Source organism: Arthrobacter sp. UYP4 (assembly GCF_057291175.1).
Genome location: NZ_JBXAVU010000003.1, coordinates 171,808 through 227,460, shown reverse-complemented (window position 1 = coordinate 227,460; position 55,653 = coordinate 171,808). Strand labels below are relative to the sequence as shown.

The window sequence follows — 55,653 nt, the reverse complement described above, 5'->3', positions numbered from 1 at the left end:
CGATCGCCGCGATGGCGATGGGGGCCGTGCGGCCGATGAAGCGGATCAGCGAGCCCGGCTCGCCGAACGAGGGGTTCGCCGCCAGGACGGCGGCCAGGAGGACGGCGACGAGGACGAAGATCGCCCCGCTCGGTGTGCGCAGCGCGCGCAGGACGCGCTCGCCGCGGGGAGAGCGGTTCTGCTGGAGGACGGCGCGTCCTGTGGCCACGCTCATGCCGGTACCTCGTTCCGCGTGCCCGGTCCTTCGCCCGCCGACGAGCCGTCCGGGCCGCCGGGCCTGCGCCGCGGTGTCCCGGGGCCCGCCGGCGGGCGGTCCTCGCCCTGCCGGGCCGGGCCGCGGCCGAACCGGGCCGGCCGGTGGACGGTCCGGCGCCGCGCGTACACGGCCACGGACACGACGATCACGATGCCGCGGACCACGTCCTTGAGGAAGGGGTTGATCTGCAGCACGCTCATGATGTTGTCCAGCATGGCGAAGATGAGGACGCCGCCCAGCGTGCCGATGAGGGAGCCCTTGCCGCCCGCGAGCAGTGTCCCGCCGAGGACGACGGCTGCGATCGACAGCAGGTCGTAGCCGCCCTGCGAGCCGATGGTGGGGCTGCCGACGCCGAGGCGTGCGGCCAGCAGCAGGCCGGCGAGCCCCGCCAGGGTGGAGCAGATGACGTGCGCCGCGAGCACCGGCGTCCGGGTCCTGACGCCGGACATCCTCGCGACGGAGGCATCACCCCCGACGGCGTAGATGGCGTGCCCGAGCCGCGTGCTGTTGAGCATGACCAGTACGACGGCGGCACAGGCGAGCATGATGAGCGTGGAGACGGGGACGGGACCGATGCCCGTGGCCCCGATGAGGCGGAACGCGAGGGGCGCCTGGCCCGAGCTGCCCTGGTAGGTGGACCCGAGGTAGCCGCTGACGATCAGGCCCATGCCGAGGGTGGCGATGAAGCCGTGCACCTTCAGCCCGGCCACCACGGCTCCGTTGGCCAGGCCGATGAGGGCGGAGACGAGGAGCGCCACGATCACGGCGGGCAGGATGTTCGCCGGCTGATCGGCCATGATGCCGGCTCCGATGAGGCTCGACAGGCTGATCACGTAGGGGACGGAGAGGTCGAGGCTTCCCACGAGGATGACGAGTGTCTGCCCGATGGCGATGAACCCGAGGATGCTCGTCCCGGTCAGGATGTCGGAGATGTTGCCGGTGCTGAAGAAGCTCCGGCCGGTGGAACCCACGAGGACGATTCCCGCGACGACGGTCACCAGCGCCACGAGGTAGACGATGTTCGTCGAGCTCAGGCGCCTCATGACCGCACCTCGCGGGCGCCGGTGGCGAGGCGCAGCACCTGTTCCTCCGACGCTCCGGGCGGTAGTTCCCCGGCGATGCGCCCGTCCCGCAGCACGATCACGCGGTCGGACATCCCGAGTACCTCGGGCAGTTCGCTCGAGACCATGAGGATGGCCCTGCCTTCCCGCGCCAGCTGGCGCATCAGGGAGTAGACGGCGACCTTCGCCCCGACGTCGATCCCGCGCGTCGGCTCGTCGAGCAGGACGACCAGGGGATCGATCGCCAGCCATTTGGCGAGGACGACTTTCTGCTGGTTGCCGCCGGAGAGGAACTGCACTTCCTGGTCGAGGTCGCGGGCGACGACCTCCAGCGACGAGAACACCCCCGGTGCATCCCGGCGGGCCGCAGCGGTGCGCCGGGGATGGACCGAGCGCACCACGCTGAGCGCGTTGTCGAGGATGGACTGGTTGAGGCTGAGCCCCTGTGCCTTGCGGTCCTCCGTGATGAGCGCGACGCGGTGGCGGATGGCGTCCCTCGGCGAGCGCGGCCGGTAGGTCCTGCCTTCGACCGTCATCGCGCCGCGCGTGAAGCCCTCCGCGCCGAAGATCGCCTCGACCAGCTCCGTCCGACCCGATCCCTGGAGACCCGCGACCCCGACGATCTCCCCCGCGCGGAGGGAGAGGCCGACGTCGTCGAGCTGGTCGTTGCCGCCGCCGCTGATCTCCAGCAGCGGTTCCCCGACGGCGGTGCCCGGCAGCGCCTCGGGGAAGTAGGCCGAGATGGGCCGGCCCACCATGGCGCGGACCAGTGAGGCGTCGTCGAGCTCGGCCGCGGGGGACGAGGTGACGATCCGCCCGTCCTTGAGCACCGTGATGGTGTCACACAGGTCGAAGATCTCCTTCAACCGGTGGGACACGTAGAGGATGGCCGTGCCCCGCTTCCGCAGGCGGTCGATGATGCCGTAGAGGAGCTCGACCTCCGGTCCGGCGAGAGCCGCGGTGGGCTCGTCCATCGAGATGATCCTGGCGTCGTAGCTCACGGCCTTCGCGATCTCGACGATCTGCTGCTGCGCCACCGAGAGCGAGCTGACCGACGCCGTCGGCCGGATGGTCGTGATGCCGAGGTGCTCCAGCAGTTCCGCGGTGCGCTGGTTCATGGCCCGGCGGTCGACGAGGAGTCCCTTCCGCGGTTCCCGGCCGAGGTAGATGTTCTGTGCGACGGTCCGCTCGGGCAGCAGGTTGAACTCCTGGAAGACCGTGGACAGCCCGGCGCGGTGCGCCTGCACGGGGTGCGTGAAGTCCACCGGCTGCCCGTCGAGTTCGATGCGTCCCGCGTCGCGGACGTACACGCCTGCGAGCAGCTTCATGAGCGTCGATTTCCCGGCGCCGTTCTCGCCCACGAGTCCGTGGACCTCGCCGGGGAAGAGCTCGAGGGCTGCGTCCTGGAGGACGGGTACCCCGAAGAAACTCTTCGAGAGTCCCGAGACATGCAGGATCGGAGCCGGTGCCCCGCTGGTGCTGACGTCGTCGTCCACGCGCCTACTGTGACACGGCGCCCCCACTTCTGTCGAGCAACATGCAAAAGACGGCTACAGACTCGGGAAAGGGGTGCGTGCTTTACTGGAAAGGTGTCCCTTCCCCTGCCCCACGCGGCGCCGACGAGCCATGGCGGGCCCCGCCAGCGGCTCCTCGGCCCTCCGCCCACGGGAGCCAGTGAGATCTTCCAGGTGCTCAGGGACGGCAGGCCGCGGACCCGGGCCGAACTCGCGCAGATCACCGGGCTGGCGCGCTCCACGGTCGCCGCACGGGTGGACACCCTCATGGCGCTGGGCCTCGTGTCGCCGACCGGCGGAGCGGTGTCCACGGGAGGCCGGCCACCCTCGCTGTTCGCACTCAACCCGGCCGCCCGCGTCGTCGTCGGGGCGGACCTCGGAGCGACCCACGCCATCGTCATCCTCACGGATCTCGCGGGCACGGAACTGGGCAGGGAACGCCAGGACCTCAGCATCGCCGACGGACCGGTCGCCGTCCTGGGCTGGCTGATCTCGGCCGTCGACCGGCTCCTCCGGGGGGCGGACCGCGCGCCCGCGGAGCTCGCAGCCATCGGGATCGGCCTGCCCGGTCCGGTGGAACACGACACGGGCCGGCCCATCAATCCCCCGATCATGCCGGGCTGGGACCGGTTCGACGTGCCCGGGCTGGTCCAGGGCAGCTTCGACGTCCCGGTGCTCGTGGACAACGACGTCAACATCATGGCGCTGGGCGAGCAGAGCGCCAACTGGCCCGACACCACCGACCTGATGTTCATCAAGGTGGCCACCGGCATCGGCGCAGGGATCATCTCCGGCGGTGTCCTCCAGCGCGGGGCGCAGGGCACCGCGGGCGATCTCGGCCACGTCCGCGTCCCGAGGGCGAGCGACCGGCTCTGCAGGTGCGGCAACACCGGGTGCCTCGAGGCGCTGGCCGGCGGGCCCGCGCTCGCCGCGGCCCTCAACGAGTCGGCGCAGGTCCCCCTCACGGGCAGCCGGGACGTCATCGAGCTGGTCCGCTCCGGTGACGCCACCGCACTGCAGGCGATCCGGCAGGCCGGACGGGACATCGGGGACGTCCTGGCGACCTGCGTCAACCTGATCAATCCGTCGGTGGTCGTCATCGGCGGGTCCCTCGCCCAGGCCGGCGAACACCTGCTGGCGGGTGTCCGCGAGATCGTCTACAAGCGCTCGCTGCCGCTGGCGACGGAGCACCTGCGGATCGTCCCCTCGGTGTCCGGGCAGAGCGCGGGTGTGGCGGGCGCCGCGGTGCTGGCGATCTCCCATGTGCTCTCCCCGGAGGCCATCGACGCCGCCGGCGCACGCCTGGCGGGCTGACCCGATCCGGCTACCCGGTCCGCAGCGTACCCCGCCGGCCGGAACCGGTCGGTGGCGGGGCTCCGACGCGGGGCGCGGGAGGCCGCAGTGTCGCGGTGGGCGCGGCGGGGCGACGGGGACGCCCCCGGCCTCTCGATAGACTGGCCGCATGACCGCCGAGACCTCCGCGCAGACCACCGACCGCACCAGGCTCCTCGAGCTCATCCGGGAACTCGCCGTCGTGCACGAGCGCGTCACGCTCTCCAGCGGCGTCGAGGCCGACTACTACATCGACCTCCGCCGGATCACGCTGCACCACGAGGCATCCGCCCTCGTGGGCCGCGTGATGCTCCAGCTGCTCGACGACGCCGGCATCGCCTTCGAGGCCGCCGGCGGCCTCACGATGGGCGCGGACCCGGTCGGCACCGCCGTGATGCACGCGGCAGGGCAGGCGGGCCGGCCGATCGACGCGTTCGTGGTGCGCAAGACCCAGAAGACGCACGGCATGGGCCGCCAGGTGGAGGGACCCGACGTGTCCGGGCGTCCCGTCGTCGTCCTGGAGGACACCTCCACCACCGGCGGCTCCGCGCTGACCGCCGTCGAAGGCGTCCGGCGGGCCGGCGGGGACGTCCGGGCCGTCGCCGTCATCGTGGACCGCAGCACGGGATCGAAGGAGCGCATCGAGTCCGAGGCGGGTGTGCCCTACCTCTTCGCGTTCGGCAAGGACGAACTGGGCCTCGACTGACGGGGACCGCGACCACGGCACGGAGCGGCGCATGGAGCACGACGGCGTCCGGGCGGCCCTGCGCGGTGCGCGGGACTTCCGCGAGTCCTCCCGCCGGTCCTTCCTCATCGGGTCGGCCGCTGCGGCGGTAGCGACGGCGGATCTCGCCTTCACCCGCGTCATCCAGTCCCAGCGCGAGCTGACCCGCATCCTGCCGCTCGACGACGACGACGCACGCGCGCGCTTCCCGGACGACCGCTGGGTCCTCTTCCCCGGGTACAAGACGAGCTGGGAGGAAGGGCTCTGGATCCTCAACTCGCTGCGCCCGGCCCTGTCCCGGCGCGCGCAGATGGCCGTGATGGGCTACTCCAACCGTGGGCTCGACATCAACAACATCGTCGCCACGATGAACCGCTACGTGGAGAACTTCCGGCTCGAGAGGCTCTACTTCTACGGCCACAGCTTCGGCGGCATGGTGGCGGTCGAGGTGGCCGCCCGGCTGCGCGACCGCGGCATCCCGGTGGAGCTCGTGCTGCTGGACTCCTCGCCGTCGAGCCGCTTCGACGTCCAGGACCAGCGCATGTTCGACGGCGTGGTGCTGCTGTACGAGGCGGGGGTGCGTGTGCCGATCAGCGTGCGGGGCACCTACGAGCTCGGCGAGCGGATCGTCCACAAGAACGAGCGCACGTGGAGCCAGATCGTGGACCAGACGCTCGAGCAGCTCTCGCCCCTGGCACCCAGCAGCGAGCTCATCCAGTCCGAGTCCTCGTACATCTACCACTTCGACGTCTCGCGGTTCCGGCTCTCCCTCGGGGAGACGAAGGTGGTGTTCACCGGGAACCCGAACGACGGCGTCGTCGACTACGCGCGTGCTCGGACCGGGTGGGCGCGCGGGCTGCCCGACAACCTGGTCTCCGCGGACCACGTGACGGAGGGGGCGCTGCCGGCGCACGCGAGTCCACAGTGGAACCCGGGCATCTACCAGGGCATCGTCTCCGCCGTGCAGCGCGACTACGTCCCCGTGCCGCGGGGCGGCGGCCTGAAACGGCTCTTCTAGGCCGCTTCTACACCTGGTCGATCAGGTCCGCCACCGACTCGCAGATCTGCGCCGGGCGGAACGGGAACGCCTCGATGTCCTCCGGCTGCGTGATACCGCTGAGCACCAGGACCGTGTGCAGGCCCGCTTCCATGCCGGCGATGATGTCGGTGTCCATGCGGTCGCCGATCATCGCCGTCGTCTCCGAGTGCGCGTCGATCTGGTTCATCGCCGAGCGGAACATCATGGGGTTCGGCTTGCCCACGATGTAGGGGTCCCGGCTCGTCGCCGCCGTGATCATGGCCGCGATGGCGCCCGTCGCCGGCAGCGGGCCCTCCTTCGAGGGCCCGGTCACGTCCGGGTTCGTGGCGATGAAGCGGGCGCCGTCGAGGATCAGGCGCACGGCCTTGGTGATCGCCTCGAACGAGTAGGTGCGGGTCTCGCCGAGCACCACGTAGTCGGGGTTCGTGTCGGTGAGCACGAAGCCCGCCTCGTGCAGGGCCGTCGTCAGTCCCGCCTCGCCGATCACGTACGCCCGTCCGCCCGGCAGCTGGTCGCGCAGGAACTGCGCGGTGGCCAGCGCCGAGGTCCAGAGGTTCTCCTCGGGGATCTCGAGCCCGGAGGCCTTCAGCCGCGCGGCCAGATCGCGCGGCGTGTAGATCGAGTTGTTGGTCAGGACGAGGAACCGCTTCGAGGTGGCCACCCATCGCTCGATCAGCTCGGCCGCACCGGGAATGGCCTGGTTCTCGTGCACCAGCACACCGTCCATGTCGGTGAGCCAGCACTCGATGTGTTCGTTCTCGCGCATGGGCGTCCTTCCAGAGGGGGCGTTCGGGGACCTGCCGGTGCCAGTCTTCCACCTTTCGCGCCGACTACGCTGGGAGGGTGACAGAACCCGTGCCCGAGCCCGCCGTCGACGCCGAGACCGCGGACGGAGCCCCGGGCGGTCTTGTCGGCGTCGGTCCGTGGGAGGGCGAGTGGCCCGACGGCGACCACTGGGACCGTGACCTGCTGGCGGGCGGGGACACCCGCAACGTCGTCGACGCGTACCGGTACTGGAAGCACGAGGCGATCGTGGCGGACCTCGACGAGCGCCGCCACGGCTTCCACGTCGCGATCGAGAACTGGCAGCACGACCTCAACATCGGCTCCGTCGTGCGCACCGCCAACGCGTTCCTCGCCAGGGAGGTCCACATCATCGGGCGACGGCGGTGGAACCGGCGCGGCGCCATGGTCACCGACCGCTACCAGCACGTGCGCCACCACCCCACGGTGGCCGACTTCACGGAGTGGGCCGCGGCGGAGGGACTGGCGGTGATCGGGATCGACAACTTCCCCGACTCGGTGCCGCTCGAGACCTACGACCTGCCCGAGAACTGCGTGCTCGTGTTCGGCCAGGAGGGGCCGGGCCTCACGCCGGAGGTGCACGAGGCCGCCGAAGCGACGCTCTCCATCGCCCAGTTCGGGTCCACGCGCTCCATCAACGCCTCGGCGGCCGCCGCGATCGCCATGCACGGCTGGGTGCGGCGGCACGTGTTCGGGCAGCACGCCTGACCCGGCGGCCACCACCGCCGGTACCGGCCGGGTCCGGGCGCACCCCGTAGCACGCCCGGCCCGCGACGCCCTGGCACCGCGGGCCGCGGCCCTGGTTCCCGGCGTCGCGACCGGTCCGGGCCGTCGTCATCCGGCGTCGGGATCCCCTGCGCCCGGCAGGTCCGCTCGCTAGGATGAAGCAAGCACTTCCCACCACTAAGGAGTCCTCAGCATGCCTATTGCCACACCTGATGTTTACGCCGAGATGATCGACCGCGCGAAGGCGGGCGGTTTCGCATTCCCGGCTGTGAACGTGACCTCCTCCCAGACGCTCAACGCGGCCATGCGCGGCTTCGCGGAGGCAGGGTCCGACGGCATCGTGCAGGTCTCCACGGGCGGCGCCGCCTACTGGTCCGGCGCGAGCGTCAAGGACATGGTCGCCGGTTCGCTCGGTTTCGCGGCCTTCGCGAAGGAAGTGGCGAAGAAGTACGACGTCAACATCGCGCTCCACACGGACCACTGCCCCAAGGACAAGCTGGACGACTTCGTGCTGCCCCTCCTCGCCGCGTCCGAGGACGCCGTGAAGAACGGCCGCGACCCGATCTTCAACTCGCACATGTGGGACGGCTCGGCCGAGACCCTCGAGGAGAACCTGCGGATCGCCCGCGAGATCCTGCCGCGCGCGGCTGCGGCGAAGATCATCCTCGAAGTGGAGATCGGCACCGTGGGTGGCGAGGAGGACGGCGTCGAGAACGCCATCAACGACAAGCTCTACACCACGGTCGAGGACGCCCTGGCCACCATCGACGCCCTCGGCGCCGGGGAGCACGGCCGCTACATCACGGCGCTAACCTTCGGCAACGTGCACGGGGTGTACAAGCCCGGTGGCGTGAAGCTGCGGCCCGAGATCCTCAAGGACATCCAGGACCAGGTGGGCCGGAAGATCGGCAAGGACAAGCCCTTCGACCTCGTCTTCCACGGCGGTTCGGGATCCTCCGACCAGGAGATCGCCGACGCCGTCTCCTACGGCGTCATCAAGATGAACATCGATACCGACACCCAGTACGCGTTCACCCGCCCGGTCGCCGACCACATGCTCCGCAACTACGACGGCGTCCTGAAGGTCGACGGCGAGGTCGGCAACAAGAAGACCTACGACCCCCGCGTCTGGGGCGCCTCGGCCGAGGCCGGCCTCGCGGCCCGCGTCGTCGAGGCCGCCGCGTCGCTCGGGTCGGCCGGGAAGAAGCTCTAGTGTCCGACGAGTTCCGGAAGAACCTGATGGGCCCCGAGCCCACGCTCCTGCCGGAGGAGCCCGCCGTCGTCGGGCGCCTCGCGGCCGGTGACGAGGCCGTGGACCTGGCGGCCAAGCATCCGACGTCGTCGCTCGTCTGGGCGATCCTCGCGGACGAGGCGTACGCGGAGGGCCGGACCATCGAGTCCTACGCCTACGCCCGTACCGGGTACCACCGCGGCCTCGACGCGCTGCGACGCAGCGGCTGGCGTGGCGCCGGCCCCATCCCGTACTCGCACGAGCCGAACCGTGGCTTCCTCCGCGCCCTCTACGCGCTGGGCCGTGCTGCCGCGTCCATCGGCGAGATCGAGGAAGCCGAGCGGATCGCGGTGTTCCTCAGGGAGTCGGACCCGGAGGCCAGCGCGCAGCTCGCGAACTGACGTCCGGCACGGAACGGGAAGAACGGGGTCCGCCATGGCGGACCCCGTTCTTCCTTTTTCCGCCGGGAGGGCCTCGGTCCGGGTGCCTCCTAGACCCGACTACTCGTTAATCTGGTCCGGTTAACAAGTAGTCCAATTCCTTGTGCAGAAGTGGCGCACGCGACCAGAGTTAAAAGCTCCACATACCGTGGTGAGGCGATTGGAAGTGGGGGCTGGAATGTCCACAAGCGTAAGTACGGGTCAGTTGTACACGGTCGCGGAGGTCGCGGCCATGATGCGGGTCTCGAAGATGACGGTCTACCGCCTGGTGCAGTCCGGAACGATCAACAGCATCCGGTTCGGCCGGTCCTATCGCGTGCCGCAGAATGCGGTGCGGGACTACCTCGACGCGACGAATCCGGGCTCGGACTACTCGATCTGACGGCAGGGTCCGCGGACCTGCCGCGTCCCCCGGCCCGCCGTGGCCGGGGGGTCCGCCATGACCTCGGGCATCACAGCGAGACGTGGATCGACCGATCGTACGCCTTGTGCTATCTATCGGTTAACGATAGCTTTGTGCTGACAAACAGTACAAGGGAGTCGTCATGGGAAGAATCACCGTCCTCGCTCTGCGGGTCGTGCTGTGCATGATGTTCGCGGGTTCCGTCTTCATCCAGGTGGTGATGCTCTCGCTCCTGGGCATCGACCTCGACGGAGCCGATCCCGACGTCGCCCTGATCCGGACCCCGCTCGTGGTCCTGACCGTGCTCGGGATCCTCGCACTCCAGGTGGCCGTGGTCTGCGTCTGGGGGCTGCTGACGATGGTGCGGCGGGGAACAGTGTTCTCCTCGGACGCCTTCCGGCTCGTGAACATCGTCATCGGTGCCTTCGCCGCCGCGAGCCTGCTCACGGTGGGGCTCGGGATCGCGCTCGCGCCCGGTGAGGCCGTGGCGCCCGGCGTCGTGCTGCTCATCGGGGGAGTGGCCGTCATGATCGCTGCCGTGGCGCTGATCGTGCTCGTGCTGCGGGCACTGCTCGCGCAGGCGGTGGCACGCGACACCGAGGCACGGCAGCTGCGCACCGAACTCGACGAGGTCATCTGATGCCCATCGTGGTGCGGATCGACGTCGAACTCGCCCGGCGGAAGATGAGCGTGGGCGAGTTCGCGGAGCGGATCGGACTGACACCCGCCAACGTGGCGGTGCTCAAGAACGGACGGGCCAAGGCCGTCCGTTTCAGCACACTCGAGGCGATGTGCAGGGTCCTGCAGTGCCAGCCCGGGGACCTGCTCGAGTGGGTCGAGGACGAGCCCGGGGCGGACGCGGGGGCCGCGATGTCCGTGCCCGGAGAGGACGATGCATGAGGGGACGCGGCAGGTTCCTGCCCGCCGCGCCCGGGCCGGGCGCGCCGGGGGACGCCGGTCTGTACGGCCCGGGGTCGACCGCGTGGCGGATCGCGCGGGAGCGGACCGTCCTGGCCGGTGGACCGGCTGCGCTCCTGCTGCAGGTGGCGCACCCCCTCGTCGCGGAGGGCGTCCGCGCCCACAGCGGCTTCGCGACCGATCCCCTCCAGCGGCTCCGCGGCACCCTCGACGCCGTCCTGACCGTCACGTTCGGCGACGACGCGCAGGTCCGCGCCGCCGCCGCCCACGTGGCCAGGAGGCACGAGACCGTCCAGGGCACGCTGCCCACTGCCAGTTCCTCGCTGCCCGCGGGGACCCGGTACAGCGCGAACGACCCGGACCTGGCCCTCTGGGTGTTCGCCACCCTGGCATGGACCGCCATCGAGGTCACGGAGGTCTTCCTCCGGCCCGTCGGGCCCGAGGAGCGGGATGCGTACTACCGGGACATGACCCGACTGGGGCGAGTGTTCGGTGTCCCGGACGCGCTCCTGCCCGCCGACTACCGTGGCCTCCGGAGCTACTTCGACCACCAGGTCCGTACCACCCTCGACGTCGGCGGTGCCGCCCGCTCGATCGCGCAGCAGATCCTCGCTCCGGATCCGCCGATCGTGCCGCCTCCACTCCGCCCGGTGCCCGCCCTGCTCGCCGCCGGGATCCTCCCTCCCGCGCTGCGCGAGGCCTACGGACTGCCGTGGCGGCGTCGGGACCGGATCGCCTTCGCGGTGATCCGCCGGGCCGTCCGGCATGCGGCCCCCCTGCTTCCGGCCGGGCTCCGCTACTGGCCCCACTACGGTGTGGCATGCCGCCGCATGACAGCTGACGGCGGCCGGCCGCAGCGGGCGGTTCGCCGCCGGAGCCGGTGACGGGTCCCGGTGGGGCACCTGCTCCGGGAACTCCGGCGACCCCGTGTCGACGCCCACCGGCGGACGGACACCGCCGGAGTCCAGGACCGGCCCGTCCCGGGGATCAGCGCTCCGGGTGGCGGATCGTCGTCGTGACCGACACCACCTGCGGACGCGGCGGGGCGGAGCTGAAGCCGAACCGCACCGGGGGGCTCACGGGTGCGAGGGTGCCGAGATCCGCGTCCCGCCAGCTGGCCGTCGCCCCGGAGACGGCCCGCGCGGAGGTCACCCCGTAGTACTCGGTGCGCCCGTGTCCTGCCGAGCCGGCCGTGGCGATGCCCTTCACCAGGAGCGACGCCACGGGATTGATGAGCGCGAGCCAGCGGGGATGCGTGGCCAGGCGCCGCGGGACGATCCCCAGCAGGCGCCCGAGGAGCGTGACCGCGCCGATTCCGGCGACCACCCGCAGATCGCCGCCCTCGACGACGAGCCGGTCGGCCGTCAGGGTCGAGGTGACCGGCGAGAGCACGACGTCGTCGAACGTGTAGGTCGATCCGACATAGTCCGCGATCTCCTGTGTGGGCGCGATCAGCGTGCGGTGTCCCGCGGCGTCCTCCAGCATGACGTCGGTGAACGCCCCGAAGGGGGAGGTGTCCCACCGGCCGATCACCAGCCGGGTACCCGAGGCGGTGCCGATGCCGGCGATGTGTCCTTCGAAGCGGTCCATGGCCCTATTCTGCACGCGCCCACCTCCGGACCGGACGGGCTTCGCGGAGCTCCCGCTCGCGTCACGCCCGGCATTTTTCGGCGCCCCCGGAGCCGCTCGGCTAAACTCGGACGGTAAGAGCCCCAGTGGCCGCATGTCGTGCGGCCGGTTGGGGCGTTCTGATGCACGGCGTGCTTGCCGCGGTTGCGCGGGGAGGGCCCGTACCGAATGGGGGAGGATCCCATGCCAGCAATCGTCATTGTCGGAGCCCAGTGGGGCGACGAGGGTAAGGGCAAGGCCACTGACCTGCTGGGCGGTCGGGTCGACTACGTCGTGAAGCCGAACGGTGGCAACAACGCCGGGCACACCGTCGTCGTCGGCGGCGAGAAGTACGAGCTGAAGCTCCTTCCCGCCGGCATCCTCAGCCCCAACGCCATCCCGATCATCGGCAACGGCTGCGTCATCAACCTCGAGGCCCTCTTCCAGGAGATCGACGGGCTCCAGGCCCGCGGCGCCGACACCTCCAAGCTGCGGGTGTCCGCCAACGCCCACCTCGTGGCGCCCTACCACCAGGTGCTGGACAAGGTGACCGAACGCTTCCTCGGCAAGCGTGCCATCGGCACCACCGGGCGCGGCATCGGTCCCGCGTACATGGACAAGGTGGCCCGGCTCGGCCTGCGCGTGCAGGACGTGTTCGACGAGTCGATCCTGCGCCAGAAGGTGGAGGGCTCCCTCAAGCAGAAGAACGAACTCCTCGTGAAGGTCTACAACCGGCGCGACGTCGAGGTCGAGGAGGTCGTGGAGTACTTCCTGTCCTTCGCCGAGCGGCTCAAGCCCCTCGTCATCGACTCCACCTTCGTGCTCAACGAGGCACTCGACGCCGGCAAGGTGGTCCTCATGGAGGGTGGCCAGGCGACCTTCCTCGACGTCGACCACGGCACCTACCCGTTCGTGACGTCCTCGAATCCCACGGCCGGCGGTGCGTCCGTCGGCTCCGGCATCGGTCCCACGCGCATCTCCCGCTCGATCGGCATCATCAAGGCCTACACCACGCGTGTCGGAGCCGGCCCGTTCCCCACGGAGCTCTTCGACGAGATGGGCCTGTACCTGCAGAAGACCGGCGGCGAGTTCGGCGTGAACACCGGCCGTCCGCGCCGGTGCGGCTGGTACGACGCCGTGCTGGCGCGCCACGCGTCACGCGTCAACGGCTTCACCGACTACTTCGTCACCAAGCTCGACGTCCTCACGGGCATCGAGAGCATCCCGGTCTGCGTCGCGTACGACGTCGACGGCGTCCGCCACGACGAGATGCCCATGACCCAGACCGAGTTCCACCACGCGAAGCCGATCTTCGAGTACTTCGACGGCTGGACCGAGGACATCACGGGCGCTCGGACCATCGAGGACCTGCCGGACAATGCGCAGACCTACGTGCGGGCGCTCGAGAAGCTCTCCGGCACCCGGTTCTCCGCGATCGGCGTCGGTCCGGACCGCGACCAGACCATCGTGGTCAACGACCTGATCGGCGCCTGATCGGTACCTGATCGGGACCGCCCGGAGGTCGACGCCTAGAGGTTGACGGTGATGTCGGCGTCGTCGCGCAGTCGCGCGATCAGTGCCTGTGCGGCCTCGGAGGTCCTGCCACCCGACAGCTGCTGGATGATCTGTTCGCGGACGTCCTCGAGCGGGGGAATCGGTGTCGCGGTATCGCCCCCGGCCTCCTGCTGCGCCTTCGCCGCGTCGTAGGCCTCCTGGATCTCCTGGTCGGTCGGCGTCGTGTCGCCGGCTTCCTCCGCCAGGAGCGTGTCGAGCTTCACCTGGTCCGTCAGCTGCTCGTCGAACTCGGCGTCGTCGATCCCCTGGTCGGCGAAAGCGGCCTTCAGCTCCTCCTCGGAGGCGAGCCCGCTCGCCTGCAGCAGCTCGTCGACGGCCGCGGCCCGTCCTTCGGGCGTCGCCGTGATGCCCCGCCGGTCGGCCTCCTGGCGCAGCAGCTCGGAGCTGACAAGGTTGTCCGCGACCGTCGTCCTCAGCAGGTCCTGATCGACCTCCTGGCCCGCGGCCTGCGCCTGGGCGGACGCCTGCGCGAACTGGCCCTCGTACGTGTCGGTGAAGAGGTCCCGGCCGATCTCGGTGCCGTTGACGACGGCGACGACCTCGGGGATGCCCTCGAGATCCGGTGCGGGCTGTGCCTCGCCCGGCGCTGCCGATACGGAAGCCGACGCCGATCCGGAAGCCGACGCCGATGCGTCTGCGCCCTCAGGCTCGCCCTCCGAACCGGTGCAGCCGCCGAGCACCAGGATCGAGCTGATGAAGGCGGCGGCCAGCAGCAGCCGCCTGCCCGCACCGGTCCTCCGGACAGTGCTCATGACCGTTCCCTCCCTGCCGGGTCGTCAGGACCAGCATGCGACCCCGACCGCACCCTCGTCCGACGGCGGGCGGCGTCCGACGGCAGCCAGGACGGGATGCCCGGCGCTACCATCCCCAGGTCCCCGTGCCGCCCTTGAACGGTCCCACGATGGCGGCGGTGATCCAGCCGCCGTAGAAGTCACCCTCCTGGGCCCGCACCTCCTCGCCGTCCACCGTGCAGGCGTCCATCCGCGACGGGTAGATGGCGACCCGCGTGGCGAGGTCCTCGTAGCCACGGACCGGCGTCGGGTAGGTCCACGCGCCGCGCGGGCTGCGCGCGCTGCCGGCGACGACGTCGAAATAGCGGGCCGCGCCCTTGAACTCGCAGTGGGTGGTGCCCTCCACGGGAACCAGCACGCCGGGCGCGAAGTCCGCGATCGGCAGGTAGTAGACAGGCGGGTGGCTCGTCTCGAGGACCCGCACCGCGTCGACCGTGGTGACGATCAGCTGCCCACCGAAGCGCACCTCGATGCCCGCCGGTGTCCGTTCCACCCGCGGAGGCCGCGGATAGTCCCAGACGGACTCCTGTCCTGGCCCGGGTGGCACACGCCTGCTCTTCAAGGGGATACTCATGCCGAAAGGGTACTCCGGCCCGCCGGGCCGGAGTCTGTACGCTGGGTGGACGTCGGCACACACGGTTAGGGCGGCAACATGAAGGTCAGCGTCGGTCAGTTCCGGCCAGGTGGGGACGCCCCGGCGAATCTCGCCGTGATGCGGGAACTCGCGGCGGAGGCCCGGGGCGAAGGCGCGGAGCTGATCGTCTTCCCCGAGGAGTCGATGTTCGCCATCGGCAAGCTCGACGGCGACCTCCACCAAGCCGTCGAGGCGAACTGGACCACCTTCGTGCAGCAGCTGTCCTTCCTCGCCGCCGACCACGGCATCGCCGTGGTGGCCGGCGGGTACGAGCCCAGCGGCGAGGAGCGGCCCTTCAACACCCTCGTCCTGATCGACGCGACCGGCCGCATCGTGGACACCTACCGCAAGCTGCACCTCTACGACGCCTTCAGCTACTCCGAGTCCACGGCCATCAAACCGGGTGACGGCGGCATCAAGATCGCCGAGGTCGGCGACCTCCGGGTGGGACTCATGACCTGCTACGACGTCCGGTTCCCCGAACTGGCACGCGCACTCGCCGATGCCGGGGCCGACCTCATCTGCGTGCCGGCCGCGTGGTTCAAGGGCGAGCACAAGATCGAGCACTGGGAGACGCTGCTGAAGGCGCGGGCCATCGAGAACACCCTGTGGGTGGCGGCGGCCGGCACCTCGAGCAGCCACACCATCGGCCACTCGGCCATCATCGACCCGATGGGCGTCCCGCAGGCGCACCTCGAGGACGAGGAGCGGGGCATCGTCACCACGGACGTCACACGCCGCAGGGTCGACGACGTCCGGGAGTTCCTGCCGGTGCTCCGGAACCGGCGCTTCGCCCGGAACGACGCTATTGTCGACCCCCACTGACGCAGCGGATCCCGGTACCGAGGCGGACCGCCGGGTCCGACCCGGCGAGCCTGCGCGTGCCGCGAACATCAGGGACGTAGCCCGCCGCGCGGGGGTCTCGCACCAGACGGTCTCCCGCGTCCTCAACGGCCACCCGAGCCTGCGGGCCGAGACGCGGGACCGCGTGCTGGCCGCGATGGCAGAGCTCAGCTTCCGTCCCAACCGTGCCGCCCGGGCGCTCGTGACCAGCAGGTCCACCACCATCGGCGTGCTCGTGGGCAAGGGCTTCGAGTACGGGCCGGCGGCGAGCCTGCAGGCCATCGACAGCGCTGCGCGCGAAGCCGGGTACGCCGTCGACATCGCGCACCTCGACGACCTCGACGGCGGCTCCATCCGGTCGGCCCTGGACCGGCTGCTGGCGCACGGCGTGGACGGGCTCGTCATCCTGGCCCCGCAGACACAGACCCTGGGCGAGATCGAGCGCCTGTCCATCACGCTGCCGTTCGTGACGGTCCACTCGGCGCAGGCGCAGGACGATCACCGCTTGTCGGTGGACCAGTCGGGAGGCGCCGCGCTCGCGACGCGCCACCTGCTCGAGCTGGGACACCGGCGGATCGCGCACATCGCGGGACCGGAGGGCTGGTTCGAGACGGAGGCGCGGGTGCGGGGGTATCGCGGTGAGATGGAGGCCTGGGGCCGCTCACCGGAGGTGCTGCGCTCCGGCGACTGGACCGCCGAGTCGGGGTACCGGGCAGGGCGTTCCCTCGCGGCGGACAGGGAAATCACCGCGGTCTTCTCGTCCAACGACCAGATGGCGCTCGGACTGCTCCATGCCTTCCGTGAAGGTGGACGTCGGGTGCCCGAGGACGTCAGCGTCGTGGGGTTCGACGACGTCCCCGAGGCGGCGCACTACTGCCCGCCCCTGACGACGGTGCGGCAGGACTTCCCCGAGCTGGGGCGGCGTTGCATGACGAGGCTGCTGGCGCTCATCGGCTCGGTGGGGACGGATGCGGCCGGCGAGGCGGGCGCGGCCCCGGACGTGGTACCGGAACTCGTGGTCCGGGCGTCGACGGCCGCGCCGGCCGCCTGACGGCCCTCCTCCTCCGCCATTGACACGCCCCACTGATCGGGCCCTACACTGGGAACCGCAATGTGAACGGTCACATGAACGGCGCATCGCATCGACGATCCATCAGGGCACTGCATCGCGGTCTCCCGAGAAGAACAAAGAGGTCCTTCCCTTGAGTGACTCCATCCCGGGCGCAGACCCGGCCACAGGGGCGGCCGGCAGGCCCACCTACGTCATCGGTGTCGACTACGGCACCCTCTCCGGACGCGCCGTCGTGGTCCGTGTCTCCGACGGTGCGGAACTCGGAGCCTCGACGCTCGAGTACCCGCACGCCGTCATGGACTCGACGCTCACAGCCACGGGCGAGCAGCTCCCGCCCGAATGGGCCCTGCAGGTGCCGTCCGACTACGTCGACGTCCTCCGCACCGCCGTACCGGCAGCCGTGCAGGAGGCGGGTATCGATCCGCAGGACGTCATCGGCATCGCCACCGACTTCACCGCCTGCACCATGGTGCCCACCCTCGCCGACGGGACGCCCCTCAACGAGGTGCCCGGCTACGAGGGTCGGCCCCACGCCTACGTGAAGCTGTGGAAGCACCACGCGGCGCAGGGCCAAGCGAACCGCATCAACGACCTGGCCGCCGAGCGCGGCGAAGCGTGGCTGCCCCGCTACGGCGGACTGATCTCGAGCGAATGGGAATTCGCCAAGGGCCTCCAGCTGCTCGAGGAGGACCCCGAGCTGTACGACCGCATGGACCACTGGGTCGAGGCCGCCGACTGGATCGTCTGGCAGCTCACGGGGGAGTACGTGCGCAACGCGTGCACCGCCGGCTACAAGGGCATTTACCAGGACGGCGCCTACCCGTCCGAGGAGTTCCTCGCCGCACTCAACCCCGGGTTCGCGGGCTTCGCCCGCGAGAAGGTGGAGCACACGATCGGCGCACTCGCCTCGAGGGCGGGCTCGCTCTCCGAGGAGGCCGCCGGCTGGACCGGTCTGCCGGCAGGGATCGCGGTGGCCGTCGGGAACGTCGACGCCCACGTCACGGCCCCGGCGGCGCAGGCCACGGATCCCGGCCAGATGGTGGCCATCATGGGCACCTCGACCTGCCACGTCATGAACTCGGACCGGCTCAGCGAGGTGCCGGGCATGTGCGGTGTCGTGGACGGCGGGATCGTCGAGGGCTTCTACGGCTATGAAGCCGGCCAGTCCGGTGTCGGCGACATCTTCGCGTGGTTCGTGGCCAACCAGGTGCCCGGCGAGATCCGGGATGCTGCCGCTGCGCAGGGCCTGAGCGTGCACGAGTACCTGACGGAACAGGCGCAGTCCGAGCCCGTCGGGGCGCACGGCCTGGTGGCCCTCGACTGGCATTCCGGCAACCGTTCCGTCCTCGTGGACCATGAGCTCTCCGGCACCGTCGTGGGCCTGACCCTCGCCACCAAGCCGCACGAGGTCTACCGCGCCCTGCTGGAGTCCACGGCGTTCGGCACGCGGAAGATCGTCGAGACCTTCAACGCCTCCGGCGTGCCGGTCACCGAGTTCGTGGCCGCCGGCGGCCTCATCCGGAACCCGTTCCTCATGCAGGTCTACGCCGACGTGCTGAACATGCCGCTCTCGGTCATCGGCAGTTCCCAGGGGCCGGCCCTCGGTTCGGCGATCCATGCCGCCGTCGCCGCCGGCGCCTACCCGGACATCCACGCCGCAGCCGCTGCGATGGGCCATCTGGACCGTGCCGCCTACACGCCCGACCCGGAGCGTGCCGCCGCCTACGACGCGCTGTACCGCGAGTACACCGAACTGCACGACTACTTCGGGCGCGGCACCAACGACGTCATGCACCGGCTGAAGGCCCTGCGCCGCGCGGCCCGCACCCCGCAGGCGGTGTCGGCATGAGCGCCGTGTCCACGGGCTCCTTCAGCCCCGAGGTCGAGGCCGCGATCGATGCCGTCCGGAAGGACGTCGCCGCCCTGCACGCCGAACTCGTGCGCTACGGACTCGTCGTCTGGACCGGCGGGAACGTCTCCGGCCGCGTCCCCGGTGCCGACCTGTTCGTCATCAAGCCCTCCGGCGTCAGTTACGACGAGCTGACGCCGGAGAACCAGATCCTGTGCGACCTCGACGGGAACGTCATCGAGGGCACCCCCGGATCGGAACGGTCGCCGTCCAGCGACACCGCGGCGCACGCCTACGTGTACCGCAACATGCCCGACGTCGGCGGTGTGGTGCACACGCACTCCACCTACGCTGTCGCGTGGGCCGCACGCGGCGAACCGATCCCCTGCGTCATCACCGCCATGGCCGACGAGTTCGGCGGCGAGATCCCCGTGGGCCCGTTCGCGATCATCGGTGACGACTCGATCGGCCGCGGCATCGTCGAGACGCTCACCGGCCACCGCTCCCGCGGGGTCCTCATGAAGAGCCACGGACCCTTCACGATCGGCAAGGACGCGAAGGACGCCGTCAAGGCGGCCGTGATGCTCGAGGACGTCGCCCGCACCGTCCACATCTCCCGGCAGCTCGGCGCCCCGGCGGGCATCCAGCCCGAGCACGTCGACTCCCTCTTCGACCGCTACCAGAACGTGTACGGTCAGCCCTCGATCCCAGGAGCCCCCGCATGAGCCCCCTCAGCACGACCCTCGACACCTACGAAGTCTGGTTCCTGACCGGCAGCCAGGACCTGTACGGGGAGGAGACCCTGCATCAGGTCGCGGAGCAGTCGCAGGAGATCGTCCGGATCCTCGGGGATTCGGGCCTGCCCGTGAAGGTCATCTGGAAGCCGACCCTCAAGGACTCTGCGTCGATCCGCCGGATGGCACTGGAGGTCAACGCGGCCGACAACGCCATCGGGGTCATCACCTGGATGCACACGTTCAGCCCGGCGAAGATGTGGATCGCGGGCCTCGACGCACTCCGGAAGCCGCTGCTGCACCTGCACACGCAGATCAACGTCGCGCTCCCCTGGGACGAGATCGACTTCGACTTCATGAACCTGAACCAGGCCGCCCACGGCGACCGCGAGTTCGGGTACATCCAGTCCCGCCTCGGTGTGCCGCGCAAGACCGTCGTCGGGCACGTGTCCAACCCCGGCGTCTGCGCCAGGATCTCCTCCTGGCAGCGCGCCGCGGCCGGCTGGGCCGCCGTCCACGAGCTCAAGGTGGCACGCTTCGGTGACAACATGCGCAATGTCGCCGTCACCGAGGGTGACAAGACCGAGGCCGAGCTGCGCTTCGGCGTCTCGATCAACACGTGGGGCGTGAACGACCTCGTCGCCGCCGTGGACGCCCAGGCGGAGGCCGACGTCGACGCCCTCGTGGCCGAGTACGAGGAGACGTACGACGTCGTCCCCGAGCTCCGCCGCGGCGGCGAGCGGCACGAGTCGCTGCGCTACGGCGCCCGGCAGGAGCTCGGGCTGCTGTCCTTCCTCGAGGAGGGCGGATTCGGGGCCTTCACCACGAACTTCGAGGACCTCGGGGCCCTCCGCCAGCTGCCCGGTCTCGCCGTCCAGCGGCTCATGGCCCGCGGCTACGGGTTCGGCGCCGAGGGTGACTGGAAGACCGCCGTCCTCGTGCGGGCCGCCAAGGTCATGGGGGCGGGGCTGCCCGGCGGCGCGTCCCTCATGGAGGACTACACGTACCACCTGGTGCCGGGGGAGGAGAAGATCCTCGGGGCGCACATGCTCGAGATCTGCCCCACCCTGACCACGTCGAAGCCCACGCTGGAGGTCCATCCGCTGGGCATCGGCGGCAAGGAGGACCCCGTGCGCCTCGTGTTCGACACCGACGCCGGGTCCGGCGTCGTCGTCGCGATGTCCGACATGCGGGACCGCTTCCGCCTGACGGCCAATGCCGTCGAGGTGGTCCCGCCCGACGCCCCGCTCCCCAACCTGCCGGTCGCGCGCGCAGTGTGGAAGCCGGAGCCGAGCCTTGGAACCTCCGCAGCGGCCTGGCTGAGCGCCGGCGCCGCCCACCACACCGTCCTCACCACCGCGGTGGGCCTCGAGGTCTTCGAGGACTTCGCGGACATCGCCGAGGTCGAACTGCTGCGCATCGACGCCGACACGAAGCTGCGGGACTTCCAGCGTGAGCTGCGCTGGAACGCCGCGTACTATCGCCTGGCGCAGAAACTCTAGAAGCCACTCCCCGAAAGCCGGCACTGTCGCCGGAAACTCCACACAAGAAAGTTCCACCATGAATCGGAAATACCTGGCCGGCATCGCGGCCGCCAGCATCCTGACCCTCAGCCTCACCGCATGCGGCGGAAGCCGGGGCGGCGGGGACGAGGCCGCAGCGGAAGGCGGCTCCAACGAGGGCGCCAAGATCGGCGTCGCCATGCCGACGCAGCAGTCCGAGCGCTGGATCGCCGACGGCGAGAACGTCAAGAGCCAGCTGGAGGACCTCGGCTACGAGGTGGACCTCCAGTACGCGAACGACGACATCCCCACGCAGGTCAGCCAGATCGAGAACATGATCAACGGCGGCGTGAAGGCCCTCGTCATCGCCTCGATCGACGGCACCACGCTCACGAGCGTGCTGGACCAGGCCGAGTCGCAGGACATCCCCGTCATCGCCTACGACCGCCTGATCAACGGGTCGGACACCGTGGACTACTACACGACCTTCGACAACGAGGAGGTCGGCGTGCAGCAGGCCACCTCGCTGCTCACCGGTCTCGGGATCCTCGACGCCGAGGGCAAGGAGACGGGCGAGGAAGGGCCGTTCGACGTCGAGCTCTTCGCCGGCAGCCCGGACGACAACAACGCCACGTTCTTCTGGGACGGCGCCATGAAGACGCTGCAGCCCTACCTGGACAGCGGTGTGCTCCGCGTGCCCAGCGGCCAGACCGACTTCGAGCAGGCGGCGATCCTCCGCTGGCTCCCCGACACCGCTCAGGACCGCATGGAGGACCTCCTCACCGTCGGTGGCGGCGAGCAGCTCGAGGGTGTCCTCTCGCCCTACGACGGCCTGTCCATCGGCATCATCTCCGCCCTGACCTCCGGTGGCTACTCCGCTGACGACCTCCCCGTCGTCACCGGCCAGGACGCCGAGGTGGGCTCCGTCAAGTCGATCATCGCCGGCGAGCAGTACTCCACGATCTTCAAGGACGTCCGCGAGCTCGGCAAGCAGGCCGTCACCATGGTGGACGACCTCATGAAGGGCGAGGAGCCCGAGGTCAACGACACCGAGACGTACGACAACGGCGAGAAGATCGTGCCGTCCTACCTGCTCGAGTCGCAGATCGTCACGGTCGACAACTACGAGGCCGCGCTCGTGGAGACCGACTACTACACCGAGGACGAACTCAAGTAGCCGTCCCGCAGCACCCGTAGCACCCCCTCAGCCTGTGGCTCCGTACCCTCCCGGTCCGGAGCCACAGGTGCTGTACCTCGCCCGGCCGATGCCGGGACTTCCACTCAAGTAAGCGAGGCTCGACCATGGCGGAGAACATCCTCCGGATGCGCCGCATCACCAAGACCTTCCCTGGCGTGAAGGCACTGCAGGACGTCAACCTCGACGTCGCGCGTGGAGAAGTCCATGCGATCTGCGGAGAGAACGGGGCCGGGAAATCGACCCTCATGAAAGTGCTGTCCGGCGTCTACCCGCACGGGACGTACGACGGCGACATCGAGTTCGAGGGCTCCGTCGCGGAGTTCAAGGACATCCGCGACAGCGAGCGCGACGGCATCGTCATCATCCACCAGGAGCTCGCCCTCTCCCCCTTCCTGTCCGTCGCGGAGAACATCTTCCTCGGGAACGAGCGCGAGAAGCGCGGTTTCATCGACTGGAACGAGACCAACGTGGAGGCGGCCAAGCTCCTCCGCCGCGTGGGGCTGGACCTCAACCCGGTGGTCCGGGCCGGTGACATCGGCGTGGGCAAGCAGCAACTGGTCGAGATCGCGAAGGCGCTGTCGAAGAACGTGAAGCTGCTGATCCTCGACGAGCCCACCGCCGCCCTGAACGACGAGGACTCCGCGCACCTCCTCGGGCTCGTGAAGGGCCTCCGCGGCGAGGGCATCACCTGCATCATCATCAGCCACAAGCTCAACGAGATCCGCGAGATCGCCGATTCGGTGACGATCCTCCGGGACGGGCGCACCATCGAGACGCTCAGCCTCCACGACGGCTCCGTCACGGAGGAGCGCATCATCAAGGGCATGGTGGGACGCGACATGGAGAGCCGCTACCCCGAGCGCACGCCGGCCATCGGCGAGGAGGTCCTCCGCGTCGAGGACTGGACGGTGCACCACCCCCAGGAGAGCGGACGGGTAATCGTCGACGCGGCGAACCTCGCCGTCCGTGCCGGCGAGGTGGTCGGTATCGCCGGCCTCATGGGAGCCGGGCGGACCGAACTGGCCATGAGCATCTTCGGCCGCAGCTACGGCTCCAACATCACCGGCACCCTCTACAAGAACGGTGCCCCGATCACGGCGCGCACCGTGGGCGAAGCGATCCGGCACGGCATCGCGTACGCCACGGAGGACCGCAAGAAGTACGGGCTCAACCTCATCGACGACATCAAGCGCAACGTCTCCGGTGCCGCCCTCGGCAAGCTGGCGAAGCGCGGCTGGGTCGACAGCGGCCGCGAGGCCGTCGTCGCGGGCGAGTACCGGCGGTCCATGAACATCAAGGCCCCGACCGTCACCGCCATCACCGGCAAGCTCTCCGGCGGGAACCAGCAGAAGGTGGTGCTCTCCAAGTGGATGTTCTCGGACCCCGACGTCCTGATCCTCGACGAGCCCACCCGCGGGATCGACGTCGGCGCCAAGTACGAGATCTACACGATCATCAACCGCCTGGCAGCCGAGGGGAAGGCCGTCATCGTCATCTCCTCGGAACTCCCCGAACTGCTCGGCATCTGCGACCGCATCTACACGCTCGCGGAAGGCCGTATCACGGCCGAAGTGCCGATCGACCAGGCGACCCCCGAACTCCTCATGCAGTACATGACCAAGGAAAAGGACTGATTCCATGGCTACCACCGTCAAAGACCCCGCGGTCACCGCACCGCCACCTCCCGTGAAGCACGGGCTCGCCTTCCTCACGAGCAGGCTGCGCCAGATCGGTATCTTCGTGGCGCTCATCGTCATCGTCGCCCTGTTCCAGGTGCTGACCGGCGGCGCTCTGCTGATGCCGGACAACGTCTCCAACATCATCGTCCAGAACAGCTACATCCTGCTCCTGGCCATCGGCATGGTCATGATCATCGTCGCCGGGCACATCGACCTCTCCGTCGGGTCCGTGGCGGCCTTCGTGGGGGCCATGTCCGGCATCATGATCCAGGACTGGGGGTTCACCTGGTGGGTGGCCTTCCTCGCCTCACTGATCATCGGCGGACTGGTAGGGGCCTGGCAGGGCTTCTGGGTGGCTTACGTGGGCATCCCCGCGTTCATCGTCACACTCGCCGGCATGCTCGTGTTCCGTGGACTCACCCAGATCGTGCTCGAGAACCAGCGCATCACCGGCTTCCCCGAGGAGTACCGCCAGCTCGGCGGTGGCTTCCTCTTCCCCGGGCTGTTCCCGGCGGAGACCAACCTCCTGGACTGGACCACGGTGGTCCTCGGCCTGGTGGCCGTCGCCCTCCTCACCATCACCCAGCTCCGCGGACGCGCCACCCGCGCACGCCTGAAGCTCGAGGACGAGCCGGCGGCCTGGTTCTTCACCAAGCTCGCCTTCATCGTCGTGATCATCCTCGGCCTCACCTACCTTCTGGCGAGCTCGCGCAGCGGCACGCCGATCGTGCTCGTGGTCCTCGGCATCCTGATCGTGGGCTACAGCGCCGTGATGGGCAACAGCGTCTTCGGGCGCCACATCTACGCCGTCGGAGGCAATCTCCAGGCAGCACAGCTCTCCGGCATCAACACGAAGCGCATCGACTTCATGCTCTTCGTCAACATGGGTGTGCTCGCGGCCCTGGCAGGGCTCATCTTCACCGGTCGCCTCAACTCCGCCGGTCCGGGAGCGGGAAACCTCTTCGAACTCGACGCGATCGCCGCGGCGTTCATCGGCGGCGCGGCCGTGACCGGTGGCGTCGGAACGGTCATAGGAGCCATCACGGGCGGCCTCATCATGGGCGTGCTCAACAACGGCATGTCCCTGCTCGGCGTCGGCATCGATGTCCAGCAGTTCATCAAGGGCATGGTGCTCCTGCTCGCCGTCGGCTTCGACGTCTTCAACAAGCGCCGGGCCTCCAACGCCCTGAAGTAGGCCGGCGAAGAAAAATCGGAGGGGGCGTAACTTTCCCGCCCCGCCCATCGATTACCCCTGTGTAAGCGCCGCACCGAGACCTTTCCCCCAACAGGTCTCGGTGCGGCCTTCTCTTTGCCGCAGGCCCGGGAGGGCCGGCGTCCACGGGCGGAGGGCGATGGTTACGATGGTGTCGCCGTCCCGCTCGAACAAGGAACAGTCCGTGGTCACACCCCTGCCAGATGATGCGCTCCTCCGCGCTCGAGCAGGCGATCCGGCGGCCTTCTCCAGCATCTACCGATCATTGAGCCCGGGAGTGCTGGGGTACTTCGCGGGGCGCGGCTCGGACGACCCGGAGGCCCTCACGCAGGAGGTGTTCCTCACGGTCTTCTCGAAGCTGGACTCCGTCTCCGGTGGATTCCAGGGGCTCCGCACCTTCGCCTACTCCGTGGCACATGCCCGGTACGTGGACGAGGTGAGAAAGCGGACGAGGGCGCCGGTGCTCGTGGGCTACGAGGCCGACGGCGACACCCGGCTCACCGACTCCGCCGAGAGGGTGGCACTGGGGAACCTCGGTGTGGGAGGTGCACGGGGCATGCTGGACCAGCTCAACGCCGAGCAGCGCGACGTCCTCCTGCTGCGCATCGTCGCGGAGCTGCCGATCGAACAGGTCGCGGAGATCCTGGGCAGGTCCGCAGGATCGGTGAAGCAGCTGCAACGGCGGGGACTGCTCAAGCTGAAGGAAATCGTTCGACCTGAGGAATCGGAAACGCCATGACTGGACGTGACACCCCGCCGCCGGACCCCGTGCAGCGACTCCTCGACGAGGCCGGCATTCCCGCGGAACCGGCACTCGTCCGCGCCGTCCGGGAGATCGGCGACCTCGGCGCCGGGCCCGCACCCGATGCGTCCGGAGAACTCGCCCGGCTGATGGCCGACGGCGGCAGGGCGCCGCAGGGGCGCCGGAACAAGCGCCGCATCACGTTCCTCGGCGGGGCGCTCGCCGTCTCCATGGGCGCGGGCATGTCCGGTGTGGCGGCGGGGACGCTCCACTTACGGGAAGGTTTCGACGACGCCGTCGTCTCGATCACCCGCTTCACCGTCCGCAACGACGTCGACCGGGCCGAACCCGCTCCTGAACCGCTCGCCGACGCGGGGCATGGTCCCGCCGTCGTCCCGGCGGTGCCCGCTCGCGCTCCCGCTCACGCCCCGTCACCGTCCGCCTCCGCCCCGGCGCCGTCCGCCCCTGCGGACGCCGGTGGTGCCCTGATGCCGGCTCCCGCTCCCGCGTCGCCCGAGGTGAATGAAGCCGCCGCTGCTTTACCGGCGCCGGCCGTCGTACCGGCAGCCCGGCCACCGGCCGGCACGGTACGCCCTGCGGACTCTGCGACCCGGAGGCCGGACGGTCCGCGGCAGCCCGCGGCCCCGGTGACGCCGCCCACGACCGGAACGGTACCCGGCACGACCGGCCGACCCGATCCGGAGAAGCCCGGCCATGCAGCACCGGGCCGGTTCACACCCGGTCAGGGGCAGGACAGGAGCCTGACGAAGGAGACCACGGTCACGGCTCCGGAGACGATCAGCGGTGACACCCCGGCTCCTGCCGGCCACCGCAGGTCGTGGCTCCGCGCACCGGCCGGTCCTGCCGACACGACGTTCCTCCTCGACGCGCCGATCACCCTGGACCCCGATCGGTCCGCCCTGTTCCCGGCCGATGCGCTCCTCGATCCCGACGACCCGGTACCGGGGCTCCCGGTCGGCCCTGAGATGGGGGAGCTCCCCGCCGATCCGGTCCCGGAGGACCTCCCGGTCGGACCGGCTCCGGAGGACGTCCTGCCGGTGGACCTCCCGGTCGGACCGGCTCCTGAGGACGTGCTGCCGGTGGACCCCGTCGGGCCGGTGGACGCTGCAGCTCCGGACAGCTCCGGTGCCGAGGTCGCGGTGTCTGAGGCGGCCGTTCCCGAGGTCGGATCCCGATCAGAGGCGATGTCCAACAGTTCCCGTTGACCGGGATCGAGGCCTGGGAGGGGGCGGCGCCCTACGAGGTGATCTGCCGCTTCGAGGAGATGACGCCGGTGTTGAAGCCCGCCAGGTTGAGCCCGCCGTGGAAGCGTGCGTGCTCGATCTTGATGCAGCGGTCCATCACGACGTTCAGGCCGGCGCCCTGCGCCTCCCGGGCCACGTCCTCGTGCCACGAGCCCAGCTGCAGCCACAGGGTCTTCGCTCCGACGGCGAGCGTCTCCTGCAGCACGGAGGGCAGGTCGTCGTGCTTGCGGAACACGTCGACGACGTCGGGCACCTCCGGGAGGTCCGCGAGCGACGCGTAGGCGGGCTGCCCGAGAATCTCCTTGGCCACAGGGTTCACGAAGTACAGGCGGTACGGCGAGGAGGACTGCAGGTAGGTCGCCACGAAGTAGGAGGCCCGGGAGGGCTTGTCCGATGCGCCGACGATCGCCACCGACCGCGCATTCCTCAGCAGACTGAGGCGCTCAGGGGCCGATGGTCCCTCCCAGGTCCGTGCCGGTGCGTCCGTGCCGCTCATGCTCCCACTCCTACTGCCCGCGTTGCCGACGGGTCGTCGTCGTTCTCCCCGGCGGATTCCTGCGGGAGCTCGTCGAACTCCGCGTCGGAGGAATCCACGGCGATGTCGAGGGCCTGGTCCAGGTCCCACAGGATGTCGTCGAGGTCCTCCAGGCCCACCGAGATGCGCACGAGGTCCTCGGGGACGCCCGCCGCCACCAGCTGCTCGGCGGAGAGCTGCTGGTGGGTCGTCGAGCCCGGATGGATCACGAGGGTGCGCGCGTCGCCAACGTTCGCGAGGTGCGAGGCGAGCTGCAGCGACTCGATGAACTTCTGGCCCGCCTTGCGGCCGCCCTTGATGCCGAAGCTGAACACGGAGCCGGGGCCCTGCGGCAGGTACGTCTTCGCACGCTCGTGGTGGACATGGGTGGGAAGACCGGCGTAGTTGACGTACTCGACGCGCGGATCGGCCTGCAGCCATTCCGCGACGGCCTGCGCGTTCTCGAGGTGTTCGTCGAGCCGCTGCGCGAGGGTCTCCACGCCCTGTAGGAGCTGGAACGCCGACGACGGCGACAGCGACGGCCCGATGTCGCGCAACTGCTCCGTGCGGAGCTTCGTCAGGAAGCCGTACTCGCCGAAGTTCGCCCACCACTGGATGTTGCCGTAGGAGGGGACCGGCTCGGTCATCATGGGGAACTTGCCGTTGCCCCAGTCGAACCGGCCGCTCTCCACGATGACGCCACCCAGGGTGGTGCCGTGCCCGCCGATGAACTTGGTGGCCGAGTGGATCACGATGTCCGCTCCGTGCTCGATGGGCCGCACGAGGTAGGGCGTGCTGAGCGTCGAGTCGACGATGAAGGGGATCCCGGCGTCGTGGGCCACCTTCGCCAGGCCTGCGAGGTCGGCGATCTCACCCGAGGGATTCGCGATGACCTCGGCGTAGACGGCCTTGGTGTTCTCGCGGATGGCGGCCGCGTAGTCCGCGGGGTCGGTCCCGGGGACGAAGGTGGTCTCGATGCCGAAGCGGCGCAGCGTGACGTCGAGTTGGGTGACCGTTCCGCCGTACAGCTGCGATGCGGCTACGACGTGGTCGCCCGCCTGGCAGAGCGCGGCGAAGGTGATGAACTCGGCGCTCATGCCCGACGCCGTCGCCACCGCCCCGATGCCGCCCTCGAGGGAGGCGATGCGCTCCTCGAACGCCGCGACGGTGGGATTGCCGATGCGCGAGTAGATGTTGCCGTACTTCTGCAGCGCGAACAGGTTGGCGGCGTCGTTGGTGTCCTTGAAGACGAAGGACGTCGTCTGGTAGATCGGTACGGCGCGCGCGCCGTGGGTGGCATCGGGAGTGCCGCCGGCGTGGAGTGCGCGCGTACGGAAACCGAAGGAACGTTCTGCCATCAGACACCTGCCTTGCTGGGGACGGCGAGTGTGCCGTCCGGATCGAATTCCACTCCCGCGGCGCGGGCGGCGTCGGCCTCGAGCTCACGCACGATCGGGAGGATGTCCGTGCCGAACGCCGCCACCTCCTCCTGGAAGTGGAGGTAGCAGGTGAGCAGGAGGTTCACGCCGATCTTCTTGTACTCCACGATGCGCTCGGCGATCTGCTCGGGCGTGCCGATGAGCTGGGTCTTGAAGCCGTCGTTGTACTGCACGAGGTCCTCGAACGTCGAGTCGGCCCACATGCCCTTGCCGTCCTTCGTGGACGGTCCGGCTTCCTGGACGGCGTCGCGGAATCCCTCGACGGCGGGGCGGTGGGCCTTCTCGACGATCTCGCGGAGCGTGTCGCGGGCCTCCTTCTCGGAGTCGCGGGCGATCACGAACCCGTTCAGCCCGAAGCGGGGACGGCGGCCGGCCTGCTCGGCGGAGGCCCGGACGCCGGCGATGTTGTCCTTGAAGCCTTCGAGGTCCTTCCCGTTCGAGAAGTACCAGTCCGCCACGCGGCCGGCCGTGGCCTGGGCCGCCGTCGAGTTCCCGCCGAAGAAGATCTCGGGGTGGGGGCGGCCCGGCACGGCGACCGGGGCCGGGCTCAGCGTGAAGTCCTTGATGGTGTAGTACTTGCCGGCCTGGCTGTAGCCCTCCTCCGTCCACAGTCCGCGCAGCACGCGGATGAACTCCTCGGTGCGGACGTAGCGCTCGTCGTGCTCGAGCCAGTCGAGGCCGAAGTTGATGAATTCGTCCTTCAGCCAGCCGGAGACGATGTTGACGGCTGCGCGGCCGTTCGAGATGTGGTCGGCGGTGATGATGTACTTCGCGAGCACCCCGGGGTGCCACATGCCCGGGTGGACGGCGGCGATGACCTTCAGCTTCTCGGTCGCGGCCAGCAGGGCGAGGGAGAAGCTCGTCGCCTCGTGCTGCTTGTCGGCACCGTAGGACGCTGCGTAGCGGGTCTGCGACAGTGCGTATTCGAACCCGGCGTCCTCGGCGATCCGCGCGAGCTTCTTGTTGTAGTCGAAGTCCCAGCTGGTCCGCTGCTCGATGGTCGAGACGACCAGGCCACCGCTGACGTTGGGGACCCAGTAGGCGAATTTCAGAGGGGTGGAAAGGTCGGCGACGCTCATGGTTTCCTCCATCGGTCTGGCAGTAGCACCCTAATGTCGCCGCGGGGACGCGGAGGCCAGGGTTGCTGCGGCGTCAGTGAGCCAGATCTCTCAGCCGCTCGGGATGGTCACGACGAGTGTGACACCAGAGGCGCCGCAGCTCCAAACAATGTGTCTCCGCATGGAGAAGCCCACCGCAGCGATCAGTGTGCTGAGTACCTTGACAAAAGTTCCGGCATCCACCGAAGACTGGCCGTGGGAGCGCTTCCATGGGGATAGGCGGCGTCTCCTGCTCGGGCTACTCCGCCCGATACCCATCGACATGAGGAGCAATGATGCTCAGCATTTCCAGAACGTGCGCCATGACCCTGGCCCTGGCCGGGGTCCTCGCGTCCACCGCATTCTCCGCATTGCCCGCCGTGGCCCAGGGCCAGAAGGGTGGGCCGGACAGCCCGGACGGAACGACGGCCACCGGGTTCTACATCCCGGAGAAGAGCCACTACCACGAGGCCCACCGGCAGATCGCCGACCTGCGAGCCTCGGGTGATCGTGCCACCGCCGACAGCCTCGGTGCCATGGTCTCGACGCCGCAGGCCGTCTGGGTCACCGGGAGCGATCCGAAGGCCGTCACCCAGCAGGTGCGCAACACGACGCACCGCGCCGCGGGCAAGGGGCAGGTCCCCGTGCTGGCGGCCTACAACCTGCCGTTCCGCGACTGCTCGCAGTACTCCGCCGGTGGCGCGACCGACGTCGCTGGCTACAAGGCCTGGATCGACGCGCTCGCCGCCGGGATCCAGGACAGGGCGGCGATGGTGATCCTCGAACCGGACGGCCTCGGCATCATCCCCTGGTACCGCGGGCTCGACGGCGCCCTCGAGTGGTGCCAGCCGGCAGAGGCGGACGCCGCGAGCGCTGCAGCGGAACGCTTCGAGATGCTCAACTATGCGGTGGACCGCCTCAAGGCACTGCCCGACACCAAGGTCTACCTCGACGGCACCCACAGCGCCTGGCTCGGTACGGGCGAGATCTCGAGCCGGCTCGTGAAGGCCGGCGTACAGAAGGCCGACGGCTTCTTCCTCAACGTCTCCAACTACGAGCTCACCGAGCGGCAGCTGAAGTTCGGCAGCTGGGTGTCGCAGTGCATCCACTACGCCACCGAGATCGACCCCGGGGCCTACGGATCCTGCGCCAGCCAGTACTACCCGGCCTCGCCCGCCGATTTCTCCACCTGGGGGCTGACGGACGCGTGGTACGCGCAGCACGTCGCCGGTGCTCCGAACGCACCGTCGTCGGACGAGCTCGCACACTTCGTGATCGACACGAGCCGGAACGGACGGGGCCCCTGGGTCCCGTCGGTCGCCTACCCGGATCCCCAGGTCTGGTGCAATCCTCCGGGCCGCGGACTCGGCTACCTCCCGACCTCCGACACGGGCAACGAACTCGCCGACGCCTTCCTCTGGATCAAGGTCCCGGGAGAGTCCGACGGGGAGTGCAGTCGCGGCCTGACGGACAACGGGGGCATGGACCCGGAGTGGGGCCGCGTGGATCCTGCGGCCGGTGCCTGGTTCCCCGAGCAGGCGCTGGACCTGATCGCGAACGCCAGCGCGCCCGTACGGCCGTAGCGGACCGGAGAGCGTGCGCGGTCCGTGGGCCGCGCACGCTCTCCGGACGCCTACGCTGAGGGGATGGACAGCTGGAAATCTGCGGGCCGCCTGCGGGAACGGATGCTCTGGAGCACGCTCTCCTGGGTGGGTCTCGTGCTGACCGTCACCCTGGCCACCAGCATCGCGCTGGGCGCGGGCGGCACAGGTGCGGTCGAGAGCCATGGGTTCTACCTGCAGCAGATCGTCCTGCTCGCGTTCAGCGCGGGTGGCACGCTCGCCGCCGTGCGTCGCTGGTGGTCGTTCCGCACCGGCGCGTAGGGTACGCGCCGTTACGGAAATGTGACAAACCGGAGGAGCACTGGGTATCGTCATCGGGTGCCTCCGCCGGAGTGAGGCGCTCCCGGACGGATTGCCGAGCCCTGCCGCCGATCGGGATTCGTTCGCAAACACCGAGGCGGGGACGGGGGAACCACAGTTCCACCGGGCGTGCGGCCCTCCTGCCGGCGTCCTCGGGGTTAAGTCGCTGAACATCGCCGGATACGGCGCTGACCGCGGCCGGGTGACTCCCATCCGAACCCGACAGCTCACCCCGCAGGCATGGGAGAGGTATTCATCCATGTTCCGAAAGATTTCCCCTGCGCGCCACCGTGCCGCAGTCGACGGCAACCTCGCGATGCAGGGACTGTCGCAGGCAGCCAAGGCGCACGCCACCACCGTCGGCCGCCCCGTCGCCGTCGTCGCCATCACCTCGGGCCTCGCGCTCAGCGCTGTCGGCACCGCGCACGCCGGCTCCTACACCGAGCAGGGTTCGACCGCCCCCGCAGCCGTCGCAGCACCCGCAGCGGCGCCCGCCGCAGCAGTCGCTCCCGTAGCGGTCGCTCCCGCAGCCGATGCGACCCACACCGTCGTCGCCGGTGACACCCTCGGTGGCATCGCAGCGACCTACGGCGCCGACCTGACGGCCGTCCTCGCGGCCAACGGGCTCTCCCTCGCCTCGATCATCTTCCCCGGCGACACCGTGGTGATCCCCGCGAGCGGTGCGGCGCAGGCTCCGGCCCAGGCCGTGTCGGTCCCCGTGGCCGTCGCTCCCGCCGCCGAGGTCCAGCAGGCAGCCGTCGTCGCTCCCGCGGCGGAGGTCCAGCAGGCAGCCGCCGTCGCCCCGGCACCGGCTGTGTCGACCGCGCCCGGCTCGGGCGTGTACCTCGCCTCGGCAGACATCACGCCGGTGGCATCCAGCGGCGTCGCGGGCACCCTCGTGGCGTCCGCCCAGGCGCAGCTGCAGGCCGGCGCGATCCAGGACTGCACCGTACTGGTCGAGAACGCCCTGCGGGCAGCGGGCATCTCCGTGGGAGACCTCGGTCCCTCGCAGTTCTTCCAGTTCGGTTCGACGGTGGCCACCCCTGCTGCCGGCGACATCGTCATCACGGCGGGCCACGTGGCCATCTATGTCGGCGGCGGCCAGGTCATCAGCAGCGGCATGAACGGGTCGAACCTCACCATGCAGCACCCCCTCTCGGACCTGCCGGGAGCATCCTTCGTCCGGGTTGCCGGCTAGCAACCCGACGGACCACACGCGGGAAGCGGCAGGTGCTTGGACGGGGCCCTGCCGCTTCCTTTCTTTAACGCCCGACAGAGGCGCCGACCGACGCGGGGACTCAGCCCCGCGCTGCCAGGGCGGCCTGGATGCCGGGGATGCAGCCCTCGTTCTGCAGGGACGTCGTATCCCCGAGGGCCGTGCCCTCATGGAGCTGGGTGAGCAGGCGCCGCATGATCTTCCCGGAGCGTGTCTTGGGCACGTCGGGGACGACGACGACGGACGAGGGACGGGCGATGGGTCCGATGGCGCCCGCCACGTGCGAGCGCAGGGCCGCGGTGACGTCGCCGGATGCGTCCGCCCCTGCCGAGAGCACCACGAACGCGGCGATCGCGTGGCCCGTCAGCGGATCCGTCACGGGGCAGACGCCGGCCTCCGTCACCAGGGGGTGGGCCACCAGCGCCGACTCGATCTCGATGGTGGACAGCCGGTGGCCCGACACGTTGATGACGTCGTCCACGCGCCCGAGGATCCAGGTGTCGCCGTCGTCGTCGTACCGCGCGCCGTCGCCCGCCAGGAACCAGCCCTGCGCGGCGAACTTCCGCCAGTAGGAATCGAGGTAGCGCTGGGGATCCCCCCAGACGGTGCGGGCCATGGCCGGGCCGTGGCGATCCACCACGATCAGGCCCTGCACGCCGGGAGGCACCGGCCGGCCCTCGTCGTCGACGATGCGCGTGCTGACCCCGGGAAGGGCGCGAGCGGCGCAGCCGGGCTTGAAGTCGGTGTCCCCGGGGCTGGGGGAGAGGACGGTCGCGCCGGTCTCGGATTGCCACCAGGTGTCGACGACGGGCACCTCGTCGCGGCCGAGGTTCTTCCGGAACCAGCGCCACGCCTCGGGATTGACCGCCTCGCCGACGGTGCCCAGCACGCGGATGCTCGAGAGGTCGTAGCCGGCCGGGACGCCGTCGGGGAACCAGCCCATCAGTGACCGGACCAGCGTCGGCGCCGTGTAGTAGCTCGTGACGCCGTAGCGTTCGATGATCTCGAAGTGGCGGCCCGGGTGCGGCGTGTTCGGTGTGCCCTCGAAGAGGACCTGCGTGGCACCGTTGGAGAGCGGCCCGTACAGCTCGTAGGTGTGCGCGGTGACCCAGGCCAGGTCAGCGGTGCACCAGTGGACGTCGCGATCCCGCAGGGCCGGATCGGGATTGCTGAAGAGGTGCTCGAAGCTCCACGACGCCTGCGTGAGGTAGCCGCCGGACGTATGCACGAGGCCCTTCGGCTTCCCGGTGGTCCCCGAGGTGTACATGATGAACAGGGGCGTCTCGGCGTCGAACGCCTCCGGTTCGTGGTGCGGTGACGCGGTGTCGACGACGTCGTGCCACCAGACGTCCCTGCCTCCGGTCCAGCTGACGTCGGAACCGGTGCGGCGCACCACGAGCACGTGCTCGATGCTGTTCCGACCGGATACCGCGGCGTCGGCGTTGTCCTTCACAGGCACGGCCGTCCCCCGGCGGTACTGGCCGTCGGTGGTGACGAGCAGCTTCGCGCCCGTGTCCTCGACGCGGAAGCGCAGTGCCTCCGCCGAGAACCCGCCGAACACGAGGGAGTGCACGGCGCCGATCCGGGCGCACGCGAGGGTGACCACGACCGTCTCGACGAGGACCGGGAGATAGATCACCACGCGGTCGCCCTTGCCGATCCCGAGGGCCAGCAGTGCGTTCGCGGCCCGTGAGACCTCGTCCTGCAACTGCGCGTAGGTGACGGTGCGGCGATCGCCGGGCTCGCCCTCGAAGTGCAGCGCCACCGTGTCGCCGCGCCCGGCCCGCACATGGCGGTCGACGCAGTTGGCGGCGACGTTGAGCGTGCCACCGGAGAACCACTCGAGAACGGGCACGCTGAGCGTCCCGTCCTCCTGCGGGGTCGCCTTCTCGAAGGTGTGCAGGGTGTCCCAGGGGTCCTGCCACTCGAGCCGGGCGGCCTGCTCGGCCCAGAACGCGAGCCGTTCGGCCTCGTCCTGCAGCGCGGCCTGTCCTTTCGGCGTCGTCGTCCCTACGCCCACTTGCGCACCGCCCAGCGCTCGGCGATGCCCAGGAGGGCGTCGGTGGTCTTGCCGATCACGGCCAGCAGGATGATGGCGAGGATGATGCGGTCCACGCGGCCGTTCTGCTGCGAGTCCGTCAGCAGGAAGCCTAGTCCCATCGACGACGCGATGAGTTCGGCCGCGACGAGGAACAGCCAGGACTGCGCGAGTGCGAGCCGCAGGCCGGAGAACAGGGCGGGAACGACGGCGGGGAGCTGCACCGTGGTGAGCAGTCGGATGCCGCCCAGCCCGAAGGCCCGCGCTGCCTCGACGAGGTTGCGGTCCACGTGGCGCAACCCGAGGTACAGCGTGGTGAAGACGGGGAAGAACGCACCGATGGTGATCAGCGTGACCTTCGAGTCCTCGTTGATGCCGATCCAGAGGACCAGCAGCGGGACCCACGCCAGGGACGGGACCGCGCGGAGCGCCCCGACGGTCGGGGTCAGGAGGACGTCCGCGATGCGGGAGAGGCCCAGCAGTGCGCCGGCCAGGACCCCGAGCAGGGATCCGAGGAGGAACCCGAGGAGGACCCGCTGTGTGGAGATCAGGATGTGGGTGGCGAGCTGGCCGCGCTCGATGAGGTCCACCGCGGCCGCGAGAACCGACGCCGGCGAGGGGAGCTGCGACGGCCGGAAGAAGCCCGAGGCGGTGCTGAGGTGCCAGGCGAGCAGGATCAGCGCCGGGACGATGAGCCCGAGCAGCACGATGACCACGCGCCGTCCGGCCGTGCCCGTCCTGCCCGGGTTCCTGCCGGCCCCGTCCCCGGTGACCGGAGATCCGGTGGACGCGAGGCCCTCCTTGCTGATGGGAACGGTGCTGCGTCCCGTCAGGTGCTCAGCACTCATGAATCGGAACCGATGGCGGCGGGGTCCGCCTTCTCCACGAGCGAGGCGTCGAAGAGGGTATCGAGGGCCTCGTCGATCTGGTCCTGGCTCTGCACGTCACCGGTCTCCACGAAGACGGGGCCGATCTTCTCGAGGACGCTGCGCTGGGCGTCGCCCGGCGCGGGATCGACGTCGAGGTTGGTGCGCTCGATGATCACGGAGTTGGCCACGGCCTGGTCGATGCCCGCGACGCCCGCGAGGATCGCGGCGGTCTCCTCCGGGTTCTCCTTGGCCCACTCCCGTGCCTTCTCGTAGGCGTCGACCACGGTCTGGGCGACGTCGGGCTTCTCGGTCAGGAAGTCCTCCGTCGCGTTGAGGAAGCCGTAGGAGTTGAAGTCGATGTCGCGGAAGAACAGCTGGGCGCCGTCCTGCTCGGCAGCGGCCATGATCGGATCGAGGCCGGACCAGGCGTCGACCGCACCGCTGGCCAGGGCCGCGCGGCCGTCTGCGTGCTGCAGGTTCTCGATGGTGACCTCGGACTGCTCCACGCCTGCGGCCTCGAGTGCCTGGAGGAGGAAGAAGTACGGGTCGGTGCCGCGGGTTGCCGCCACGGACTTGCCGCGCAGGTCCTCGACGCTCGTGATGCCGGACTCCGGAAGCGCCACGAGGGCTGCCCATTCGGGCTGCGAGTAGATGTCGATGGCCTTGATCGGGGAGCCGTTGGAGCGGGCGAGCAGGGCAGCGGATCCGGCGGTGGATCCGACGTCGATCGCCCCGGCGCGCAGGGCCTCGTTGGCCTTGTTCGACCCGGCGGACTGCACCCAGTTGACGGTGATGTCCTGGTCGGCGAGTTCGTCCTCGAGCCAGCCCTGCTCCTTGATGACGAGGCTCAGCGGGTTGTAGGTGGCGAAGTCGATGTTGAGCGTGCCGCCCTGCGTGGCGGTGCCTGCCGCGGCGGACTCCGTGTCGGAGGCGTTCTCGCCGGCGAGGCAGCCGCTGAGGCTGAGGGAGAGTGCGGTGGCGAGCGCGAGGGTGGGCAGGAGGGCGCGGCGGTTCATGGTGGTCCTTCGAGTGGATGGTGCGAAAAAGGGGAGACAGGAGGGCGGCGGGAGTGCTGCCGGGGAAAGCGCGGGAACGGGCTCTAGTGCCCGGTGACGCCGAGGAGGGAGAGCAGCGAACTGCGCAGCGCCCCGAGGTCGGCCGCATTGCGGTCCCTCGGGCGTGCCCCGGGCACGGCGATGAGTTCCGCGACGGTCGAACCCGCCGCCTCGTCGTCGCCGCGGCCGAGGACGAGGATCCGGTCGGCGAGCTGGAGGGCCTCGTCGACGTCGTGCGTGACGAGCAGCACGGTGGTGGGCTGGGCCCGGTGGATGTCCAGCAGGAGGTCCTGCATCTTGATGCGCGTGAGGGCGTCGAGAGCACCGAAGGGTTCGTCGAGCAGGAGCACCCCGGGATTCCGCGCGAGCGCACGGGCGAGCGACGTGCGCTGGGCCATGCCGCCGGACACTTCGCGCGGCCTGTGCTTCGCGAAGCTGTCCAGGCCCACGAGCTTCAGCAGTTCGAGGACCTTGGCCTTGCCCGCGCTCGCACTGGAGGATCTGGGCAGGCCGATCGCCACGTTCGCCTGCAGGGAGTGCCAGGGCAGGAGCCGCGGTTCCTGGAACGCGACGGCGCACCGTTCGTCGATGCCCGTCACGGCGGTCCCGTCGATCAGGACCTCGCCGCGGTCGGGGATGTCGAGTCCGGCGGCGGCGCGCAGCAGCGTGGACTTGCCGCATCCGCTGGTGCCGAGGATGGCGAGGATCTCCCCGGGCTTCACCTCCACGGTGACGTCCCTGAGCACGACCCGCCGGTCGTTCGAGGAGCCGAAACTGCGCCCCAGTCCGGAGAATCGGACCCCGAGGGCCTGCTTGGTGGAGGTCTGGGTGCTGCCGGGTGCCAGAACTGTGGTCATGGTGTCTCCATCGGTCCTGGCGGTAGCACCCTACGGAGCGAGCCTTGGCCACCGCACGCGGTGGTTCCCGTGGCTCGAACCTCGTTATCGTCCGTCACCAGGGGGATGCGGACGACCAGGGTTGCTGCGGCTTCACTGATCCAGGTCTCTCGGCCGCTCGGGATGGTCACTCCTATGAAACGCCCGCCGTCCATCAGGAGCAAAATAGGGCGTGTAACAAAGGCTGTAACAATCGAGGGAGAAACAGGAGGCGGCGTGGCACACCAGAACGATCCGCGGGTGATCCGGAAACTGTTGAGCGAGCACGGCCGCTGGGCGGTGGTCGGGCTGTCCGACAACCCGCGGCGGGCCGCCGTGGGCGTCTCGCGCTTCCTCATGGATCGCCTCGGCATGGAGATCGTCCCGGTGAGTCTCAAGGGCGACGACGTCCACGGGCAGACGGGTTACCGGCGCCTCGCGGACGTCCCGGGGACGATCGACGTCGTGGACTGCTTCGTCAACTCGTCCCGGGTGGGCGCGGTGGTCGACCAGGCCATCGCCGTCGGGGCGAGGGCGGTGTGGCTCCAGCTCGGCGTCATCGACGAGGATGCGGCCCGGCGCGCTGCCGACGCCGGGCTCGACGTCGTCATGGACACCTGCCCGGTCATGGAGGCTCCGGCGCTCGGGCTCTAGACCTCACATGCGCTGGTACTTGGAGCGCACCACCATGAACACGCCGTAGGCCATCAGCCCCAGCGCCACGGCACCGAGGAGCCAGACGCCGAAGGGCTGTTCCCGCAGGGCCTTGAGAGCACCGTCGATCCCCGTGGACTGTTCCGGATTGTTCGTCACGGTCGCGACGATCACGAGGATGCCGAGGACTCCGAGGGCGAACCCCTTGGCGATGTAGCCCACCGTCCCGAACAGGACGACGGCGCTGCCGGCCCGTCCCGGCGGGAGGCCGGAGAGCTTCTTCCGGAACCGCCGTGTGGCACCGCTGTAGATGAAGTAGCCGCCCACCACCAGGATGCCCACGCCGATCGCGAGGAGGAGTGCGGCCCCGGCCGGATGAGACATCAGGGAGGCGCTGAGGGAGCTGGTGGTGCTGCTGCTGTCACTGGAGCCACCCATCGCGAAGCGCCCGAACGTGACACCGATCGCCGCGTAGGCGACCGCCTGGCCACCGCTCTTCAGCCGGAAACCGAGCTTCTCCTTGTCCGGGACGGCTTTCGCACCGAGGAACACCTCGCTGAGCTGGAACAGGGCGAGGGCGATGCAGCCGATGAAGCAGAACCAGAGGAGGAACGACCCGCCCGGCGAGCCGGCGAGCTGGCCGATGGCCCCGCTCTGGTCCGCGCTGCCGGAGCCGCCGCCCGCCAGGCGGAGGGCGATGAAGCCGATCAGGAGGTGCAGGATGCCCGCGGCGATATAGCCGGCGCGGGCCGCGAGTTCGAAGCCCTTCGAATTGACGGCTTCCTCGGCTGCATCGGACGCCCTGTCGGCCGCGTCCCTGCCCGAGTGCCCCGCCTTCTTGGAGTACTTGTTGGATGCCGTGCCTGGTGCCATGGGAATTCCGCCTCCTCGTCGGCTCGGCGGGCGTCGCTGCTGCGGTCCCGGACCGGCCCGGACCTCCATCCTGCCACTGCTCCGCCCGCCCTGGACAGTTCCCGGTCCACTAGGTTGGAGCGGAGGGATTTCGGGCAGTGCCGACGGGTGGTCGGGCTGCCCCACATCGACGGGGAGGGCACGGATGGAGCAGTTCACGTACGGGGAGCAGGGAGCCACCGATCGGCCCTTTCCCGAGCCGCTCGACGGCGGGTGGCCCAGCGGGTACACCGTGATGGTGGAGACCCATGAGCTCGCGACGGATGACCCGTCTGCCGCCTTCACGGCCCTGACCGAGGGAATCCTCACCTGGGAGCTGCACCGCCGTGCCGGGCTCACCATGGAGTCCGGGGCGGATCGGGCGGCACCCGGCGTCCGCGTCGTCTCCGGTTTCGGCCTCGGCCCCGCGCGGATCAAGGCACCCTGCCGGGTCATCTGGTCGAGGGCACCACAGCTCGACGGTGCGGGCAGGGCGGTGCCCGGGCAGCGCGGCGGCTTCGGGTACGGCACGCTGCCCGGGCACCCCGTGCGGGGGGAGGAGGCCTTCTACGCCGAGCTGACCGCGGACAACCGCGTGCTGTTCAGCTGCGCCGCCTACAGCCTGCCGGCCGGCCCCCTGTTCCGGCTCGCGGCCCCGGTGACGCGGCTGACACAGCGGTACGTCCTGTCCCGGTACACGAAAGCGGCACGCGCCCTGGCGGGCGGCGCCTGACCTCCTGCACGCCATCAGCGGGCGCTCGCCGGCAGTTGCCGAAGGACTTCTTCCGGAATCGGGTCCGAAACCGCCCCGTAACCGACCGGTACTAGCTTGTGAATCTCGATGACCCGGAGAGGATCCAGCATGGACGACGTAGTAGGGCAGGAAGCTGCCGAGGTGCTGACGGACGGATTGGGCAGGCGGACATTCATGGGGGTCGTGGCCGCACTCGGCAGCCTCTCGGCCGCATCGGTGGCCGGGGCACCGTCGGCGCTCGCCGCTCCGCCCGTCGCCGGGCGGATACCGGCCGCACCCGGCAAGCCTCCCGGTACGCCCGGCAACGGTCCCGGTGGGAGTACGTCGCGGGGTGGCATCCTGCAGCCCGGGCGCGGCAGCATCCGGGGCGACCACTACCTCTCCTCCACGCCGGACGAGGTCCTCTGGGGCTACGTCCCCACGGTCCACGCCGCGCCGGTGATGACCATGCGGTCCGGCCGCACCGTCACCATCGATGCGCTCTCGCACGAGGGCATCCTCGAGGACCAGGGCCGGAACCCGCTCGAGTACTTCGGTGCGCTCGGCGTGGGCAGCGACTCCGTGCTGCAGGACGCGGTGGACGTGGCGGGCGGCTACCGGCGCACGGAGCGACGGTTCGACGTCGACGGTCCGCACGTCGTCACCGGACCGATCGCCGTCGAGGGTGCCGAACCCGGCGACGTCCTGAAGATCGAGACGCTCGAGGTGCTCCCGCGCGTGCCCTACGGTGTCGTGTCGAGCCGGCATGGAAAGGGCGGCCTCGCCGTGCAGCCCGGATCCACGCCTCCTGCCGGGATCACGCTCGATGAGGTCATGCCCCCGGTCGCCACGGACAACCGGGCATCCGGCATCCCCTCGGACTACGGCAACGTCTCGGTGTTCACGAGGATCGACAAGGGCCAGGGCGTGATGACCAGCGGCGACATGAGCGTCCGGTTCCCGCTGCGGCCCTTCATGGGGATGATGGGCGTCGCCTTCGCGGACGCCGGCGGCCTCACCGCACCCGAGGCGAACTCCGTGCCTCCCACGCTCGGTGGCGGCAACATCGACATCCGCCATCTCGGCGCCGGCTCCACCTTCTACCTGCCCGTCACCGCGCCGGGCGCCCTCTTCTACGTGGGTGATCCGCACATGGGCATGGGTGACGGGGAGGTCGCCCTGACGGCGATGGAGGGTTCACTGCGCGGTACCTTCCGGCTGACCGTCTGCAAGCCCGGAACCGGGGATGCCCCGTCCGTGGCCTACTCCTATCCGTTCGGCGAGACGAAGGACGCCTGGATCCCGATCGGCCTCTCCGACCCGGACGGCCTCGCCGGTGGAGGAGTCTCCGGCGACCTGAACGTCGCCATGCGCCGCGCCATCATCAACGCGCTCGACTTCCTCGAGCACGACCGCGGCATGGAACGTGCCGTGGCGTACGCCTACCTCTCCGCGGCGGCGGATTTCGCGGTCTCGCAGGTCGTGGACCGGACCGTGGGCGTGCACGGGCTCATCGCGAAGGCGCATTTCGGCTGACGCCCGATGCCAAACCGTTACCGTTCCGGACTACTTGTTTTCATTGCCCGGGCAACACAACCACCCTAGGTTGAGAAGTACAGCGGTTGCCCAGGGTAATCCCAGCTCGTTCTGGGACGACGCCCTGATCCGGGCGATCAGCGGAACACAATTTATTTGTTCGCGGCGCCCTCCGACCGAGGGCGCCGCTTGCGGATGGGGACGCAAGCTGCGCCGTCGGGGACCGCCCGCGGGATACTACGTGTTTCAGGAGAAGCGCACACATGATCGTTGCAAAGAAATGGGTTGCTGCCGGATCGACGGCCACCCTCCTCGCCGGTGGACTGTTCCTCGGAGCTCCGATGGCGTCCGCCGCACCGGGTGACGCCGCCTGCCTGCAGGCTTCGACGCAGTTCAACGCGGCACTGAGTGCTGCCGGTGTCGACCTCACCTTCGTCACCCAGTTCGAGACGGTGACGGCCGCCGTCGTCACCGAGGGCGAGAAGCTCGTCGCCGTGACGGCGTCGCTGAACCTCGACGCCCTCGTCGCTGAGGCCGACCGGACCGACCTTCTTGCCGGGGAAGCCCAGCTGGCTGTCGAGAACGCCAAGATCGCCGTCGAGGCTGCCGTCGCTGCGGCCATCGAGAAGGATGAGCAGGGCGACGGGAACCCTGAGAATGACAAGCTCGTCACCGATGCGCGCGCCAATCTCCTGGCCGTGTCCCTCCAGGAGAGCACCGCAGTCGAAGCCGCCGTTGCTGCTGCAGCCGCTGCGGAGCTCGCCCTGAACGACCCTGCGCTCCTCGAAGCACAGGGCAACCTCGAGGAAGCGTCTGTCGCAGCCCAGAACCTGCTGCAGCAGCTCAGCGGAGACGCAGTGCTCGCACAGCAGCTCCTCGACCTGTTCAAGGCGTTCCTCGCCGCCTGTGATGCCGGCGCCATCGGCGTCGACCCCGTGACGCCCGTCGTGGTTCCCGCGGCGCCCGTAGCGCCGGTAGCACCCGTCGCAGCTCCCGCTGCTCCGGTCACTCCCGGAGCAGTCGTGAAGGCTCCTGCCGGCACGAACAAGGGCCTCAACGTGCAGACCGCCGTCGCCACCGAGGACAACAGCGCAGCCGTCGCCCTCATCGCGGCACTGCTCGCGGTCGGCGTCGCGGTCCCCGTGGCCACCGCCGCCCGCATGCGCCGCCTCGAGCGCGCACAGCGCTAGCCCCTCGGCTGCCGTCGCCCGGGACCCTGGTCGCACGACCTCGGTTCCGGGCGACGGCACGCATCCTCCACCCCCCCCGAACCAGGACAGCGCACCCCATGGAACAGCACGGCATCCCGGACGAAGCCCTCGACCAGGAGACGGGCTCTGTCTCGCGCGGACCGGTGAGGGCACGCCCGAGGAAGCGCTGGTTCGCACTGCCGCTCGCCGCGGCCTCCGCCCTGGCCATCGCCGTATCTGTCCTCCCTCCCGACCCGGCGGGAGCGCCCGCGGACGCATCGTCCACCCTCTCCGCCGTCGCGACGCCGTCGTCCACCGCCGGCACCACCACTCCTGCTGCCGCACCGAGCCCGGCTCCCGCCGACCGCGGGCCCGCCGCCTCGCAGCCCACCGGGCTCTCCTTCCCCGCAGCGGACATGGACATGGCCGTCCTGCCGCTCACCCCCAGTGATGCGGACCTCGCGGCACAGACCCTCGTGCCGCCGCTCACAGTCGACGCCTACTGGCTCACGTCCTACGGCGTGCCGGGAGCCGGCTCGAACAACACCACGTACATCGCCGGGCACAGCTGGGACGGCAAGGACGCCCCCTTCAACCGGTTGAGCGACGAAGCCCTGGTGGGCAGCGAGTTCGTCCTCACCACCGGGACGGGGGACATCACCTACGTGGTCGACTCGGTGATCACCCACGACAAGGACACGCTGAAGGACAGCGACATCTGGAACATCGTGCCCAACCGCGTGGTGCTCATCAGCTGCTACACCGAGGACCCCTGGGGCAAGAACGTCGTGGTCACGGCGATGCCGAAGGCCGCCTGACCGGTCTGGTCGGCTCGATCGAGCGACGAGCGGCAGCCGTGACCGTCGGGTAGACGCAGGAGGCCGCCACCCGGTGGGGTGGCGGCCTCCTGTCGGTCCGGGTCCGGTACTAGCCGAAGTGCCTGGGGAGCGTGCCCTCGTGCGCCTCGCGGAGCTGGTCGAGCGGCAGAGTGAAGTAGCCCTGCACGTCGAGCGCCTGGTTCTCCGTGTCCACCACGCCGATGCGGAGGGTAGGGAAGTTCCGTGCGGTGCACATGTCGTTGAAGCGCACCTCCTCCGAGCGGGGGACGCTGACGACGGCCCGCGCCTGGCTCTCGCTGAACAGTGCCGTAAACGCGTCGATGCCGTCGCGCTCGCACAGCTCGTCGATGCCGATGCGCGCGCCCACACCGAAGCGCAGCGCCATGTCGCTCAGACCGGCCGCAAGCCCGCCCTCGGAGAGGTCGTGCGCGGCGTCGATCATGCCGTCGCGCGAGCAGTTGACCAGGATCGCGGCGAGGGTCCGCTCCGCGGCGAGGTCCAGGGCCGGCGGCTGCCCGCCGAGGTGCCCGCGCAGGTTGGCCCATTCGGAACCGTCCAGCTCGTCCGCCGTCGTCCCCAGCAGGTAGATGGCCTGGCCGTCCTCACGCCAGCCGGACGGCGTGCGCCGTGCGACGTCGTCGAACACGCCCAGCACGCCGACCACCGGGGTGGGGTGGATCGCCACGCCTCCGGTCTGGTTGTACAGCGAGACGTTGCCGCCGGTCACGGGCACGCCGAGCTCCTGGCAGGCGTCCGCGAGACCGCGGACGGTCTCCGCGAACTGCCACATGACCTCGGGGTCCTCGGGGGAACCGAAGTTCAGGCAGTCGGTGACCGCGAGGGGCTGGGCGCCCGACGTCGCCACGTTGCGGTAGGCCTCGGCGAGGGCCAGGCGCGCGCCCTCGTAGGGGTTGAGGTAGGAGTAGCGGCCGTTGGCGTCCGTCGAGATCGCGATGCCGAGGCCCGTCTCCTCGTCGACCCGGACCACTCCGGCGTCGTCGGGCATGGCCAGCGCCGTGTTGCCCTGCACGTAGCGGTCGTACTGGTCGGTCACCCAGTTCTTCGCGCACATGTTCGGCGATGCCATGAGTTCGAGGACGGCCTCGCGCAGGTCGGCGGGCCGCTCGGCCGCGTAGGCGTCCGCCTGGACGCCGTCGAGCCACTCGGGACGGTGGTAGGGGCGCTCGTAGACCGGTCCCTCGTGGGCCACGGTGCGGGGGTCGACGTCGACGATCTTCTCGCCGTCCCACTCGATGATGAGGCGCCCCGTGTCGGTGACCTCGCCGAGCCAGGAGTACTCCACGGACCACTTGTCCATGATGGCCTCGAAGGCCACCATGTTCTCGGGCGTGACCACGGCCATCATGCGCTCCTGCGACTCCGACATGAGGATCTCGCCGGGCGTCAGGGACGGGTCGCGCAGCAGCACGTTGGTGAGTTCGACGTGCATGCCGCCGTCGCCGTTGGACGCCAGCTCCGACGTCGCACAGGAGATGCCGGCGGCACCGAGGTCCTGGATGCCCTCCACCACGGAGGCCTTGAACAGCTCGAGGCAGCACTCGATGAGGACCTTCTCGGCGAACGGATCACCCACCTGGACCGCGGGGCGCTTGGACGGCTTGGCGTCGTCGAAGGACTCCGAGGCCAGCACGGACGCTCCGCCGATCCCGTCACCGCCGGTGCGGGCGCCGAAGAGGACCACCTTGTTGCCGGCGCCGGATGCGTTGGCGAGGCGGATGTCCTCGTGCCGCAGGACGCCGACCGCGAGGGCGTTGACCAGCGGGTTGCCCTGGTAGACGGAGTCGAAGACCACCTCGCCGCCGATGTTCGGCAGGCCGAGGGAGTTGCCGTAGCCACCGATGCCCGCGACGATCCCGTGCACGAGGCGTGCGGTGTCGGGGTGGTCGATCGCTCCGAAGCGCAGCGGGTCCATGACGGCGACCGGGCGGGCGCCCATCGAGATGATGTCGCGCACGATCCCGCCGACGCCGGTGGCCGCGCCCTGGTAGGGCTCCACGAAGGAGGGATGGTTGTGGCTCTCCACCTTGAACGTCACGGCCCAGCCGTCCCCGATGTCGACGACGCCGGCGTTCTCGCCGATCCCGACGAGCAGGTGCTCCTTCATGGCCTCGGTGACCTTCTCGCCGAACTGGCGCAGATGCACCTTCGAGGACTTGTAGGAGCAGTGCTCGCTCCACATCACGGAGTACATGGCGAGTTCGGCACCGGTGGGGCGGCGGCCGAGGATCTCCTCGACGCGCTGGTACTCGTTCTCCTTGAGGCCGAGTTCGGCCCACGGCAGCGCCTGGCCGGGGGTCGCCTCGGCGTTCGCGACCGTGTCGATGTTGAACTTCTTGGACATTGTCTCTGCGGTCACTAGCCCACCAGTTTCTTGAGTACCGAGGTGAAGATGCCGAGTCCGTCGGTGCCACCGCGGACATCGACGTTCCCGCGTGCCGAGGAGTCGGGGCCGAAGCCGGCCTCCACCGCGTGCTCGGGGTGCGGCATGAGCCCGACGACGTTACCCGCGGCATTCGAGATGCCGGCGATGTCGCGGCGTGAGCCGTTCGGGTTGCCGTCGACGTAGCGGAAGACCACGCGGCCCTCGCCCTCGAGCTCGTCGAGCGTGTAGTTGTCCGCGACGAACTGGCCGTCCTGGTTCTTGAGCGGGATGACGATCTCCTCGCCCTGCCCGTAGTCGGAGGTCCAGAAGGTGCCGTTGTTCTCGACGCGCAGGCGCTGGTCACGGCAGATGAAGTGCAGGTCGTTGTTCTTGATCATCGAGCCGGGCAGCAGGTGTGCCTCGGTGAGGACCTGGAAACCGTTGCAGATGCCGAGCACGGGGAGGGCGTTCTCCCCACCCGACGCCGCGGCGGTGATCTGCTCCATGAGCGGGGCGAAGCGCGAGATGGCGCCCGCCCGCAGGTAGTCGCCGTAGGAGAAGCCGCCGGGGATGATCACGGCGTCGACGTCCTGGAGGTCGTGGTCGCCGTGCCACAGGTGGATGGCACTGCCGCCGGCGAGCCGGACGGCACGGACGGCGTCGCGGTCGTCGAGCGACCCGGGGAACGTGACGACGCCGACCTTCACGCCGTTCAGGGGGCTGTCCTCGTTGTTCGAGGCGACCGGCTGGGGTCCGCCGATGAGGGGCGTCCCGGTGTTCGGGGCGCTCACTGCGCGTCCTCCTCGAGGACCTCCACGCGCGTGACATCCTCGATGACGGGGTTGGACAGCAGCGTGGCGGCGGCGTGGCGGGCCTGCTCGAGGACCTCTTCCGTGACGTCACCGTCCACGGTCAGCTCGAAACGCTTGCCCTGGCGGACCCCGGCGAAACCGGTGAGGCCGATCCGGGGGAGCGCTCCGGCGATCGCCTTACCCTGCGGGTCGAGGATCTCGGGCTTGGGCATGACGTCGACAACAATCCGGGGCATCCGGCAACTCCTGTGCGTGAGCGGCGAGTGCTGGGGGTCCAGCATTGAATGCAGTAGCCCGGAAGTGCCGTCTCACGCCGTATCTGGGTTGACACCGGCGCTCCGCGAGCTTGCCCTGCAAGTCTACCGGGGATTCGGTGCGGGCCAGTCCGGCGTCGTGTCCGCTTCCGGCAGCGCTGTCGGCGTCCGTCCCACTGATCGGCTCCGGCCGGTGGGCAGGATCGAACATGCCCACCGGGCGCGGTCGATCAGTGGGAGGAGCGGCACCCGGTAGTCCTTACTGCGCCCCCGGTGCCCCGAGGATGTCCTGCGCCTTGTTCCATCGGGAGATCTCGCAGCCGTCGGTCAGGGAGAACGCCGCCAGAACGGGCGTGCCGTCGATCTCACCGCTGATGCTCGCCGTCTGCGGCCCGCCGTACTGCTGCGTGCAGATGATGTCCTTGCTGGGCCGGGCCGTGAAGAACGTCGAGCCGAGCCGGGCGAGGGCCGCGCAGGCGGCGTCGGCGCCGGGAAGCGTCGAGGCGGGCCCGGGAGCGCCGTCGACGCATTCGAGGACGTACTGCACGGGTTCGGCAGCGGCGTCCTGCTGGAGGGTGACGGTGAGCAGCGCGGCGACGGCCGACGACCCAGGGGCGGTACCCGTCGCGGTGGGAGCGGGGCCGCCCGACGTCGGTGCCGGGGTCCCGGACGGCGCCTCCGAGGGGTCGGGGGTGGAGGACTGCATGGTGCTCTCCTGCTCGGTGGGTTCGGTCGCCGGTCCGCCCTGCGCGCAGGCGGAGACGGTGAGGACGAGGGCTGCGAGGGCGATCGCCAGGCGCACGACCGCCCGGTGCGGTCCTGCTGCCGGCAGCAGGGCGGGAGGTGTCATCGGTGTCCCCTTCGGCTGGTCTCCCAGCTTAACGGGTGGCGCAGCATTCGTTCCTGACGCTCCCGACGCCGCGCGGGGAGAACTTCGGTGCGGACGCGCTGTTGAAAGTGCACGGTCGGGAGGCGACGATGGCATTGATGCCGTGCCGACGAGTAAGCGGAGGTGCCGATGGCGGGCCCGGACGAGGTGTCCATTCCTCGCTACACCCTCAGTGACGACGGCGATCTCCTGTGCCTGCGCTGGGCGCCCGGCGTCACGATGCAGGCGGAGGACGTCCGCTCGACGATCGCCGCGGTCACCGCCGCTTCTCCCGGTGGCAAGCGGCCCCTGCTGGTGCACATCGGGCTGGTGGAGCGGATCACGGCGGAAGCGAAGCAGTTGCTGATGGATGACACCTGTTCCGCGCGCACCGCCGTCGTGGGTGTGGACGAGGTGGGCAGGGTGCTCACGGCGTTCAATTACCGGTCCGCGACGCCCAGCCGGTACTTCACGGACGAATCCGACGCGATCGCCTGGCTGACGGGGGACACGGGCGTGGGTGGCGTCGCCGCCCGGCCCGAGCCGTTCACGGCGGAGATGCGGGGGGAGGTGCTGTGGCTCGAATGCGAGGCCGACACGGATGTCGACGACACTGTCGCATCAGCCGTGGTCAGCCGGGTCACCCAGCTCAGTCCGTCCGTCTGCCCGCCGATGCTCATCCATCTCAACCACCTGATCTCGTTGACGGAGGATGCATTGCGCATCCTTGCCTCCGGGCTGGACATCGCGGCCCTGGCTGTCGTCGGAACGGAAGCCGGGGATCCCATCATCACCGCGTACTACAAACAGCAGCACGACCCGCCCTACCCGACCAGGCACTTCACGACGACCGGCGACGCAGAGACCTGGCTGAAGGACTGCTTCCGACGAGGAACCGAGTGATGCAGGACCCGGGCCAGGGATGGCGGCCCATGCCGTCGAACCGGCTCAGGACCAGGAGTCGAGCGCCCGCTCCAGGCTTTCCGAGAGCCGTTCCCGGAGCGCCTGGGACTCGTGGGCGAAACCGCGCTGCAGGCGGACGTACTCGGCCTTGCCCTCGGTCGTCTCGATCGGGATCGGCCGGTAGCCCCAGTCCGAGAGGTCGTAGGGAGAAGCTTGCATGTCCATCGCCCGGATGCGCCAGGAGAGTTCGAAGCAATCCATCACGATCTCGCTCGGCAGCAGGGGGGTCAGCTTGTACGCCCACTTGTAGAGGTCCATGTTGGCGTGGAGGCAGCCCGGCTGCTCCAGGTCCCGCTGCGTCTCCCTCGTCGGCGCGTACTCGTTGAGGCGGACGGCCTGCGGCGTGTAGAAGCGGAAGGCGTCGAAGTGCGTGCAGCGGATACGCGCCGATTCGACGACGTCGTCCGTCCCTGCCGCACCGAGGCGCAGGTCGAGGTACTCGTGGCGCACGCCGTTGACCCCCGAGCGGTAGGCCATCGCCCATTCGTGGAGCCCGAAGCAACCGAACTGCGCCGGCCGTGCGGCCGTCCGGGCAAGGATCAGCCGGGCGAACTCGACGGCGTCGCGCCGCTCCTCGATGAAGGTCCGGACGTCCACCCGGACGCCGTCGTCGTGCGCCGTGTAGTACTTCCAGCCGCCGCGCCCGGCGGCCTCCGCGCCTTCCAGCACGACGCCGGCTCCGGGATGCCAGCGTAGGAGCCGGCCCGGCTTCTGGTTGTAGTAGGTGAAGAGGAAGTCCTCGACGGGATGCTTGGCGCCGCGTGACCGCCGGTCCAGATAGGGCTCGGCGAAGCGCGTCACTCGTTGCCTGTGGCGCCTCTCGCGATCCTGCCAGTCCGCCTCGGCGAGGCGGGGCAGGAGATCGGCGTGCATGGATCCATTATCACCCCGACCGGAAATGGTAAATATCCTGTGTAAATTCTGGATGACGCGGGCTGAGTCGGCTGGTGGGGCTGTGTTGCCTGAGGTAAGTTTGTGCTCGCCGTGGCGGCTGTGACTGCTGTCACAACTCGGAAATCCTATCCAGGAGAGCCACGGCACAGGGGGAACGGCCATGGCCGGCCCGCACTTTCACGAGAGGCACTACCTTCCTATGACACAACGGAGAAAAGCCGGGCAGGGGCGCAGTACCCTGCGCGCTGCCACGGCTATCGTTCTGGGTCTGCCGCTGCTGGTGACGTCGACCGCCGTGGCGCCTGCCGCCTTCGCGGCTCCGGTGCCGGCCACCTCGGTGACGCCCCAGAAGGCACCGGCCAAGGAGCTGGACCCGGCGCGGTACCCGGACGGCAAGTACATCGTCGTGCTCGCCGACAAGCCGATCGCCACGTACGAGGGTGGTATCGACGGGATCGCGCCGACCAAACCCGAGAAGGGCAAGAAGCTGGACGCCGCCGCCGCGAACGTCCAGCAGTACTCGCAGTTCCTCGAGGGCAAGCAGCAGGAAGTCGCCGCCGAGGAGAACGTCGAAATCAAGCGCACCTACACGGCTGCCATCAACGGCTTCGCCGCGGATCTCAGCGCCGACCAGGCGGTCGAGCTCGCCAAGAGCGACGACGTACTCCTCGTCGCTCCGGATGTCGAGAGCGCTCCCGACTACTCGAGCATCGACTTCCTCGGCCTGAGTGGGAAGAAGGGCACCTGGAAGGGCCAGTTCGGCGGCGAGAAGAACGCCGGCGCCGGCACCGTCGTCGGCGTGATCGACACCGGCTACGCCCCCGACAACCCCTTCTTCGCAGGCAGCACGGTGAAGCCGCTCAAGGGCAACTCGAAGCCCAAGGTCGGCGAACCCTACCTCAATGCCAAGGGCGAGATCGCCATGCTCAAGGCCGACGGCAGCACCTTCGTCGGCGACTGCCAGGTGGGCGAGGACTTCGACGGCAGCCTCTGCAACTCGAAGGTCCTCTCGGCCCGCTACTTCGCCGATGCCTTCCTCGACAGCGTCGCCGAGGCCGACCGCGCACCGCAGGAAGTCATCTCCCCCGTGGACATCGACAACCACGGCACGCACACGGCGAGCACCGCTGCAGGCAACGCCGGCGTGACCCAGACCGTCGACGGACGGAATTTCGGGGTCTCCTCGGGCGTCGCGCCGGCCGCGAAGGTCTCGGTCTACAAGGTCTGCTGGGAGGACACGGATCCCGACACGGGCGGTTGCTACAACTCCGCAGCGATCGCGGCCATCAACCAGGCCATCCTCGACGGCGTGGACGTCCTCAACTTCTCGATCTCGGGCAGCGCGACGACGACGACGGACCCCGTGTCCCTCGCCTTCCTCTCGGCGACCTCCGCGGGCATCTTCGTCGCGGCCTCGGCCGGCAACTCCGGTCCCACGGCGAGCACCGTCAACCACGGCGCTCCCTGGATGACCACGGTGGCCGCCAGCACGTTCAGCTACGAACTGCAGGGTACGGCGGAGTTCTCCGACGGCACCAAGTACCGCGGTGCGTCCATCATGCGCACGGGTGTTCCGGCCAGCCCGGTCGTCCTCGCGGCGAACGCCGCCGCTGCAGGCGCTGCGGCACCGAACCTGTGCGGACCCGGCACGCTCGACCCCGCGAAGGTCACCGGCAAGATCGTGGTCTGTGACCGCGGCGTCGTCGACCGGGCAGCCAAGAGCGCCGAGGTCGCACGTGCAGGCGGTGTGGGCATGATCCTCGTGAACCTCGTCGACTCGTCGACGGACACCGACCAGCACTCCGTCCCGACGGTGCACGTCAACGCTCCCGAGGCCCTCGAGCTCAAGGCGAAGGTCGCTGCGAACCCGTCCATCACCGTCGCCCTGAAGGCCACCGACACCACCGGCAAGCCGCTGCCGCCCGCACCCCAGGTCGCAGGCTTCTCCTCGCGCGGTCCGCTGCTCGCCACCGATTCCGACCTCCTGAAGCCGGATGTCACGGCTCCCGGCGTCGCCGTCCTCGCGGGCGTCTCCACCGTCGGCTCGAACGGCGCGCAGTTCGGCTTCCTCTCCGGCACGTCCATGGCGTCGCCGCACGTGGCAGGCCTCGCCGCGCTGGTCCTCGCGAAGAACCCCGCCTGGTCCCCGGCAACCGTGAAGTCCGCCATGATGACCACGGCGTACCCGCTGAAGACCGCCACCGGCGGCGTCGAGACCGACGTCCTCGCGGTCGGCGCGGGCCACATCGACCCCGCCACCGTCCTCAGCCCGGGTCTGGTCTACGACCAGGACGTCGAGGACTACCTCGGCTTCATCCAGGGCACGGGCGTGGACCTCAAGATCAAGGGCCTCGAACCCGTCGAGGCGAGGAACACCAATGTGCCGTCCTTCGCCCTCGGAAACCTGACCGGACGGATCGAGGTGACCCGGACCGTCACCGCCGTGACCCCCGGGCTCTACCGCGCAACCGCCGACGTGCCCGGAGTGAAGGTCACGGTCACGCCGTCGGTCCTGAACTTCAGCGCGCCGGGGGAGACCCGCACCTTCAAGGTCTCCTTCGAGAACCAGAGCGCTCCCTTCGGCCAGTTCGCCGCCGGCTCGCTGACCTGGTCCGGGCAGGGCAAGAACGTCACCTCCCCGGTGGCTGTCCGGCCCCAGGCCATCAACGCACCGGCCGAGGCGGCCTTCAACTCCGCCGGTCCCGACGGCAGCGGCTCCTTCGACGTCATCTCGGGAACCAACACCCCGATCCAGATGACGCTCGAGGGCCTGTCCAAGGCCGACACGACGGCGATCGAGCTCGAGGTCGGCGCGGACGCCATCAAGGACGTGACCGTCCCCGAGGGCGCTCCGGTCGCGAAGTTCTCGGTCCTCTCGGATGATCCGACCGCCGACTTCGACATGTTGATCCTCACTCCCGCCGGCACGGTCACGCAGGTCGCGACGGCCGATGCCAGTGAGACGATCACGATCGAGGACCCGGCACCCGGTACGTACCGCGTCCTGGCCAACCTCTACGCGAGCACCGACAACCGGCCGACCACCGGCAGCATCGATGCCGTCGTCCTGGGCGCGAACGAGAACAACGCGACGCTGACGCCCAACCCGCTCGCCCTGGCGAACGGCAGCACCGGCGCGGTCACCCTCGGCTGGACCGGCCTCACCCCCGGCTCCTACGTGGGACGCGTGAGCTACGCGGGCTCGTCGACCGTGACGTATGTGACGGTCGTCGTCGACGGAGAGGGCGAGGCCCAGGCCCAGCTCCCGACCGTCAACCCGGCCGACAAGCTCCTGGAGGGCCCGCGCGAAGCGATCACCCCGACCGGGAACAAGTAGCAGCACCCGACGGATGAACAGAGAAGGCCGGTGGATCATCCACCGGCCTTCTTTGCGTCCTCGGACGGAATGCAGCGGACGGCGTCATCCGCCTCCGCCGGACAGCAACTGCGCGCAGCTGCTGTCCCGGCGCGGGGGGGACTAGCGCCCGGTGCCGGCGTAGACGGTCGCCGTGGCCTCGCCGTCGAGCTCGAAGGCCGCGTGCACGGCGCGGACCGCGGTGTCGAGCAGTTCCGCCCCCGTCACCACGGAGATCCGGATCTCCGACGTCGAGATCATGTCGATGTTCACCCCGGCGTCGGACAGTGCGCGGAAGAACCGGTAGGAGACTCCCGGGTTGGAACGCATGCCGGCGCCGATCAGGGAGAGCTTGCCGATCTTCTCGTTGTAGTCGACGGTCTCGAACCCCACACGCTCCTGGGCCTCGGCCAGCGCGGCGAGGGCCTCGGCGCCGTCGACGATCGGCAGGGTGAAGGAGATGTCCGTGTGTCCCGAGCCGTGGGTCGACACGTTCTGCACGATCATGTCGATATTGGTGTTGGCACCGGCGACGATCCCGAAGATCTCCGCAGCCTTGCCGGGGATGTCGGGCACACCGACCACGGTGACCTTCGCTTCGGAGCGGTCGTGGGCGACACCGGAGATGATGGGCTGTTCCAAGGGTTCTCCCTCTTGAATCTTGATCTGGTCGTCGGGGCTGGGCAGGACCCACGTGCCCTCGTTGTGGCTGAAGGAGGAGCGGACGTGGAGGGGGACGCCGAAGCGCCGGGCGTACTCGACGCAGCGCAGGTGCAGGATCTTGGCGCCGGATGCGGCCATCTCCAGCATCTCCTCGCTCGAGATGGTGTCGATCTTCTGCGCCGACGGGACGACGCGGGGATCGGCGGTGTAGACGCCGTCGACGTCCGTGTAGATCTCGCAGACATCGGCGTCGAGCGCTGCCGCGAGCGCGACGGCGGTGGTGTCGGAGCCGCCGCGGCCGAGGGTCGTGATGTCGTTGCTGTCGCGGCTCATCCCCTGGAACCCGGCAACGATCGCGATGTCGCCCTTCTCGATGGCGGTCCGGATGCGGTGCGGGGAGACGTCGATGATGCGGGCCTTGCCGTGGATGGCGTCGGTGATCATGCCGGCCTGGCTGCCGGTGAAGGACTGGGCGGACGCTCCGATGCCATGGATGGCCATCGCGAGCAGTGCCATGGAGATGCGCTCGCCCGCGCTCAGGAGCATGTCCATCTCGCGCGCATCCGACGCCGTGGAACTCACCTGGCGGGCGAGGTCCAGCAACTCGTCCGTGCTGTCACCCATCGCGGACACGACGACCACCACGTGGTGGCCCGCCGCCTGCGTCTCGACGACGCGCCGCGCCACGCGTTTGATGCCCTCGGCGTCGGCTACCGACGACCCGCCGAATTTCTGCACTATGAGGCTCATGCACTCGCTCACTGATGAAGGGCGGCGGCGGGGGGACCTGCCGCGCCGGCTGTTGACGGGCGGCGGCACCGGCGCCTCGAGGACGGGCGTCCATGACCCGACACCCGTGCAAGTGTAGCGGCGCGGCCGTTTCCGGCTCAAAGTGTGGGTCCGAATAAGAACAGCGATCCGCGGAGGAATTCGTGCCCGTCGCGGGTCCCATCGGGCGGACGTCGCATACCCTCGGACCATGACCAACGAACGTGGGGGAATCGTTGTCGAGGGGGTCGCCCGGAGCTTCGGCTCGGTGCAGGCGGTCCGCGACATCGATTTCGAGGCTCCGCCCGGGGAAGTGACCGCACTGATCGGTCCGAACGGCTCCGGCAAGACGACCCTGATGCTGATGATGGCGAGCCTCCTGGCCCCGGATCGCGGGACGGTGCGGGTTGCGGGATTCGATCCGGTCACGCAGCCGGCGCAGGTGCGGAGCAGGGTCGGCTGGATGCCGGACACCCTCGGCGTCTGGGAGTCACTCACGGCACTCGAAGTGCTGACCACGATCGGGGCCCTGTACGGCATGGGTGCCGCCGACCGTTCGCGTCGCGCGGAGGAACTGCTGGTCGCGGTGAATCTCACCGAGTTCGGCCGCCGACCGGCCCGCGTGCTCTCCCGCGGCCAGCAACAGCGGCTCAGCCTGGCCCGTGCGCTGAT

General features: G+C 69.7%; 53 protein-coding genes and 2 riboswitches (2 of these 55 cut by a window edge). Of the genes, 32 read left to right on the top strand and 21 right to left on the bottom strand.

From position 1 onward, the window contains the following. The 3 genes in view from AC0Z9V_RS13250 to AC0Z9V_RS13240 are tightly spaced (each overlapping or abutting the next) and all read right to left on the bottom strand, a layout consistent with a single transcriptional unit that may run on beyond the window. On the bottom strand, positions 1-214 hold the 5' portion of the coding sequence (locus tag AC0Z9V_RS13250) for an ABC transporter permease (RefSeq protein ID WP_208739959.1). 881 nt of this gene lie to the left of the window's left edge; 214 of the gene's 1,095 nt are visible here — the first part of the coding sequence; its start codon is at positions 212-214; its stop codon lies off the left edge, out of view. Beyond that, positions 211-1,299, bottom strand: a complete 1,089-nt coding sequence (locus AC0Z9V_RS13245) for an ABC transporter permease (RefSeq protein ID WP_133080274.1) — start codon at positions 1,297-1,299, stop codon at positions 211-213. The genes AC0Z9V_RS13250 and AC0Z9V_RS13245 overlap by 4 nt, the downstream gene beginning before the upstream one ends. Continuing rightward, positions 1,296-2,813 (bottom strand): sugar ABC transporter ATP-binding protein, encoded by a 1,518-nt coding sequence (locus AC0Z9V_RS13240; protein WP_485141787.1) that lies wholly within the window; start codon positions 2,811-2,813, stop codon positions 1,296-1,298. Before AC0Z9V_RS13240 ends, AC0Z9V_RS13245 begins: the two co-directional genes overlap by 4 nt. A 183-nt stretch (positions 2,814-2,996) precedes the next feature. Here AC0Z9V_RS13240 and AC0Z9V_RS13235 point away from each other — a divergent pair, with 183 nt between their 5' ends. The 3 genes from AC0Z9V_RS13235 (at position 2,997) to AC0Z9V_RS13225 (ending at position 5,905) form a co-directional block, all read left to right on the top strand. Beyond that, a complete protein-coding gene (locus tag AC0Z9V_RS13235; protein ID WP_485141879.1) occupies positions 2,997-4,145 on the top strand; it encodes an ROK family transcriptional regulator in 1,149 nt (382 codons plus the stop codon). A gap of 148 nt (positions 4,146-4,293) precedes the next feature. Next, positions 4,294-4,869 carry an orotate phosphoribosyltransferase gene (gene pyrE, locus AC0Z9V_RS13230; RefSeq protein WP_485141786.1) on the top strand — a complete coding sequence of 192 codons (576 nt, stop codon included), beginning with the start codon at positions 4,294-4,296 and terminating at the stop codon, positions 4,867-4,869. Between the two features lie 31 nt (positions 4,870-4,900). After that, the gene (locus AC0Z9V_RS13225; protein ID WP_208740472.1) at positions 4,901-5,905 is read left to right on the top strand and encodes a thioesterase domain-containing protein; all 1,005 of its coding nucleotides are present in this window, start codon (positions 4,901-4,903) and stop codon (positions 5,903-5,905) included. Between the two features lie 7 nt (positions 5,906-5,912). Here AC0Z9V_RS13225 and AC0Z9V_RS13220 read toward each other — a convergent pair whose 3' ends face one another. Further along, a complete protein-coding gene (locus AC0Z9V_RS13220; RefSeq protein WP_133080278.1) occupies positions 5,913-6,692 on the bottom strand; it encodes an HAD-IIA family hydrolase in 780 nt (259 codons plus the stop codon). A gap of 89 nt (positions 6,693-6,781) precedes the next feature. On the opposite strand from AC0Z9V_RS13220, the gene AC0Z9V_RS13215 reads away from it, so the two are divergent. The 7 genes from AC0Z9V_RS13215 (at position 6,782) to AC0Z9V_RS13185 (ending at position 11,332) form a co-directional block, all read left to right on the top strand. After that, positions 6,782-7,438: a TrmH family RNA methyltransferase gene (locus tag AC0Z9V_RS13215; protein ID WP_485141878.1), complete on the top strand. Its 657-nt coding sequence runs from the start codon at positions 6,782-6,784 to the stop codon at positions 7,436-7,438. Between the two features lie 211 nt (positions 7,439-7,649). Continuing rightward, a complete protein-coding gene (gene fbaA / locus AC0Z9V_RS13210; protein WP_133080280.1) occupies positions 7,650-8,669 on the top strand; it encodes a class II fructose-bisphosphate aldolase in 1,020 nt (339 codons plus the stop codon). Next, positions 8,669-9,088, top strand: a complete 420-nt coding sequence (locus tag AC0Z9V_RS13205; protein WP_133080281.1) for a DUF3151 domain-containing protein — start codon at positions 8,669-8,671, stop codon at positions 9,086-9,088. Before fbaA ends, AC0Z9V_RS13205 begins: the two co-directional genes overlap by 1 nt. A 217-nt stretch (positions 9,089-9,305) precedes the next feature. Next, complete coding sequence (locus AC0Z9V_RS13200) at positions 9,306-9,509, top strand: helix-turn-helix domain-containing protein (RefSeq protein ID WP_133080282.1); 204 nt, start codon at positions 9,306-9,308, stop codon at positions 9,507-9,509. A 163-nt stretch (positions 9,510-9,672) separates the two neighbouring features. Then, the gene (locus AC0Z9V_RS13195; protein WP_208740474.1) at positions 9,673-10,170 is read left to right on the top strand and encodes a DUF2975 domain-containing protein; all 498 of its coding nucleotides are present in this window, start codon (positions 9,673-9,675) and stop codon (positions 10,168-10,170) included. Further along, a complete protein-coding gene (locus AC0Z9V_RS13190; RefSeq protein ID WP_133080284.1) occupies positions 10,170-10,430 on the top strand; it encodes a helix-turn-helix domain-containing protein in 261 nt (86 codons plus the stop codon). Before AC0Z9V_RS13195 ends, AC0Z9V_RS13190 begins: the two co-directional genes overlap by 1 nt. After that, positions 10,427-11,332 carry an oxygenase MpaB family protein gene (locus AC0Z9V_RS13185; RefSeq protein WP_485141785.1) on the top strand — a complete coding sequence of 302 codons (906 nt, stop codon included), beginning with the start codon at positions 10,427-10,429 and terminating at the stop codon, positions 11,330-11,332. Before AC0Z9V_RS13190 ends, AC0Z9V_RS13185 begins: the two co-directional genes overlap by 4 nt. 103 nt (positions 11,333-11,435) lie before the next feature. Here the strand turns inward: AC0Z9V_RS13185 and AC0Z9V_RS13180 are convergent, their stop codons facing one another. Next, entirely contained in the window at positions 11,436-12,038 is a 603-nt protein-coding gene (locus AC0Z9V_RS13180; RefSeq protein ID WP_485141784.1) for a hypothetical protein, read from the bottom strand. Positions 12,039-12,260: 222 nt separating this feature from the next. On the opposite strand from AC0Z9V_RS13180, the gene AC0Z9V_RS13175 reads away from it, so the two are divergent. Next, positions 12,261-13,550 (top strand): adenylosuccinate synthase, encoded by a 1,290-nt coding sequence (locus tag AC0Z9V_RS13175; protein WP_208740477.1) that lies wholly within the window; start codon positions 12,261-12,263, stop codon positions 13,548-13,550. A gap of 35 nt (positions 13,551-13,585) precedes the next feature. Here the strand turns inward: AC0Z9V_RS13175 and AC0Z9V_RS13170 are convergent, their stop codons facing one another. Beyond that, a complete protein-coding gene (locus AC0Z9V_RS13170; protein WP_459268823.1) occupies positions 13,586-14,383 on the bottom strand; it encodes a SurA N-terminal domain-containing protein in 798 nt (265 codons plus the stop codon). Positions 14,384-14,489: 106 nt separating this feature from the next. Beyond that, entirely contained in the window at positions 14,490-14,996 is a 507-nt protein-coding gene (locus tag AC0Z9V_RS13165; protein WP_459268824.1) for a DUF427 domain-containing protein, read from the bottom strand. Positions 14,997-15,074: 78 nt separating this feature from the next. Between AC0Z9V_RS13165 and AC0Z9V_RS13160 the strand changes: the two genes are divergently transcribed. The 10 genes from AC0Z9V_RS13160 to AC0Z9V_RS13115 all read left to right on the top strand — a co-directional run bounded on the left by AC0Z9V_RS13160 (position 15,075) and on the right by AC0Z9V_RS13115 (position 27,114). Then, the gene (locus tag AC0Z9V_RS13160; RefSeq protein ID WP_208740378.1) at positions 15,075-15,881 is read left to right on the top strand and encodes a carbon-nitrogen hydrolase family protein; all 807 of its coding nucleotides are present in this window, start codon (positions 15,075-15,077) and stop codon (positions 15,879-15,881) included. Between the two features lie 67 nt (positions 15,882-15,948). Beyond that, on the top strand, positions 15,949-16,950 hold the full coding sequence (locus AC0Z9V_RS13155) for a LacI family DNA-binding transcriptional regulator (protein WP_485141877.1): 1,002 nt from the start codon (positions 15,949-15,951) through the stop codon (positions 16,948-16,950). Between the two features lie 151 nt (positions 16,951-17,101). Further along, complete coding sequence (araB, locus tag AC0Z9V_RS13150) at positions 17,102-18,820, top strand: ribulokinase (RefSeq protein WP_485141783.1); 1,719 nt, start codon at positions 17,102-17,104, stop codon at positions 18,818-18,820. Next, positions 18,817-19,545: an L-ribulose-5-phosphate 4-epimerase gene (locus AC0Z9V_RS13145; protein ID WP_485141782.1), complete on the top strand. Its 729-nt coding sequence runs from the start codon at positions 18,817-18,819 to the stop codon at positions 19,543-19,545. The genes araB and AC0Z9V_RS13145 overlap by 4 nt, the downstream gene beginning before the upstream one ends. Then, a complete protein-coding gene (araA, locus tag AC0Z9V_RS13140) occupies positions 19,542-21,056 on the top strand; it encodes an L-arabinose isomerase (RefSeq protein WP_485141781.1) in 1,515 nt (504 codons plus the stop codon). Before AC0Z9V_RS13145 ends, araA begins: the two co-directional genes overlap by 4 nt. Before the next feature lie 58 nt (positions 21,057-21,114). Next, positions 21,115-22,233 carry a multiple monosaccharide ABC transporter substrate-binding protein gene (gene chvE, locus AC0Z9V_RS13135; RefSeq protein WP_133080295.1) on the top strand — a complete coding sequence of 373 codons (1,119 nt, stop codon included), beginning with the start codon at positions 21,115-21,117 and terminating at the stop codon, positions 22,231-22,233. A gap of 125 nt (positions 22,234-22,358) precedes the next feature. Then, positions 22,359-23,888, top strand: a complete 1,530-nt coding sequence (gene mmsA, locus AC0Z9V_RS13130) for a multiple monosaccharide ABC transporter ATP-binding protein (protein WP_459268827.1) — start codon at positions 22,359-22,361, stop codon at positions 23,886-23,888. 4 nt (positions 23,889-23,892) lie between these two features. Continuing rightward, on the top strand, positions 23,893-25,128 hold the full coding sequence (mmsB, locus tag AC0Z9V_RS13125) for a multiple monosaccharide ABC transporter permease (RefSeq protein WP_133080297.1): 1,236 nt from the start codon (positions 23,893-23,895) through the stop codon (positions 25,126-25,128). A gap of 202 nt (positions 25,129-25,330) precedes the next feature. Continuing rightward, on the top strand, positions 25,331-25,885 hold the full coding sequence (locus AC0Z9V_RS13120; RefSeq protein ID WP_244186246.1) for an RNA polymerase sigma factor: 555 nt from the start codon (positions 25,331-25,333) through the stop codon (positions 25,883-25,885). Beyond that, the gene (locus tag AC0Z9V_RS13115) at positions 25,882-27,114 is read left to right on the top strand and encodes a hypothetical protein (protein WP_485141780.1); all 1,233 of its coding nucleotides are present in this window, start codon (positions 25,882-25,884) and stop codon (positions 27,112-27,114) included. The genes AC0Z9V_RS13120 and AC0Z9V_RS13115 overlap by 4 nt, the downstream gene beginning before the upstream one ends. A 31-nt stretch (positions 27,115-27,145) precedes the next feature. Here the strand turns inward: AC0Z9V_RS13115 and AC0Z9V_RS13110 are convergent, their stop codons facing one another. The 3 genes from AC0Z9V_RS13110 to sfnG all read right to left on the bottom strand — a co-directional run bounded on the left by AC0Z9V_RS13110 (position 27,146) and on the right by sfnG (position 30,197). Beyond that, positions 27,146-27,649 (bottom strand): CoA-binding protein, encoded by a 504-nt coding sequence (locus AC0Z9V_RS13110; protein WP_133080299.1) that lies wholly within the window; start codon positions 27,647-27,649, stop codon positions 27,146-27,148. After that, positions 27,646-29,025 (bottom strand): O-acetylhomoserine aminocarboxypropyltransferase/cysteine synthase family protein, encoded by a 1,380-nt coding sequence (locus AC0Z9V_RS13105; protein ID WP_459289134.1) that lies wholly within the window; start codon positions 29,023-29,025, stop codon positions 27,646-27,648. The genes AC0Z9V_RS13110 and AC0Z9V_RS13105 overlap by 4 nt, the downstream gene beginning before the upstream one ends. Beyond that, the gene (sfnG, locus tag AC0Z9V_RS13100) at positions 29,025-30,197 is read right to left on the bottom strand and encodes a dimethylsulfone monooxygenase SfnG (RefSeq protein WP_208741258.1); all 1,173 of its coding nucleotides are present in this window, start codon (positions 30,195-30,197) and stop codon (positions 29,025-29,027) included. The genes AC0Z9V_RS13105 and sfnG overlap by 1 nt, the downstream gene beginning before the upstream one ends. Then, a riboswitch (SAM riboswitch) is annotated at positions 30,191-30,295 on the bottom strand. It overlaps the preceding gene by 7 nt. Positions 30,296-30,526: 231 nt before the next feature. Between sfnG and AC0Z9V_RS13095 the strand changes: the two genes are divergently transcribed. The 3 genes from AC0Z9V_RS13095 (at position 30,527) to AC0Z9V_RS13085 (ending at position 33,323) form a co-directional block, all read left to right on the top strand. Then, on the top strand, positions 30,527-31,786 hold the full coding sequence (locus AC0Z9V_RS13095) for a glycoside hydrolase family 6 protein (RefSeq protein WP_485141779.1): 1,260 nt from the start codon (positions 30,527-30,529) through the stop codon (positions 31,784-31,786). A 63-nt stretch (positions 31,787-31,849) separates the two neighbouring features. Further along, entirely contained in the window at positions 31,850-32,086 is a 237-nt protein-coding gene (locus tag AC0Z9V_RS13090) for a hypothetical protein (RefSeq protein ID WP_485141778.1), read from the top strand. 113 nt (positions 32,087-32,199) lie between these two features. Further along, positions 32,200-32,381: riboswitch (cyclic di-AMP (ydaO/yuaA leader) on the top strand. Positions 32,382-32,384: 3 nt separating this feature from the next. After that, positions 32,385-33,323 carry a LysM peptidoglycan-binding domain-containing protein gene (locus tag AC0Z9V_RS13085; RefSeq protein WP_485141777.1) on the top strand — a complete coding sequence of 313 codons (939 nt, stop codon included), beginning with the start codon at positions 32,385-32,387 and terminating at the stop codon, positions 33,321-33,323. Between the two features lie 100 nt (positions 33,324-33,423). Here AC0Z9V_RS13085 and acs read toward each other — a convergent pair whose 3' ends face one another. The 4 genes from acs to AC0Z9V_RS13065 all read right to left on the bottom strand — a co-directional run bounded on the left by acs (position 33,424) and on the right by AC0Z9V_RS13065 (position 38,160). Next, positions 33,424-35,361 (bottom strand): acetate--CoA ligase, encoded by a 1,938-nt coding sequence (gene acs, locus AC0Z9V_RS13080; protein WP_485141776.1) that lies wholly within the window; start codon positions 35,359-35,361, stop codon positions 33,424-33,426. Then, positions 35,352-36,227, bottom strand: coding sequence for an ABC transporter permease (locus tag AC0Z9V_RS13075; RefSeq protein ID WP_133080304.1), 876 nt, complete (start codon positions 36,225-36,227; stop codon positions 35,352-35,354). The genes acs and AC0Z9V_RS13075 overlap by 10 nt, the downstream gene beginning before the upstream one ends. Beyond that, a complete protein-coding gene (locus tag AC0Z9V_RS13070; protein WP_208740025.1) occupies positions 36,224-37,264 on the bottom strand; it encodes an aliphatic sulfonate ABC transporter substrate-binding protein in 1,041 nt (346 codons plus the stop codon). The genes AC0Z9V_RS13075 and AC0Z9V_RS13070 overlap by 4 nt, the downstream gene beginning before the upstream one ends. Before the next feature lie 83 nt (positions 37,265-37,347). Continuing rightward, entirely contained in the window at positions 37,348-38,160 is an 813-nt protein-coding gene (locus tag AC0Z9V_RS13065; protein ID WP_133080306.1) for an ABC transporter ATP-binding protein, read from the bottom strand. Between the two features lie 255 nt (positions 38,161-38,415). On the opposite strand from AC0Z9V_RS13065, the gene AC0Z9V_RS13060 reads away from it, so the two are divergent. Further along, positions 38,416-38,832: a CoA-binding protein gene (locus AC0Z9V_RS13060; RefSeq protein WP_208740213.1), complete on the top strand. Its 417-nt coding sequence runs from the start codon at positions 38,416-38,418 to the stop codon at positions 38,830-38,832. Between the two features lie 3 nt (positions 38,833-38,835). Here AC0Z9V_RS13060 and AC0Z9V_RS13055 read toward each other — a convergent pair whose 3' ends face one another. Then, entirely contained in the window at positions 38,836-39,705 is an 870-nt protein-coding gene (locus AC0Z9V_RS13055) for a DUF1206 domain-containing protein (protein WP_133080308.1), read from the bottom strand. A 184-nt stretch (positions 39,706-39,889) separates the two neighbouring features. On the opposite strand from AC0Z9V_RS13055, the gene AC0Z9V_RS13050 reads away from it, so the two are divergent. The 4 genes from AC0Z9V_RS13050 (at position 39,890) to AC0Z9V_RS13035 (ending at position 44,000) form a co-directional block, all read left to right on the top strand. After that, entirely contained in the window at positions 39,890-40,456 is a 567-nt protein-coding gene (locus tag AC0Z9V_RS13050) for a DUF1990 domain-containing protein (RefSeq protein ID WP_133080309.1), read from the top strand. A gap of 129 nt (positions 40,457-40,585) precedes the next feature. Continuing rightward, positions 40,586-41,992 carry an acetamidase/formamidase family protein gene (locus AC0Z9V_RS13045; RefSeq protein WP_208740113.1) on the top strand — a complete coding sequence of 469 codons (1,407 nt, stop codon included), beginning with the start codon at positions 40,586-40,588 and terminating at the stop codon, positions 41,990-41,992. A gap of 263 nt (positions 41,993-42,255) precedes the next feature. After that, a complete protein-coding gene (locus tag AC0Z9V_RS13040; RefSeq protein WP_485141775.1) occupies positions 42,256-43,182 on the top strand; it encodes a hypothetical protein in 927 nt (308 codons plus the stop codon). A 98-nt stretch (positions 43,183-43,280) separates the two neighbouring features. After that, positions 43,281-44,000, top strand: a complete 720-nt coding sequence (locus tag AC0Z9V_RS13035; RefSeq protein WP_485141774.1) for a class F sortase — start codon at positions 43,281-43,283, stop codon at positions 43,998-44,000. Positions 44,001-44,109: 109 nt separating this feature from the next. Here AC0Z9V_RS13035 and purL read toward each other — a convergent pair whose 3' ends face one another. The 4 genes from purL to AC0Z9V_RS13015 all read right to left on the bottom strand — a co-directional run bounded on the left by purL (position 44,110) and on the right by AC0Z9V_RS13015 (position 48,320). After that, a complete protein-coding gene (gene purL / locus AC0Z9V_RS13030; RefSeq protein WP_485141876.1) occupies positions 44,110-46,383 on the bottom strand; it encodes a phosphoribosylformylglycinamidine synthase subunit PurL in 2,274 nt (757 codons plus the stop codon). Positions 46,384-46,397: 14 nt separating this feature from the next. Continuing rightward, positions 46,398-47,195, bottom strand: a complete 798-nt coding sequence (purQ, locus tag AC0Z9V_RS13025) for a phosphoribosylformylglycinamidine synthase subunit PurQ (protein ID WP_432206118.1) — start codon at positions 47,193-47,195, stop codon at positions 46,398-46,400. After that, complete coding sequence (purS, locus tag AC0Z9V_RS13020) at positions 47,192-47,452, bottom strand: phosphoribosylformylglycinamidine synthase subunit PurS (RefSeq protein ID WP_133080315.1); 261 nt, start codon at positions 47,450-47,452, stop codon at positions 47,192-47,194. Before purS ends, purQ begins: the two co-directional genes overlap by 4 nt. Before the next feature lie 277 nt (positions 47,453-47,729). Then, the gene (locus tag AC0Z9V_RS13015; RefSeq protein WP_485141773.1) at positions 47,730-48,320 is read right to left on the bottom strand and encodes an SSI family serine proteinase inhibitor; all 591 of its coding nucleotides are present in this window, start codon (positions 48,318-48,320) and stop codon (positions 47,730-47,732) included. 168 nt (positions 48,321-48,488) lie between these two features. Here AC0Z9V_RS13015 and AC0Z9V_RS13010 point away from each other — a divergent pair, with 168 nt between their 5' ends. After that, positions 48,489-49,241 carry a DUF7793 family protein gene (locus tag AC0Z9V_RS13010; RefSeq protein ID WP_485141772.1) on the top strand — a complete coding sequence of 251 codons (753 nt, stop codon included), beginning with the start codon at positions 48,489-48,491 and terminating at the stop codon, positions 49,239-49,241. Positions 49,242-49,286: 45 nt separating this feature from the next. Here AC0Z9V_RS13010 and AC0Z9V_RS13005 read toward each other — a convergent pair whose 3' ends face one another. Then, positions 49,287-50,174 (bottom strand): 3-methyladenine DNA glycosylase, encoded by an 888-nt coding sequence (locus AC0Z9V_RS13005; protein WP_485141771.1) that lies wholly within the window; start codon positions 50,172-50,174, stop codon positions 49,287-49,289. A gap of 220 nt (positions 50,175-50,394) precedes the next feature. On the opposite strand from AC0Z9V_RS13005, the gene AC0Z9V_RS13000 reads away from it, so the two are divergent. Then, positions 50,395-53,532 carry a S8 family serine peptidase gene (locus tag AC0Z9V_RS13000; RefSeq protein WP_485141770.1) on the top strand — a complete coding sequence of 1,046 codons (3,138 nt, stop codon included), beginning with the start codon at positions 50,395-50,397 and terminating at the stop codon, positions 53,530-53,532. Positions 53,533-53,673: 141 nt separating this feature from the next. Here the strand turns inward: AC0Z9V_RS13000 and AC0Z9V_RS12995 are convergent, their stop codons facing one another. Next, positions 53,674-54,963: an aspartate kinase gene (locus AC0Z9V_RS12995; RefSeq protein ID WP_485141769.1), complete on the bottom strand. Its 1,290-nt coding sequence runs from the start codon at positions 54,961-54,963 to the stop codon at positions 53,674-53,676. A gap of 229 nt (positions 54,964-55,192) precedes the next feature. Here AC0Z9V_RS12995 and AC0Z9V_RS12990 point away from each other — a divergent pair, with 229 nt between their 5' ends. Then, positions 55,193-55,653 carry the start of an ABC transporter ATP-binding protein gene (locus AC0Z9V_RS12990; RefSeq protein ID WP_133080320.1) on the top strand. 472 nt of this gene lie beyond the right edge of the window, so only the first 461 of its 933 coding nucleotides appear in the window; it begins with the start codon at positions 55,193-55,195; the stop codon falls past the right edge of the window.

Excerpts from the sequence above, each read along its gene's own strand:
- AC0Z9V_RS13245 (WP_133080274.1), bottom strand. The coding sequence starts at position 1,299 with ATGAGGCGCCTGAGCTCGACGAACATCGTCTACCTCGTGGCGCTGGTG.
- pyrE (WP_485141786.1), top strand. The coding sequence starts at position 4,294 with ATGACCGCCGAGACCTCCGCGCAGACCACCGACCGCACCAGGCTCCTC.
- AC0Z9V_RS13225 (WP_208740472.1), top strand. The coding sequence starts at position 4,901 with ATGGAGCACGACGGCGTCCGGGCGGCCCTGCGCGGTGCGCGGGACTTC.
- AC0Z9V_RS13220 (WP_133080278.1), bottom strand. The coding sequence starts at position 6,692 with ATGCGCGAGAACGAACACATCGAGTGCTGGCTCACCGACATGGACGGT.
- fbaA (WP_133080280.1), top strand. The coding sequence starts at position 7,650 with ATGCCTATTGCCACACCTGATGTTTACGCCGAGATGATCGACCGCGCG.
- AC0Z9V_RS13200 (WP_133080282.1), top strand. The coding sequence starts at position 9,306 with ATGTCCACAAGCGTAAGTACGGGTCAGTTGTACACGGTCGCGGAGGTC.
- AC0Z9V_RS13195 (WP_208740474.1), top strand. The coding sequence starts at position 9,673 with ATGGGAAGAATCACCGTCCTCGCTCTGCGGGTCGTGCTGTGCATGATG.
- AC0Z9V_RS13190 (WP_133080284.1), top strand. The coding sequence starts at position 10,170 with ATGCCCATCGTGGTGCGGATCGACGTCGAACTCGCCCGGCGGAAGATG.
- AC0Z9V_RS13185 (WP_485141785.1), top strand. The coding sequence starts at position 10,427 with ATGAGGGGACGCGGCAGGTTCCTGCCCGCCGCGCCCGGGCCGGGCGCG.
- AC0Z9V_RS13180 (WP_485141784.1), bottom strand. The coding sequence starts at position 12,038 with ATGGACCGCTTCGAAGGACACATCGCCGGCATCGGCACCGCCTCGGGT.
- AC0Z9V_RS13175 (WP_208740477.1), top strand. The coding sequence starts at position 12,261 with ATGCCAGCAATCGTCATTGTCGGAGCCCAGTGGGGCGACGAGGGTAAG.
- AC0Z9V_RS13170 (WP_459268823.1), bottom strand. The coding sequence starts at position 14,383 with ATGAGCACTGTCCGGAGGACCGGTGCGGGCAGGCGGCTGCTGCTGGCC.
- AC0Z9V_RS13165 (WP_459268824.1), bottom strand. The coding sequence starts at position 14,996 with ATGAGTATCCCCTTGAAGAGCAGGCGTGTGCCACCCGGGCCAGGACAG.
- AC0Z9V_RS13160 (WP_208740378.1), top strand. The coding sequence starts at position 15,075 with ATGAAGGTCAGCGTCGGTCAGTTCCGGCCAGGTGGGGACGCCCCGGCG.
- AC0Z9V_RS13145 (WP_485141782.1), top strand. The coding sequence starts at position 18,817 with ATGAGCGCCGTGTCCACGGGCTCCTTCAGCCCCGAGGTCGAGGCCGCG.
- araA (WP_485141781.1), top strand. The coding sequence starts at position 19,542 with ATGAGCCCCCTCAGCACGACCCTCGACACCTACGAAGTCTGGTTCCTG.
- chvE (WP_133080295.1), top strand. The coding sequence starts at position 21,115 with ATGAATCGGAAATACCTGGCCGGCATCGCGGCCGCCAGCATCCTGACC.
- mmsA (WP_459268827.1), top strand. The coding sequence starts at position 22,359 with ATGGCGGAGAACATCCTCCGGATGCGCCGCATCACCAAGACCTTCCCT.
- mmsB (WP_133080297.1), top strand. The coding sequence starts at position 23,893 with ATGGCTACCACCGTCAAAGACCCCGCGGTCACCGCACCGCCACCTCCC.
- AC0Z9V_RS13115 (WP_485141780.1), top strand. The coding sequence starts at position 25,882 with ATGACTGGACGTGACACCCCGCCGCCGGACCCCGTGCAGCGACTCCTC.
- AC0Z9V_RS13110 (WP_133080299.1), bottom strand. The coding sequence starts at position 27,649 with ATGAGCGGCACGGACGCACCGGCACGGACCTGGGAGGGACCATCGGCC.
- AC0Z9V_RS13105 (WP_459289134.1), bottom strand. The coding sequence starts at position 29,025 with ATGGCAGAACGTTCCTTCGGTTTCCGTACGCGCGCACTCCACGCCGGC.
- sfnG (WP_208741258.1), bottom strand. The coding sequence starts at position 30,197 with ATGGAGGAAACCATGAGCGTCGCCGACCTTTCCACCCCTCTGAAATTC.
- AC0Z9V_RS13095 (WP_485141779.1), top strand. The coding sequence starts at position 30,527 with ATGACCCTGGCCCTGGCCGGGGTCCTCGCGTCCACCGCATTCTCCGCA.
- AC0Z9V_RS13090 (WP_485141778.1), top strand. The coding sequence starts at position 31,850 with ATGGACAGCTGGAAATCTGCGGGCCGCCTGCGGGAACGGATGCTCTGG.
- AC0Z9V_RS13085 (WP_485141777.1), top strand. The coding sequence starts at position 32,385 with ATGTTCCGAAAGATTTCCCCTGCGCGCCACCGTGCCGCAGTCGACGGC.
- AC0Z9V_RS13075 (WP_133080304.1), bottom strand. The coding sequence starts at position 36,227 with ATGAGTGCTGAGCACCTGACGGGACGCAGCACCGTTCCCATCAGCAAG.
- AC0Z9V_RS13070 (WP_208740025.1), bottom strand. The coding sequence starts at position 37,264 with ATGAACCGCCGCGCCCTCCTGCCCACCCTCGCGCTCGCCACCGCACTC.
- AC0Z9V_RS13065 (WP_133080306.1), bottom strand. The coding sequence starts at position 38,160 with ATGACCACAGTTCTGGCACCCGGCAGCACCCAGACCTCCACCAAGCAG.
- AC0Z9V_RS13055 (WP_133080308.1), bottom strand. The coding sequence starts at position 39,705 with ATGGCACCAGGCACGGCATCCAACAAGTACTCCAAGAAGGCGGGGCAC.
- AC0Z9V_RS13050 (WP_133080309.1), top strand. The coding sequence starts at position 39,890 with ATGGAGCAGTTCACGTACGGGGAGCAGGGAGCCACCGATCGGCCCTTT.
- AC0Z9V_RS13045 (WP_208740113.1), top strand. The coding sequence starts at position 40,586 with ATGGACGACGTAGTAGGGCAGGAAGCTGCCGAGGTGCTGACGGACGGA.
- AC0Z9V_RS13040 (WP_485141775.1), top strand. The coding sequence starts at position 42,256 with ATGATCGTTGCAAAGAAATGGGTTGCTGCCGGATCGACGGCCACCCTC.
- AC0Z9V_RS13035 (WP_485141774.1), top strand. The coding sequence starts at position 43,281 with ATGGAACAGCACGGCATCCCGGACGAAGCCCTCGACCAGGAGACGGGC.
- purL (WP_485141876.1), bottom strand. The coding sequence starts at position 46,383 with ATGTCCAAGAAGTTCAACATCGACACGGTCGCGAACGCCGAGGCGACC.
- purS (WP_133080315.1), bottom strand. The coding sequence starts at position 47,452 with ATGCCCCGGATTGTTGTCGACGTCATGCCCAAGCCCGAGATCCTCGAC.
- AC0Z9V_RS13015 (WP_485141773.1), bottom strand. The coding sequence starts at position 48,320 with ATGACACCTCCCGCCCTGCTGCCGGCAGCAGGACCGCACCGGGCGGTC.
- AC0Z9V_RS13010 (WP_485141772.1), top strand. The coding sequence starts at position 48,489 with ATGGCGGGCCCGGACGAGGTGTCCATTCCTCGCTACACCCTCAGTGAC.
- AC0Z9V_RS13005 (WP_485141771.1), bottom strand. The coding sequence starts at position 50,174 with ATGCACGCCGATCTCCTGCCCCGCCTCGCCGAGGCGGACTGGCAGGAT.
- AC0Z9V_RS13000 (WP_485141770.1), top strand. The coding sequence starts at position 50,395 with ATGACACAACGGAGAAAAGCCGGGCAGGGGCGCAGTACCCTGCGCGCT.
- AC0Z9V_RS12995 (WP_485141769.1), bottom strand. The coding sequence starts at position 54,963 with ATGAGCCTCATAGTGCAGAAATTCGGCGGGTCGTCGGTAGCCGACGCC.